Here is a 56,046-nt window from a genome sequence, read left to right as displayed (position 1 = left end):
CAGTTGTTCCGCACCCGCCCGGTGTTCGCGTGCCTCGGCGCCGACGTGCCCGAACCCGGCGACCACGTCGCCCTCACCTCCGGCGGCGTGCCCATCCTCGTCGTGCGGGCACCCGACGGCGGAATACGGGCCTACCTCAACGCCTGCCGCCACCGCGGATCTCCCCTGGCACGCGGCCGCGGCAACACCGGGCGGGCGGTGTCGTGCCCCTTCCACCGCTGGGTCTACGACACCGCCGACGGCCGGCTGCTCGGCCAACCGCGGTCCTGCGGCGGCTTCGACGAACTCGACTCCGAGGACCTCGGATTGGTCGCGCTGCCGGTCGCGGAACGGCACGGCATCGTGGTGGTCCGGCCGACCGGCACGGAACCGGTCGACGTCGACGACTGGCTGGCCGGTCTGGCCCCGCAGTTCGCGGCCCACGACTACCCGAAACTGCTGCCGTACACGAGCGTCACCACCACCTGGTCGTGCAACTGGAAGCTGCTGCTCGACACCTTCTTCGAGAATTACCACGTCTTCGCCCTGCACCGGGGCTCGCTCGGCGCCTTCTACCTCAGCGGCGCATCCCCGTTCGACGCGTTCGGCCCCCACAACCGCCTCGTCGTCCCCCGCGGCAGCCTCCTCGACCAGGCCGGACGACCGGAAGCAGAGCGCGAACTGCGCCCCCACGCGGTCCTGCAGTACTTCCTCGCCCCCAACGTGATCGTCAGCAACGTCGCCGACTACGTGATGACCTGGCGCTTCACCCCGGACGCGGTCGACGCCACCACCGTCGAACACGCCCTCTACACCTACCGCCCGGCCGAAACCGACGAAGACCGCGGCTACTTCGAGGACCGCTTCGACGCCGCCGAGTCGGTCACCGTCGCCGAGGACTTCCCCGAGTCGGAGCTGATCCACCGCAACCTGGCATCCGGCCTGATCCCGCACACCCACGCGGGCCGCAACGAACCGGGCATCATCCACTTCCACCGGTCCATGGCCGAACACCTCTGACGAACCGGAGGAGAGCCGGCGCAGAACGGCAGCGGCCCGCCCTGTCGCCCGGGCGGGCCGCTTCACCGTTCACACCGAACCGCACACGGCATCTCGTGTTTGGTGAGATCAACGTACGCGGCGGCACCGACAACGGGCCCCGACGGTGCTCCGCGGGCTCGCAGGGCACCGGCGTTTCGTCGCCGGGCGCATGATCGGGCCGGTTCCGGCAAGCGAATCCTCAGGGAGGAGGCGCCATGTCGGACGCTGTCGGAACGGTACAGGCCGCCGGAAGGGAGGCCGCGGCAAGCTCGTGGCTGGGCTCGCTCGCCCGCCTGGGGCTCGTCGCACGCGGGGTGAACTACGTGCTGGTCGGCGTACTCGCCGTGCAGATCGGGACGGACGCGTCGGGTAAGGAGGCCGACCGGCAGGGTGCGCTGCACACCGTGTCCGGACAGCCCGGCGGCGCCGTCATCGTATGGGCGATCGCCATCGGCTTCGCCGGGCTCACTCTGTGGCGACTGGTCGAGGTGCTCTACGGCCGGCCGGGGCCGGACGGCGGAAAAGCCACCAAACGGTTGACCTCGTTGGCGCGGGCGATCGTCTACGGGGTGGTGTGCGGCAGCATCATCGCCTTCGTGACGGGGAGCGGCGGCGACCGGTCGAGCGACGAGCAGTCCAAGGACTTCACCGCACGTGCGATGGGCCACGCCGGAGGCCGTTGGCTCGTCCTGGCCATCGGCACCGGCGTCGTGGTGGGCGGCGTCGTGATGGTGGTCAACGCGCTGCGCCGACGCTTCCTCCGGAACCTGAAACTCGGGAAGATGTCGGAGAGTTCGCGCGTCCTCGTGGCGGCGTTCGGCACGGTGGGACGCTCCGCCCGCGGCGTCGTGGTCGGCGCACTCGGCGTGTTCCTGGTCGCCGCGGCGGCCGCGTACGACCCGCGGAAGGCCAAGGGCCTGGACGACACCCTGCGCGAGACCGCGTCCGGCCCGCTGGGGCCCTGGCCGCTGTACGCCATCGCCCTCGGCCTCGTGGCGTTCGGCGTGTTCTCGGTATGCGAAGCCCGCTGGCGCGACGTCCACCCCGAGCCGGAGACACCTCGCTGAGCGCCCCACAGCCGTGCAAGCAGCTCGGTTCGGGCTCTTCGGTAACCTGGGTCGGCATGCGCCCCTGGATCCTGCCGCTGGTTCTCCTGCTCGGCGGCGCGGTTGTCGCTGCCGGGGCCGCGTTGAGCGGAGCCACCGGCGCGGCCCCGGCAATCCTGGCCGGATTCGTGGTGGTCGCCGGCGTGCACTCGCCCCTGGTCTTCCCCAGGCCGATCCGCGCGACGGAGGCTCAACGCCGCAGCGCGGCCGACGGCCTCCCGATCGTGTACTGGCGGCCGGGCTGCACGTACTGTCTGCGGCTGCGCTTCCGTTTGGGGCGCCGGGCCCGCGCGGCGCACTGGGTCGACATCTGGCGCGACCCGTCGGGAGCGGCCGCGGTCCGGGCGGTCAACGACGGCAATGAGACCGTGCCGACCGTCGTCGTGCACGGCCGGGCGCACACCAACCCCGACCCGTCGTGGGTACGCGAGCAGCTCGCGGCCCGCCGGTGAGCCGCGCACTCCCGGTCATCCCGTCTCCCCGGGCGGGTCGGAGGCGGTGATCGGCAGCCTGACCTGGAACCGCGTGTCGCCGGGCACCGACTCCACCCGCAGATCCCCGTGGTGCTTGCCGACCACGATCCGCCAGGAGATGTCGAGGCCGAGGCCGGTGCCTTCGCCCACGGGCTTGGTGGTGAAGAACGGGTCGAAGATCCGGTCGCGGACGTCGGGAGGCACGCCGGGGCCGGTGTCGCCGATCTCCACGAGTACGCGGTCGTCGTCGCGCGCGGTGCGGATGGTCAGGGTTGCCTCGGTGTCGGTGCCGTCCATGGCGGAGACGGCGTTGTCGACGAGGTTGGTCCACACCTGGTTCAGCTCGCCGGGGTAGGCCGGGATCCGTGGCAGGCCGCGGTCGTAGTCCTTCACGACGCGGACCCGCGTGCCGATCTTCTTCGACATCATCACCAGGGTGCTGTCCAGCAGTTCGTGGACGTCGACCTGCTGGTGCGGCGCGCGGTCGAGCTGGGCGTAGCTCTTCGCCGCTTCGACCAGCGTGGAGATCCGGTGCGTGGAGTCCTCGATCTCGCTCAGCAGCAGCTCGGTCTCGACCGTCGAGTTCAGCCAGTGCATGGCCGGGCCGAGGACGTCCGGTGCCAACGCCGCGGCCACCCGGTCGAGCCAGGCCGGGTCGAGTCCGGCCTGGACGAACGTCGGGGCGAGCCGCCATCCGTCGGGGATGCCCTGCTCGTCCAGCCAGTCGGCAACCGCATCCTCCCGGTCGGACGCCTCCAGAGGGCTCAATACCGGTGCGTGCGCGGCGCGTTCGGCGGCGTCCTCCTGGAAGCCGGTCAGGGCGATCACCGCGTCCCGGTGCACCGGGTTCGCGGCGATCTTGCCGAGCTTGTGGCGCATCCCGGCGACGCGTTCGCGGAGTTCGGCGGTGGCGCGGACCGCGGCGGCGGCCGGGTTGTTCAGCTCGTGGGTGAGTCCCGCGGTCAGGGAGCCGAGGGCCAGTAGGCGCTCGCGCTGGCCGATGGCCTGCTGGGTGTTCTTGGCGCCGAAGAACAGGCCTTCCAGCAGGTGCACGGCCATGGGGAACCAGTCGTGCATGATCTCGGCGAAGGTCTCGGCGGGCAGCACGAAGAACCGCGACGGCTCGGTGACCCGCATCGAGTTGTTGTAGACCTGCGGCACCTGGTCGCCGAGGTACGCCTGAAAGGCGCCCGCGTAGACGCCCCGCGTGGAGCTGCGGTTGACGTCCACCTCCTCGCCGCCGACGCGGCGGGAGAGCACGACGGTTCCGTCGATGAGGACGTAGAAGCAGGCCGCCTCCTCCCCCTCCCGATAGACGGGGCCCGGGTCGTGCCCTTCGACGCCGCCGTCCCGGCAGAGGCGGGCGAGCTGGTCGTCGGAGAGCTTCTCGAAGAGGAACAGCGTGCGCAGTTCGTCGACGTCGCAGTGCAGGCGGGGCACGGTCACGACTGCTCCAGGTAGCGGTGGACCAGCATCACGGCCATGGCGCCTTCACCGACGGCGGAGGCGACCCGTTTGGCGGATTCGGCACGTACGTCGCCCGCCGCGAACACGCCCGGCACGCTGGTCTCGAGGTGGTACGGGGGACGGTCCAGGGCCCACGCGGCCGGCGGGCTCCCGTCGGGCGTCAGGTCGGGGCCGGTCGGGACGAAGCCGTGCGCGTCCCGCAGCACCGCGCCGTCGAGCCAGTCGGTCAGCGGCGCGGCGCCGATGAAGACGAACATCCACTGGGTCTCGACGGTCTCGGTCTCGCCGGTCCCGGTGTTGCGCAGCGTCAGCTTCTCCAGGTGGTCGGTGCCGTGCGCGGCCTCGACGACGGTGTTGGTGCGCACCGAGACCCTCGGGGACTCGGTGATCCGCTGCAGGAGGTAGTGGGACATGGTGGCGGCCGGGGTGGGTCCGCGGACAAGCAGGGTGACCGACCTGGCGTTGCGGGACAGGAACATCGCGGCCTGGCCGGCGGAGTTCGCGCCGCCGACGACGTAGACGTCCTGGCCTTCGCAGGACGGAGCCTCGGTGAGCGCCGACCCGTAGTACACGCCGCGGCCGGTCAGCTCGTCGGCACCGGGCACGTCCAGCTGCCGGTACGACACGCCGGTGGCGAGGATGACGCTGTGCGCGGACACCTCGGTGCCGTCGGAGAACCGCAGGACGCGTGCCGCGCCGCGGACCTCCAAGGCGGTGACCTGGCGTGCGGTCAGCAGCTCGGCGCCGAACTTGGTGGCCTGCCGGCGGGCCCGGTCGGTGAGCTGGGCGCCGGAGACGCCGTCCGGGAACCCGAGGTAGTTCTCGATGCGGGAGCTTTGGCCGGCTTGGCCGCCGGTGGCCTCGCGCTCCACCAGGACGGTACGCAGGCCTTCCGATGCCCCGTACACGGCCGCGCCGAGGCCGGCGGGGCCGCCGCCGACGATGACGAGGTCGTAGAAGTCCGCGGCGGGTGTCGTGGACAGGCCGACGCGGGCTGCCAGCTCGGCCTCGTCGGGTTCGACCATGGCGGTGCCGTCCGGCGTCACGACGAGCGGCAGCCGCAGTCCGTCCTCCCCCGCGGCCCGCAGGAGCCGCGCGCCTTCGGGTTCGTCGGACGAATACCACCGGTACGGGACCTGGTTGCGGGCCAGGAACTCGCGGATCTGCGACGAGCGGGCCGACCAGCGGTGGCCGACGACCTTGGTGGTCGGCGCCTGCTTGCCGTCGGTGACGCGCCAGGACTCCAGGAGGTCGTCCACCACCGGGTACAGCTTCTCCTCGGGCGGCGCCCACGGTTTGAGCAGGTAGTGGTCGAGGTCGACGACGTTGATGGCGTCGATCGCGGCGCCGGTGTCCGCGTAGGCGGTCAGCAGCACGCGCCGGGCACCCGGGAACAGGTCGAGCGCCTCTTCGAGGAACTCGACGCCGTTCATCTGCGGCATCCGGTAGTCCGCCAGCAGCACCGCGACGTGTGCGCCGCGCAGCTTCAGCTCCCGCAGCGCCTCCAGCGCCGACGCCCCCGACTCGGCCCGGACCACGCGGTACCGGTCGCCGTAACGCCGCCGCAGGTCCCGGGCCACGGCGCGGGAGACCGCCGGATCGTCGTCCACGGTCAGGATGACCGTTCGCGCTGCGTCGACGGCCTCCGACATAGGTCACCTCCGGGAATCGGGCCGGCCCGGCAACCGGCCCACCCTGCACCACTCCCCCGGTCGAGGGCCGGCTACCCCCTTCGGCGCGGGGTTCCGGCCCGGGCCCGCAGGATCTCCGCGGTGGCCTCGTCCGCGGGCAGGAACGCTTCGAGGTGGAGTTCCGCCAGCGTGACGTCGACGGCGGTGGCGAAAGACGTCAGCGTGGTCAGCAGCCGCAGCTCGCCCTCGGGGGCCGCGAGATGCAGCGGCACGGCGAAACCCAGGTGGTCCGCGCCGGGCGGGGGCTTCGCGGGAAGGTAGCCGTCGAGTTCGGCGATGAACGCGTCGAGCCGCGGGTCCGGATGGCGCAGCGCATGGCCGCGCATGTTGTCCGTGACGTGCCGGCCCCACTGCGCGAGGTTGCGGACCCGGGCGGCCATGCCCTCGGGGTGCAGCATCAGCCGCAGCATGTTGACCGGCGGGGTGAGCAGATGCGGTGCGGCGCCCTCGGTCAGCACGTCCAGCGCCGGGTTCGCGGCCACGATTTCGCCGTAGGGGCGCAGCACGATGGCCGGGTAGGGCATGTGGCCGTGCAGCACGCTGTGCAGGGCGTCGCGTACCGGGCGCAGCAGCGGTTCGTCGAGGCGGCTTTCCGCGTAGGCGGGGGCGTAGCCCGCGGCGAGGAGCAGTTTGTTGCGGTCCCGGAGGGAGAGTTCGAGGGACTCGGCGATACGCACGACCATCGCCCGCCCCGGGTGGGAGCGCCCGCGTTCCATGTAGCTGACGTGGCGCTGGGTCGTGCCCGCGCGGATGGCGAGTTCGAGTTGGCTGATGCGGCGTGCGGTGCGGCGGTCGCGCAGCTCGCCGGGGAACCGGTCGGTCGTGGCGTTCACTCGGGTGTTGTAACCGATCGTGCCGCCCGTCGGCGATACCTCGCGGGGAATTGTCGGCAGACACGTCCGGGCGGAGGCTACGAGTCGTCGCGGAGCGGACCACCGCACCGCCGAATCCCCACCACGCCGGGAAAGGACCCGTCTTCATGGACACCACCGCCGAGGTCATCCGCCGTTTCAACGACGCTTTCGTGGAGCGGAACGCCGCTCTGCTGGACGGGCTGATCGACGACGACTGCGTGATGGTCGGCGTGCAGCCCGCACCCGAAGGCACCGCGTACCACGGCCGTGCGGCGTGTGCGGCCTTCTGGACGGCGCTGATCGACGACCCCGGAACACGTTTCACCCCGCAGGAGGTCATCGTCGCCGGCGACCGGGCGGTCATCTCGTGGCGCGCCGCGTTCTCGGCCGCGCCGGACCCCGAGCGCGTCTTCGGTGAAGGGCAGGCCGACTGGGTCCTGGGCGTCAACGTGATGCGGGTCGAGAACGGCCGCATCACGGAGGCGCTCGGCTACTCCAAGACCCCGTGACCGCCGCGCCCCCTTCTCCCCGTTCCACCCGTTCCCGTCTCCCCCTGTCCGTCCCACCCGAGGAGCTCTCCATGCGCAGCTACCACCTGGTCCCCGACACCGCCGCCGGCACGGTCGTCCGCGAGCGCCCGGTGCCCGCCCCGGGCGCGGGCGAGGTCCTGGTCCGGATGCGGGCCGCGTCGCTCGGGTTCCGCGACGCACTGGTCGGCGAAGGCGACTATCCGCTACCCGTCAGCCCAGGGGTGGTGGCCGGATGCGAGGGGGCGGGCGACGTCGTCGCCGTCGGCGCGGGAACGGCACGGGTCAAACCGGGAGACCGGGTGGCGCTGACGGTGTTCCCCGACTGGCTCGACGGACCGTTCGACGTCGAGCACGCGGCCCAGCTCGGCACTACCCGCGACGGCACGCTGACCGAGTACACCGTGGTCCCCGAATCCGCTCTCGTCCCGGTCCCGGACCACCTGTCCCACGCGGAGGCCGCGGCGCTTCCGCTCACCGCCGTGACCGCCTGGAACGCCCTCACCGGCGGCCGCCGTGTGCTGCCCGGCGAGACGGTCGTGGCCACCGGCACCGGCGGAGTGGCCTTGGCCGTGGTGCAGTTGGCGGCCCTCGCCGGAGCACATGTGATCGTGACCACCGGGGATCCCGGCAAGGCCGAGCGGCTGCGGGCTCTGGGCGCGCACGCCGTCGTGGACCGCCGCGGCGATTGGCCGGCCGAGGTCCGCACGCTGACCGCGGGCCGCGGCGCCGCGCTGGTGGTGGACGTGGCCGGGGCACTCGGGGAATCCGTGCGCGCCGCGGCGATCGGCGGCGAAGTCGCCTACGTCGGTTACCGCGTGGCGGACGCGCCCACGGGTCCTCCCGTCGACGTGCGGGCGCTGTTCGACGCGGGTGTGCGCATCCGGCCGCTCGCGGTCGGCAGCCGCGCGCAGTTCCTGGAACTCACGCGGGCACTGGCCGTGCACGGCGTACGTCCGGTGCTCGACCGCGCGTTCGCTTTCGACGAGCTGGCCGAGGCCTACGCCCGGCACCGTTCGGGCCAGGCCTTCGGCAAGGTCGTCGTCACGTTCCCGACCGGGGACCGACCGGCGCCGACGTCCGACGCCGAGTTCCACGGCAACCTCACCGGCGAGCTCGCCGACCACTGATGCGCCCCGGACGCCGGCGATCGGGCTTACTCGAGCTGCCGCTCCGAAGGGCTGTCGTCCTGCTCGATGTGGACGTCGTCGACGGCGATGTTGACCTCGACCACTTCCAGGCTCGTCATGCGTTCCAGGGAGTCGATGACGTTCTGCCGGACGTCGTTCGCCACCTGGGCGATCTCGACGCCGTACTCCACGACCACGTCGAGATCCACCGCGCACTGCTTCTCGCCGACCTCGACGTCGACGCCCTGGGCGACGTTCCGCTTCGCGCCGGGGATGCGGCTGCGCATCGCACCGAACGTCCGCGACGCACCGGCGCCCATCTCGTAAACGCCCGGCACCTCCCGTGCGGCAATACCGGCGATCTTGGCCACGACCCCGTCCGCGACGGACGTGCGGCCGCGCTCCGAACTCAGCGCGTCCGGGCCCCCGAAGCCCGACGACCGCTGTTCCACCGCGCCACCACCGGACGCCTGCCCCCCTTGCCCTGCCTGTGAGCTGCTCTTGTCCTGCGTTCGTGCATCACTCATCGGTGCCTCTCCTCTCGCTTCCCCAACGGCTGCCCACCCGGTCGGCGGGTCATGCACGTTTCGGCCAGTCCGCGGTTCAGGGTCGGATTCCGTCACACGCGATATGCAGGTGCCGCGGGCCGCGCAGCACGGCGTTCTGCCGGTACGGCGGCGGGTCCTCCAGCAGGCACGGGTTCTCCAGCCTGCGGGCCAGTTCCGCCAGGGCCAATTGGGCCTCCAGCCGGGCCAGCGGTGCGCCGAAGCAGCTGTGGATGCCGCTGCCCAGGCCGAGGTGCTGGATGTCCGGGCGGTCCGGGTCGAAGCGGTCCGGGTCCGCGAACCGCCGCGGGTCGCGGTTGCCCGACGCCAGGACCAGCCACAGCGAGGCGCCCTTGGGGATGGTGACGCCGCGGACCTCGACGTCGGCGAGGGTGGTCCGCTGCGGCACCAGTTGCACCGGCGGCTCGAAGCGCAGCAGCTCCTCGACGATGGGCACGGCCAGCCGCGGCTCGGCCCGCAGCCGCTCCAGGACGTCGGGGTTGCGCAGCAGCGTCAGCATGCCGTTGGTGATGAGGTTGACCGTGGTCTCGTGCCCGGCGATCAGCAGCAGCGCCGCCGTGCTGAGCAGTTCCATCGTGGTCATCGGACCGTCTTCGCCCTTGGCGGTCGCCAGCCGGGAAAGCATGTCGTCGCCGGGGTTCTTGCGGCGCTCCTCGATCAGGCCGGCCAGGTACATGCCCAACTCCATGCGGGCATCGTGGGCGACCTTGCCCCGGTCGGCGGGATCGGCGTCCGGATCGGGGTCGAGGCTCGCGGCGAGGGTGTCCGCCCAGACGTGGAAGCGCGGCTCGTCCTCGCGCGGCACGCCGAGCAGCCGGCAGATCACCGTCACCGGGAAGGGATACGAGACCTGCTCCACCAGGTCGATCCGGCCGGTGTCGCCGATGCCGTCGACGAGGCCGGTGATGATGTCGTGCAGCTCCGGCCGCATCGCGTCGATGTGGTGCGGAGCGTGCGGCGGGCCGAACGGCCGGTTCGTCATACGCCGCAGCCGGTCGTGCTCCGGCGGGTCGAGCTTCAGGAAGCTCGGGGGCAGGGCGCCTTCCTCCTGCGACGCCTCGGCCAGCGGGTTCGCCGCGGGCGAGGCCAGGTTGCGCGCGTCGGAGCTGATCCGGGGATCGTGCAGCAGGCCGCGGATCTCGTAGTACGTGCCGACCACGTACGGACCGCCGTCTTCGTGCAGGACCGGCGTCTTGCGCAGTTCTTCGTAGAGCGGGTACGGATTGGCCCGGTTGCGGTAGTCCAGGATCCGGTGAATCAGGGATTGCGTCATGGCAGGTCCTCGTGGCCGTGCGGGTCAGTGCGCGGGGGCGAACGTCATCCGGCGGTCGGCCGGCGAGTATCCGCTGACCGTGACGGTGGGGCCGTGGCTCGGGACCGACGGGTCGGGGAAGTCCGCGTCCATCGGCCGCTGTCCGTCCGGGCGCCGGTCGACGGTGGCGAACGTCGGCGGGAACGGCGCGGTCGCCTCGATCAGCTCCTGGTAGAACGGCAGCCACCGGGCCTGGTCGAAGGCGACGGCGCCGATGACGCGCCCCTGGTACCCGTAGACGCCGACGAACCGGCGGCTTTCCAGCGAGCCCTGCGAGATGAGGATCTCCGTCCCCATCGACGGCACACCGACCGACTTGATGTTGATGCCGAACTGCGAGGACCAGAACGCCGGGACCTCCATATGGGGGACACGGTCGACGCTGTCGCTGAGCATGTTGTGCGCCGCGATCTCGGCCTGCGCGACGGCATTGCCCCAGTGCTCCAAGGACAGGAACTGGTAGCCGAACAACGGGTGCGGGCAGCGGGCGACGTCGCCCGCCGCGTAGATGTCGTCGGTGACGATGCCGCGGATGTCGAAAGCCCGGCAGCCCGCGTCGCACGCGATCCCCCGGGGCCCTGCCCCCAGTCCGGACCCGGCGAGCCACTCGGTGTTCCGGGTGGCGCCGAGCGAGACCACCACCACGTCGGTGTCCACGCTGGAACCGTCGGACAGCTGCGCGGCGCGCACCCGGCCCGCGGCATCGCCGTCGAGCGCGGTCACCATCACCCCGGTCCGCAGGTCCACACCGTGTTCACGCTGCAATTCGGCGGCGACCGCGCCGACGACACCGCCGAGCGCGCCGACCAACGGCGCCCCGCCGCGTTCGGCGACAGTGACCGCATGGCCGCGTTCGCGGCACGCGGAGGCGATCTCCGAACCCGTGAACCCGGCCCCGATCACCAGGACCCGCCGGGGCCCGTCGGCGAGCCGCCGCGCGAGCGCGGCGCCGTCGTCGCGGCCGCGCAGCACGAAGACCCCGTCGAGCGCCGCCTCGCCCTCGTGCGGCCACCGCCGCGCCCGGACCCCGGTGGCGATCAGCAGCCGGTCGTACGGCACTTCGTCCCCGTCGGCCAGCCGCACCCGGCGCGCGGCCATGTCGAGGCCGGAGGCCGGAACACCGAGCCGCCACGTCGCGTCGACGGACCGCAGCCGGGGCAGCGCGGTCCGGTCCGCGGAGGCCTTGCCCAGCAGCACGCTTTTGGAGAGCGGGGGCCGGTCGTACGGCTCGTAAGGCTCGTCGCCGATCATGGTCAGCTCCCCCGCGAAGCCCTTGTCCCGCAGGGTCTCGGCGGCCCGCAGGCCGGCCAGCGAAGCCCCCACGACCACGATGCGGCCCTCGCGCTTGAGCTGCTCCAACGCTCCGTTACCGGCCACCGGGCACCGCCTCGGCCGGCACGTCCACGGCGTCGACGAGGATCGCCTGGACGGGGCAGGCCGCGGCCGCCTGGGCGAGCTTGTCACGGTGCGCCTCGTCGACCTCCGGGTCGTAGAGCAGCGCTTCCTCGCCGTGCATGGCGAAGGTCTCGGGGGCGAGGAACGCGCACTGCGCATACCCCTGACAGCGGTTCAGGTCGACGGCAATCCTTACCACGGGTTCGGTCCTCTCCAATGGCCCGGCCAACCCTCTTTCCTCCACTGTCGAGGGCCGGACGGGACACGGCGACGCGGAGCGGACCGTTCGAGTGAGGAAGGACGGGTCCGGCCGACACAGCGGACGCGATGGCGTCGGAGGCGGACAGAGGTGCCCGTGGCGCAGCGGAGACCGGCTGTGATGACGCCGGGAAGGGCGCGCCCCTCCCAGGGGCGGTGGCTGCGCTTGCGCAGGTCGGCCGCAGGTGCGGCGGTCGACGGCCCACGGGTCGGCGGCGAGGCAGGGCATGGGCTGCGCGCGCTGCGGTGCTCCGGCGGTCCGCGTCGGGCGGGTACTACTTCTCGAAGCTCTGCTTCAGCTCGTTGCCCCCCGTGGCCCGACCGAGGCCGAGCCGGGGGCCGCCGGTGTTCACCGGTCCGGCGGAGGAACCACGGGACGCCCCGGCGGTGCTGACACGGCCCAAGCCAACCGTCGCACTCTTGGTCAGCCCCTTGGGAACGACCATCGCCGGGGCGGGAGACGGGCCGCGGGACGCCGCGGCCTTGGGCGCCTCTGGCGACGCGGCTGCCTTGCCGGGCCCGGTCCCTGTCCCGGAGTCCTTGGCCATGCTCGCCGGCGCCGGGCTCTGCCCGAGGAGTTCCTTGCTTCGGAACGCTGCGCTTTCGCGTCGGAGCATCTCACCAAAGCTCTCGGCAGCTTCGCGGACGGTGGGCTCCGCGGCGGGCGACGCGGTTTTCTCCTGTGCCGGTTTCCGGGGCTCGCGCGGAATCCCGGCGGCGGCCAAGTGCTTGTCCAGACTGCTGAGGTTCGCTTCCACCGCTTGGCCGACCGTCTGCGCCTTCTTGTTCGGCGGCCGCTCGGACACGCGCGCGCCGAATTGCTTCAAAGCCGCGCTGAGGATCTCACCGATCCCCTTGCGGGAAAGTTCGGCCATCGCCCACCCCCTCTGCTCGGCAAATCCTACCGATCGTCCGGTCGTCCGCGGGTTCGCGTTTGCGACCAAGCCGGTTGCGCCGCGGTTCCGAATCGGGGAAAGAGAGAACCGTCGCCGGGTCGTGCCCGGGAAGGAGACCGCACCATGGAGCTGCCCAGGCACCGTCGGGCGTGTGTGCCCGCGGCACTGCGCCGGCAGCCGTCCTGGGAGCTGCCGCCGGGACCCGCGGCAGCGGGGTGGGCACGCCGCCGGGTCCGGTCACAACTGCTCGAGTGGGACCTGCCGGCGTGCGTGGACGTCGCGGAGCTGCTGGTCAGCGAACTGGTGACGAACGCGCTGCGGCACGGGCGGCGGCCGGTGACCCTCCGCATGGCGCGCTGCCTGGGCGGCCTCGCCGTCGAGGTGTCCGACCGCGGCGCCGGTCTGCCGCGCGTCAGGACCGCCGATTCCGACCACGAGTCGGGACGCGGCCTGCATCTCGTCGAAGCGCTCGCCGAGCGATGGGGGGTGCGCCGTTGGCCGCGCCGGACGGCGGTGTGGTTCCGACTCGTGTGCGCGGCCGACCGCCCGACGGCGGGCGGCGGACCCAGCTCGGCTCCTCATGCGGAGCCATCGGGCGGTTTGTGGACGATCCAAGCGGAGGTATTGGCGTGCGTATGACCCCGGCCGCGTGGCTCGACACGGCGTTGGACCGCACGATCGTGCTCGGATACGGCGCTCCCGGCCTGCGGGTGCGGCGGCGGCTTCCCGGGTGGCCCCGCGACGAGGAACGCATGGACGGCAAGGTCGTCCTGATCACCGGTGCCGCCTCGGGGATCGGGCTTGCCGCGGCGACGGGCCTGGCGCGGGCCGGGGCTTCGGTGCACGTCCTCGGACGGAACGCCGAACGCGCCGACGAGGCCGCCCGCCGGGTGCGCGCCGCCGTCGGCCCGCGTGCCGGGCGGGTGCTGCCCGAGGCGTGCGACCTCGGAAGCCTGGCCGAACTCCGCGCTTTCACCGCACGGTTCCTGGCGGACGAGGACAGACTCGACGTCTTGGTGAACAACGCGGGGGTGATGCCGGAGCACCGCACCCGCACCGACGACGGCGTCGAACTGGCCTTCGCCACGCATGTCCTGGCGCCGTGGGTGCTCACCGCGGCACTTACGCCGTTGCTGCGGCGCGCCGCCCCGTCGCGGGTCGTCAACGTCACCTCCGGTGGCCAGTACGCCCAACACCTCCTGGTGGGCGACCCCGAATCGCGCACGGACCGCTACTCCCCCAAGCGGTTCTACGCCCGCACCAAACGCGCCCAGGTCGTCGTCACCCAGGAATGGGCGAAACGCCTGGCCCCGTACGGCGTCCACGTCCACGCCATGCACCCGGGCTGGGTCGACACCCCGGGCGTCCGCAGATGGATGCCGGTGTTCCGCGTGCTCACCCGCCCCGTCCTCCGCGATCCGGAGCAGGGCGCGGACACCATCGTGTGGCTGGCCTCCGCACCCCCGGCGGCACACACCACCGGGCTCCTGTGGCACGACCGTGCCCCCAGGCCCGCGACCTACGCGCTCGGCGCCCGCGCGGACAGCGCGGCGGCCCGCCGCGAACTGTGGACGTACGTCTCCGACCTCGCCGACGTGCCGGCACCGGTCTGAGCGCGCACGCCGGCGTGCACGGCACGGGACGGTCTTCTCGGGTCCACGCCAATCCGCGGGCGGCCCGGCTCCGAACCACGGGCATGCAGCGCACCGATACCTTCGGCGGCGTCCCGCCGCCCGGGCTGTACGAGCACCTGGTCGTGCACGTCCGGCACCGGCCGTTCCGCCGCGTTCTGCGGACCCGCGGCTACGTGTGGTTCGTCGACATCGACGCGTTGCCCCGCCTCCCCCGGCTGCTGCGCCCGTTCGCGCGCTTCGCCGTGCGGGACCACATGGGCGACCCCCGGGGTACCCTCCGCGGCAATCTCGAACGCTGGCTCGCCGAACGCGGCGTGCGTCTCGACGGCGGTCCCGTGCGCATGCTGGCCCAGGCGCGCGTCCTCGGCTATGTCTTCAACCCGCTGACCGTGTTCTGGTGCTGGTACCCGGACGGCCGTCTCGCCTGCGTCGTCGCCGAAGTGCACAACACGTACGGTGAGCGGCATCGCTACCTGCTGCCGGGCCCGTCCGCGGACGCCCCGGAACCCGGTCTCCCGCTGCCGCCGCACTCCTACGGCGCCGACAAGACCTTCTACGTCTCGCCGTTCTTCACCGTCGACGGCCGCTACGAGATGCGGCTTCCACCGCCGGGCCCTCGGCTGTCGCTGCGCGTGTCCCTGCACCAGGCCGGGGAGCGCGTATTCGACGCGGTGTGGAGCGGCGTCCGCAGGCCCATCGGCGCTGCCGCCTTCGCCCGCCTGCTGCTGCTCCACCCGCTCGCCCCCCAGCGCGTCTCCGCCGCGATCCGGCGCCACGGCGCGGCCCTGTGGCTGCGCGGCCTCCCGGTGGTGCCCCGCGGCCGCACCGCACCCGGTGCCCGCGGCGCGGTGCCGCGCTCTGCGTCCCTCTTCTGCGGTACAGGAGACCGATGAACTCGATGCACCCCGCCGACGGCCCGGCGCCGCGCCCGGGCGATCCGACAGGCACCGGCCTGGACGAACGATTGCGCGCGGTCGCCCTCGGCGACGCGGAGGCCTTCGCGGAGGTCTATGACGCGCTGTCCGGCCCGGTCTTCGGGCTGGTCCGCGAGGTCGTGCGGGACCCCGCGCAGTCCGAGGAGGTCATGCAGGAAGTCATGATCGAACTGTGGCGCACGGCCGCCCGGTTCGACCCGGCGAAGGGCAGCGCCCGCACGTGGGCGCTCACGCTCGCGCACCGCCGCGCGGTGGACCGCGTGCGGTCCGAGCAGTCGCAGCACCGCCGCGAGCAGCGGGCGGCCGCGCTGAACCCGGAGGTGCCCTATGACACCGTCGCCGAGCAGGTCGAATCGCGGCTGGAACGCCGCCAAGTGCGGCGCTGCATGGGGACGTTGACCCAGCTGCAGCGCGAGTCGGTCACGCTGGCCTATTACGGCGGACTGACGTACCGGGAGGTGTCCGAGCGGCTGTCGCTGCCGCTCGGCACCGTGAAGACCCGGCTGCGCGACGGGCTGATCCGGCTGCGCGACTGCCTGGGGGTGACGGCATGAAGCACCGCAACATCCACCTCGACACCGGGGCCTACGCGCTCAACGCGCTCCCCGCCCGGGAGCACACCGAGTTCTCCCGGCACCTGCGGACCTGTGACTCGTGTGCCGCGGAAGTCCGCGAACTCGTGGCGACCGCGGCCCGGTTGGGCGGGGCCGCGGCGGACGACCGGCCGCCGCCCGAGGTGCGCGACCGGGTGCTGCAGGGCATCCGCGGCGTCCGGCAGGAGCGGCCGGCGCCCCCGCCGCCCGCCTGGACGGACCGGATCACGCGCCGGCTGCCGGGCTTCGCGCTCGCCGCCTCGGTGGCCTTGGCCGCGGTGTTCGGCGGGGTCGCATGGTGGCAGCACGACCAGGCGCAGGACGCCCGGGCCCGCCAGCAGGCGTCCGACACCGCACAGGCGCGGTTGACCGGCGTGCTCACCGCCCCCGACGCCCGGACGACGGTGGCCAGGCTGTCCGGCGGCGCGGCGGCCACGGTGGTGTACTCCGCGCGACGGAACCAGGCGGTGCTGATCGCCTCGGACATGACCGCTCCGCCTTCCGGCTCGGTCTACCAGGTGTGGTTCGACCACACCGGGCACATGACGCCCGCCGGTCTCATGGACCCGGCGCGGACGTCGTCGGCGGTGCTGCTGGACGCCGTCGACGGGGCCTCGGGCGTCGGCATCACCGTCGAACCGACAGGCGGCTCGGTGCAGCCGACGTCCGCGCCGATCGCACTGCTGCCCTTCGCGACCTGATTCCTCGCCGACCGGCCGTCCCGGGCGCCGGGCCGCACACCTGCGGCCGGGCGCCCGTCGCGGCCCGTCTTCGGTTTCTTCCCGGACCGGGCAAGCCGATTCGGCACCGGCTCCGAATCCCCTGTGTCCATCGGAATCGACGGAGACGGGTGGGGGGACATGACCGAGACACGGCAGACGTCGCCGCGAGCGGCGGTCGTCGGCGCGGGGGTGGCCGGACTGACCGCGGCCTATGTGCTGCGCCGCACGCACCAGGTCACCTTGTTCGAGGCGGACACCCGGCTCGGCGGGCACGCGCACACGCACGACGTGGCCGACCCCGCGGGCCCGCTGCGCGTCGACTCCGGGTTCATCGTGCACAACGCACGCACCTACCCCACGCTGCTCCGCCTCTTCCGCGAACTCGGCGTCGAGACCCGGGAAGCCGAGATGAGCATGTCGGTCTGCTGCGACGAGTGCGGCCTGCAATACGCCGGCGGGCAGGGACCGCGCGGCCTCTTCCCCGTCCCCGGCAACGCCGCCAACGGCCGCTACCTGCGCATGCTCGCCGAGGTGCCGCGCTTCCACCGCGCGGCCCGGCGGTTCCTCGCGCACGACGGGGACGACTTGGCCACCGTCGGCGAGTTCCTCCGGGACCGGCGGTTCGACCGGTACTTCGTCCAGCACTTCGCGGTGCCGCTGATCGCCACCGTGTGGTCGTGTGCGCCCGGTGTCGCGCTGCGGTATCCGGCGGCGTACCTTTTCCGGTTCCTCGACCACCACGGCATGCTGTCCGTCGGCGGTTCGCCGACGTGGCGCACCGTGTGCGGGGGTTCCCGGGACTATGTCGAGCGCATCCGCAAGGCGCTCCCCCGGTGCCGCGTCGCGGCTCCGGTGCTGGCGGTGCGGCGGCACGCCGACGGTGTCGACGTGACCACGGCCGACGGCGGCACCGAGTCTTTCGACGCCGTGGTGATCGCCACGCACGCGAACCAGGCGCTGGCCATGCTCGACGACGCCGGTCCGGACGAGCGCCGGGTGCTGGGGGCGATCGGATACTCGGCCAACTGCGTCGTTCTGCACGACGATACGTCGGTGCTGCCTGCGGCCCGCCGGGCCCGCGCGTCCTGGAACCACCGGATGCCGTCCTGCGCCGCCACCGCGGACCACGTGGTGGTCAGCTACGACCTGACCCGGCTGCAGCGGCTGCCCACCGACCGCCGGTACCTCGTCACGCTCGGGACCGAGGCCCGGATCGACCCCGCGTCGGTCATCGCCCGGACGGTCTACGAACACCCCACCTACACGCCGGAGTCCGTCGCCGCCCGGCGGCTCCTCCCGCAACTCTCCGGCCCGGTCACCGCGTTCGCGGGCGCCTACCACGGCTGGGGGTTCCACGAAGACGGCTGCCGGTCCGGCCTGCTGGCGGCCGAATCCCTCGGCGGCCGCTGGTAGGCGGCGCCGAGGACCGCCTGCCCGGCTCGTCTGCTACGCGTCGATCTCCGCCCACACCGTTTTGCCCTGATCATACGTTTCCGCACCCCACCGGTCCGCGGTCTGCTTGACGATGAACAGGCCGTGGCCGCCGGGCATGCCGGGGCGGTGGGGGCTTTGCGGGGCGGGCAGCACCGTGGAACCGTCGCTGACCTCGATGCGCAGCCCGCCTTCGGAGAGTTCGAGCACGATCTCCCGGGGGCCGCCCGCGTGCATGGCGGCGTTGGCGACGAACTCCGCGGCCAGGAGGACGATGTCGTGGTGCCGGTCAGGAGGGTCGGCGGGCCAGGACCAGTCGGCCAGGGCCTCGGCGGTGAAGGTCCTGGCCCGGGCGACGGGTTTGGGCACGCCGACCAGCCGTAGGCGCCGCCGCTGTCCGCCGGGCGGGACGGGACGGTCGCCGCCGGGCCGGTTGTCGTTGTCCAGGGTTCCCCGGCGGTTCGTCATGAGCGGGAGCCCCTTCGGTCTCGGTGCTCGGTTCGCGGAGTCGGTTGCCCGGTCGAGGCCGGGGGACGCACGGCCGGACTCCGGGGCGGGCCGACGCGGCACGGTCACCCCCCTGCGGCGAGCGCCGTGGCCGCGTCGGGGTGCACGGAGAACACCGCGTCGGCGCCGGTCAGTTCCAGCACCCGCTGAACGCTGGGCGCACAGGCCGCGAGCAGGAACCGGGTGCCCTGCGCATCGGCGCTCATCCGTGCCTGCAGCAGGAGGTTCAGGCCGGAGGAGTCGCAGAACGCGACCTGCCCGAGGTCGACCACGATCGTCCGCACCCCTGAGGCCACCAGCTCGTCGAGAGCCCGCTTGGCGGGGGCCAGGGTCTCCATGTCGAGGTCCCCCGCCAGCGTGCATATCGCCGTGGACCCGTCGGTGTTCCGCACGCTCACGGTGAGGCCCGTGGGCGGTGGTACGGCGGTATCCGGAGTGCCTTCGGATTCGTTCGCCGGTGTCGTCATCGGTTCTCCCTCCACGCAGACGCCCCATGACCCTACGCGTGGCCGCCGGTGCGGCCAAGCCACGGTCGCCGGTGCGACCGGATCCGGGAACGGCCCGGGGCGCAGCACCGGAGCGCTCATGCGGTCAGCGACTCGCGCAGCCCCCGGAGGGTCCGGCTCAGCAAGCGGGAGACGTGCATTTGTGAGATGCCGAGTCGCGCGCCGATCTCGGACTGGGTCAGGTCTTCGGTGAAACGCATGGAGAGGATCTGGCGGTCGCGTTCCGGCAGGGCGGCGATCAACGGTTTGAGGACCGCCAGGTTCTCGGCCATCTCGAGCCGGGAGTCGTCGTCCCCGAGTCGTTCGGCGAGCGGGAGCGTCTCGTCGTGGCCGTCGCTGCCCGGCAGGTCCAGGGAGCCGGTGCTGCGCGCGTTGGCGGCCGTGATGCCTTCGACGATCTCCTCTTGGGACAGCCCCAGGTGGTCGGCGAGTTCGGCGACGGTCGGCGCGCGGTCGTGGCGCTGGAACAGCTTTTCCTGGGCCTTGGCGATGTCCAAGTGCAGTTCCTGCATCTTGCGCGGCACGTGAACGGCCCACGTGGCGTCGCGGAAGTGCCGGCGGATCTCCCCGAGAATGGTCGGCAGGGCGAAGCTGACGAACTCCGCGCCGCGGTCCGGGTCGAAGCGGTCGATCGCCTTGATGAGCCCGACGCAGCCGACCTGGAGCAGGTCTTCCTCGGGCTCACGCCGCCGGCCGAACCGGCGGAGCGCGTACCGGACCAGGGCCAGGTTGAGTTCCACCAGGGTGCCGCGAACGTAGGAGTACTCGCGGGTGCCCTCGTCGAGGTCCGCGAGCCGCTTGAGGAGCGTGCGCGTCAGTTCGCGGGCGTCGGCGGGCGCCATTCCCCGGAGTTCCTCGGGGTCGAGTTCCCTGACCGCCGTCACGGCGTCCTCGGGATCCGCTATTCGCGCGGCTGTCGGGGCGTGTTCCGGAAGAGCCGTCGGCTTGAGGAGTTCATCGCGGGTAACGGTCATCTCGCTTCGGTCTCCTTTGTCGGTGCCATCCGGTCGCCCCCCGGCTACCCCGGGTCGGGGATCCCACACCCCCCGATTTGAAAACGCGATCCACGTCACATCGACGCCGCGCGGCGCGCCGGGTTAGCCCTCCTGCCGCGCCGCCGCTCCGCGCCAGTCGAGGCACAGGCAGACCGCATCGTCCGTCGCCGTGCTGTCCCCGCGGAACAGGGCCAGGTCGCGCAGTACCGCCCGGGCGGCCTCCGGGGCCGGGGCGAGGCGGTTCTTGCGCACGCAGGCCGCGAGCAGCCGGTCGCCGAACACCTCGCCCGCTGCCGAACGGAACCCGTGGACGCCCTCGCCGACCACGACCAGCCGGTCCCCGGGGTGCAGCATGAAGCGCTCCGGGACATAGCGGGTGTCCTCCAGCGCGCCCAAAGCAAACTGGGCGTCCAGCTCGATCCGTTCCACCTGTCCGTCGCGCAGGCGGGTCACCGTCGGGGATCCCGCGTCGATGGCGTCGACCGAGCCGGTGGCCAGGTCGATCTCCAGAAGGACGCTCTTCACGTAGCCGCTTCCGGTGTGCGCCGACCACACGGCCTGGCTGGCGAGTTCGGCCTGGAAGGCCAGGTCCGCCCCGGACCGGCGGGCGTTGCGCAGGGCGCTGACGGCGAGCGCGGTGAGCGAGGCGGCGTGGACGCCGTGGCCCATGCCGTTCGTCACGCTGATGCTGAGCTTCCGTTCGCTGACGGACCAGTCGAAGTTGTCGCCGCGCACCGAGTAGGCGGGCTCCAGCTGCGCGCCGAGCGTGAATTCCGGGCGTTCGCACGAGCGTCCCGGCAGCAGGTCCCATTGCATCTCCGCGGCCAGCGTCAGCCGGCGCAGCCGCCGCGCCTTGGCGTAGACGTCCGTGCTGGGATCCGCGGCGACGAGTTCGTGGCCGAGCGCCTGGGCGGCCTCGGAGAGAAGGGAGGTCAGCTTGGGGTCGGTGCCCGTGGGGAGGACCACTTCCAGGACGCCGATACGGTCACCGCGCACGGACACGGGCAGGTACGCCGTTTGCCCGGGCGCCTCCGGGGCACCGATGACGACGGGTTCTTGGGACAGGTACGCCCGGCCCGCCGGGGTGCCGCCGATCGGGACGGCGGTGTCCGCGGAGGGCTCCGTGCCGAACGGCTGGAGGGCGCTCACTCCGTAGTCGGCCAGCAGGAGCGTGCACCGGCCGACCCCGAGGTGGTCGTCGAGGACGCGCGTGAGGGCCCGGACCAGATCGTGCGGCGCGGCGGCGCGCAAGGCGCGGTGGAGGTCCAGCAGGGGGTCGGCGGCAGTCACCGGGAGTCCTTTCGGCAGCGCGGTACCTGCCCGCGGCGCGGCATGAGAGAGTGAGGGGAACCATGGACAAGCGGTACGGGCGCAAGAGCCTGCAGTCGAGCACACCGGAGACCGGGCCGGCATCGGCCGCCGGCCGTCCGGTGTCCGCCGATGATGCGGCCGAGCTGCTCGCCCAGGCCCTGGAATCGTTGATCACGGTATGGGGACGGGCTCAGGAGGCGTTCGGCACCACGGTCTCCCCCACCCAGTTGCGCGCACTGACCATCATCTCCCGGAGCGACGGCGTTCCCCTGCATGCGCTGGCCCAGGAGATGGGCACCGTGCCGTCGGTGGCGAGCCGGCTGTGCGACCGCCTCGAGTCGGCCGGCTTGGTGCACCGGGAACTCGATTCCGGCAACCGCCGCAAGATCACCCTACGCCTGACCGCGGAAGGCGACGGGCTCATGGGCGCGATCCGCGACCGGCGCGCCGACGACCTGGCCGTCACGTTGGCGGCGATGTCGGCGGCCGATCGCGAGGCGCTGGTCACCGGCATGCTGGCCTTCCAGCACGCGGCCGGGCACGAGCACGCCCACGAGCCTGCCGAGGACGGCAGGCATCCGCGCCGCGGAGCCGGCTCGCGAAGCACGCCGTCGTCGCAGCGTTCTGCCTGATGCACACGCCCGACTCTACCGTTGCCAAAGGGCAACAGTGAAGCGCGCCCACAGAAGCACCGGCAGCCCCCGCTGACACCAGGCGCCGCATGCGCCTCTCGCGAAACACACGACGCCTCGGCCTGACCCGAGCGCGCAGGCCTCCTCGGCGCGGACACGTCGCCGACATCTACCCGTGGTAACGTGCCGCAGAACTGTTGCCAAAGGGCAACGATTGGCCTTTTTGCCGCGAGGCACACGGTTGCACGCGATAATGCGGCCGGTCGATGTGTTCCCGGCGCGACGCCCGTACGGGCCGGAGCGGAACGAGGTGCGCATGGCAGGCGCGACGGTCGGCGGCGACCCCGGGCAGGACCCGGGGCCGACCGCCGTCGATACGGTCGGCACAGTCGGCACAGTCGGCGAGGCCGAACTCCGCCGGCTGCTGGCGGGGCTCACGGCGGTGCGCGACGGGGACTTCGGCACCCGGCTGCCGGACAGCGGCGACGGCCTATTCGGCGAGATCAGCACCGTGTTCAACGGCATGGTCGACCAGTTGTCGCTCTTCACGTCCGAAGTGACGCGCGTCGCACGCGAGGTGGGGAGCGACGGGCTCCTCGGCGGCCAGGCCACCGTCCGCGGCGTCTCCGGGACGTGGAAGGACCTGACCGACAACGTCAACGTCATGGCGTCCAATCTGACCGGCCAGGTGCGCAACATCGCGCACGTGGCGACCGCGGTCGCCAAGGGCGACCTGTCGCAGAAGATCACCGTCGAGGCCAAGGGCGAAGTGGCGGCCCTCGCCGAGGTCATCAACACCATGGTCGACACGCTCTCCGCGTTCGCCGACGAAGTCACCCGCGTGGCCCGCGAGGTCGGCACCGAAGGCATGCTCGGCGGCCAGGCCCGGGTCGCGAACGTCGCGGGCACGTGGAAGGACCTGACCGACAACGTCAACTCGATGGCCAGCAACCTGACCGGCCAGGTCCGCAACATCGCCCTGGTCACCACGGCGGTGGCCAACGGCGACCTCTCGAAGAAGATCGACGTCGACGCCCGCGGCGAGATCCTCGAACTGAAGACGACCATCAACACGATGGTCGACCAGCTGTCCTCGTTCGCCGCCGAGGTCACGCGGGTCGCCCGCGAAGTCGGCAGCGAAGGCCGGCTCGGCGGCCAAGCCGAGGTGGAGGGCGTCTCGGGCACGTGGAAGCGGCTCACCGAGAACGTCAACGAACTCGCCGGGAACCTCACCCGGCAGGTGCGCGCCATCGCCGAAGTCGCCAGCGCGGTCGCGGAAGGCGACCTGACGCGCTCGATCACCGTCGATGCCTCCGGCGAAGTGGCCGAACTCAAAGACAACATCAACACCATGGTCGGGTCGCTGCGCGAGTCCACGCGGGCCAACCAGGAGCAGGACTGGCTCAAGACCAACCTGGCGCTGATCTCCGGGCTCATGCAGGGCCACCGCGACCTGACGGTGGTGGCCGAGCTGGTGATGGACGAGCTGGTGCCGCTCGTCGCCGCGCAGTTCGGCGCGTTCTATCTCGCCGAGGATACTCAGCGGGGCGCCGAGCTCGCCCTGATCGCGTCGTACGGCCACCCCGACGACGACGCGCTCCCCCGCCGCGTCCGGCTGGGGCAGACGCTCGTCGGGCAGGCCGCGCGCAGTCGCCGCAGCATCGTCGTCGACGGCATCCCGGACGACTACGTCCCCATCTCCTCCGGACTGGGCAGCACCGCGCCGCGCTCCCTGATCGTGCTCCCGATCGTCGTCGAGGAGCAGGTCCTCGGCGTCATGGAGCTGGCCTCCGTCGGCCGGTTCACCCAGGTCCACCGCGACTTCCTGGACCGGCTCATGGAGGTCGTCGGCGTCAACGTCAACACCATCGTGGCCAACGCCCGCACCGACGAGCTGCTGGACGAGTCGCAGCGACTGACCGCCGAACTCCAGGCACGGTCCGAGGAACTCCAGACCCAGCAGGTGGAACTGCAGCGTTCCAACGCCGAGCTGGAGGAGAAGGCGGCCCTGCTGGCGGACCGCAACCACGACATCGAGGCGAAGAACCTCCAGATCGAGCAGGCCCGCCAGGAGCTGGAAGAGCGCGCCCAGCAGTTGTCGCTGGCTTCGAAGTACAAGTCGGAGTTCCTGGCGAACATGAGCCACGAGCTGCGGACTCCGCTCAACAGCCTGCTGATCCTCGCCCAGTTGCTCGCGCAGAACGCCACGCGCAACCTGACCGCGAAGCAGGTGGAGTACGCGGGCATCATCCATTCCGCGGGGTCGGACCTGCTGCAGCTGATCAACGACATCCTCGATCTGTCGAAGGTCGAGGCGGGCAAGATGGACCTCAACCCCGAGCGGGTGCCGCTGCGCAGGCTCTTGGACTACGTCGAAGCCACCTTCCGGCCGATGACGACGCAGAAGAGCCTCGACTTCTCGGTCCGGACCGCCCCCGGCATCCCGGTCGACCTCGTCACCGACGACACACGGCTGCGCCAGGTCCTGCGCAACCTGCTGTCCAACGCCGTCAAATTCACCGAGCGCGGCTCGGTGGAGCTGCGTATCGAGCCGGCCTCGGAGCACGAGGTGCCGGAGGACGTCCACCGGGGCGGCGCGGTGGTCGCGTTCCGGGTCATCGACACCGGCATCGGCATCCCGGAGCACCAACTGGCGACGGTCTTCGGGGCGTTCCAGCAGGCGGACGGCACCACCAGCCGCAAGTACGGCGGCACGGGGCTGGGCTTGTCGATCAGCCGGGAGATCGCCTACCTGCTCGGCGGGGCGGTCACCGCGGGCAGCCGGGTCGGCGAGGGCAGCACGTTCACGCTCTACCTGCCGGTCACCCGTCCGGACCTGGAAGCCCGCGCCCTCACCCTTCCGGGGCCGGGGACCAGCGGGCAGGGTGCCGATCCGCTACCGGTGCGTCCGGCCGTCGTGCCGCCGCAGCGGCGGCGTCTGCTGGTGATCGAGGAGCGGCCGCACGGACTGCTGTCCCTCGTCGCGGAGAGCGCGGTCGCGGACCTGGTCGTGGGCCCCGGCCTCCCCGACGCGCGCACCGCCGTCGAGGTCGTCACCGCCGCGGGCGCCCAGGAGGCGGCGGCCGCCCTCGCGGCGCATCCGTGCCACTGCATCGTCCTGGAACTGGACATGCCCGACGCGGAAGCCATCCGCTTTCTCGACGCCATGGACGGGGACCGTGCGCTCGCCGCCGTGCCCGTCCTCGCACACAACAGCCGCCGGCTGCCCGAGGGGCAGGAGCAGGTGCTCCGGTCCCGCGCCGACCGCCGTCCGCTGGAGCTGCTGTCCGGTCTCGACGAGCTGCGCGAACGCATCTCGCTGCACCTGTCCGCCGACCAGCCCGGCGACGTCCTGCCGCTGGCCAGGCCCGGCGAAGGCGGGCAGGCGACCGCGCAGGTCGAGGCAAGCGACCTGGCCGGGCGCACCGTCCTCGTCGTCGACGACGACGCCCGCAACCTCTACGCCCTCAGCGGCATCCTGGAACTCCACGGAATCGCCGTCCTGCACGCGGTGAACGGCCGCGAAGGCGTCGACGCGCTCGCCGCGAACCCGGAGATCGACCTGGTGCTGATGGACGTCATGATGCCGGAGATGGACGGCTACGCGGCCACCGCCGAAATCCGGCGCATGCCGGAGTACGCGGACCTGCCGATCATCGCCGTCACCGCCAAGGCCATGCCCGGCGACCGGGAGAAGAGCCTGGCCTCGGGCGCGAGCGACTATGTGACGAAGCCGGTCGACACCCGGGATCTCATCGCCTGTGTGCGCCGCTGGCTGACCCGCTGAAACCCGTCCGCCCGGATCCGGGCCCTGACCCGATGCCGCACCGACCGCGAGGAGCCGTCACCAGGTGAGCACTGCCGAGGACTCCGGCGCCCCTGCCGTCGGCCCCGAAGAGGCCGCGGCGTCCATCGGCCGCCTGGCCGCGACCGTGGACCGCCTTCGCCTCGAAGTGCAGGCCGCCCACACGGCGGCCGAAGGGCGCGCCCTCGTCGAGATGGCCAAGGGCATCCTGGTCGAGCGGCTCTCCTGCGGACCGCAGGAGGCCGCCCGGCAACTCGCCGATCTCGCCGCACGAGCCCACGTCTCGCAGCTCGAATTCGCCGCGGACATCGTGAACCGGGCGGCCGGGGACCGGCTCGCCGAGGCGGCCGTCGCGTTCGTCGCGCAGGCCCGCGGCGACGGCGAGCACCCCGGTGCGGACGCGCCGTCGGTCGCGGTCCGCCTGCGGACCGCCGAAGGCGGCGCCTTGGCGGCACACGACGCCCAGGCGGTGGCCGCCGCGCTGCTCGACCACGCGCTGGCCCCCTTGGGCGCCTGCGCGGTGGCCGTCTGGGCGGCGGCGTCCGACGGCTCGCTGACGCTGCGCGGACACGCCGGATTCAGCACCGAGGAGTCGGCCCGGTGGCGCCACGTGCCGCCCGGCGTCGCCACGGTCGCCCGCACCGCCCTCGCCGAACGCCGCACGGTGTGGCTGCCGTCGCTCCGCGATTCCGGGCTTCCGTCCATCGGCCTGCGCGACCTGCCGGGCGGCCGCGCCGCGGTCCCCGCGGGGACGGGCGGCCGCATCCACGGCGTGCTGGAGATCTGCTGGCCGCACCCCCTGCAGCCGCAGCCGCCGCAGGTCCGCCGGCAGGTCGAGGCGCTGGCCGAACTGTGCGCGCACACCCTGGAGACGCACCCCACGGCGCCCGGCGGCGACGCCGACGCCGCCCGGCACATCGGCGAGTTGGTGCAGCTGGCGGACGGGCTGCACGATCCGGCGCTGCTCCTCGTGCCGCAACTGAGCGCCGACGGAAGGCTCCTCGACTTCCGCATCCAGCACGCCAATGCGAAGTTCACCGACCCGGCCGGGCGGCCGCGGCACGAGATCGTCGGCGCGCTGCTCCTCGAGGCCTACCCGATGGCGGCGAACGACGGCGACCTGTTCGACATGGCCGAACGCGTGTACGCGACCGGCGAGGCGTTCCGTGCCGAACGGGTGACGGTGACCACGCTGATCGACCAAGTGCCGCTTCCCACGCCCGCCGGCATCAGCATCAGCCGGCACGGCGACACCATCCTGCTGCTGTGGCGGGTGGAGAACGAGGCGACGCGCTTGGCCGGCCTGCTGCAGCATGCGCAGCGGCTGGGCAACATCGGCGGGTTCGAGGAGATCCTGCCGACCGGCGAGATCGTCTGGAACGCGCAGATGTTCGACCTGCACGGCCTTCCGCGGACGGCGGCACCGGTCCCTCTCGAGGAACTGCCGTCCAGCGCCCACCCCGACGACGCGGTCGCGATCGGCCGGTTCCTCCGTACGCTCATCACCCACCGCCGCCCCGCCTCGGCCGCGTTCCGTCTGCGGCGCTCGGACGGGATCACCCGGCACATACGCGTCGCGGCGGAGCCCGTCCTGGCCGCCAACGGCGACCTGTTCGCGGTCCGTGGGGCGTTCCAGGACATCTCGGCGCAGCATTGGACCGAAGTGGCGCTCGCCGCCACGCGCGACCAACTCGCGCACAGTGAAAGGCAGTCCGCGCAGCGGAACCGGCTGGCGCTGCAACTGCAGCACGCCATCATGCCGCCCGAGAGCATGCCGCTGGACGCGCCCGGGCTGGCGGTCGCGGTCCGGTACCGCCCCGCGGAGTCGGAGGCGGCGGTCGGCGGCGACTGGTACGACTGCGTGCCGCTGCCGTCCAAGCAGGTCCTGCTGTGCGTGGGCGACGTGGCCGGCCACGGCATCGACGCCGCGACCGGCATGGTGGTCCTGCGCAACGCCCTGCGCGGCATGTCCGTGACCGGTGCGGGCCCGGCCCAGTTGCTGGGGTGGCTCAACATGGTCGCCCACCACCTCACCGGGCAGGTGACCGCGACGGTGGTGTGCGGCATCTACAACCCGGCCGACCGCGTGCTGCGTTGGGCGCGGGCGGGACACCTGCCCCCGATCCTGGTGCGCGACGGCGAAGCCCATCCGCTTCCGCTGCCCGACGGCCTGCTGCTCGGCGCCCTCGCGGACGCCGAGTACGAGGAGGCCGAGCTGCAACTGGCGCAGGGCGACACGTTGTTGATGTACACCGACGGCCTGATCGAGCGCCGCGACCGGTCGGTGCAGGACACCCTCGGACATCTCGTCGAGAATGCCCGCGGCGCGGCCCCGAACCTCGATCTGCGGCTCGACCGCCTTCTGGTCCGCAGCAAGGCCGATACCGACGACGACACCTGCATCATCGGGATCGACGTCGTCTGAGCGGGGCGTCGGAAGGGGCGCCTACGCTGGGCGGCGTTGCGCGGCGTAGTCACGTGCGCGTCCGGGTCCGAGCGGGGAGTTGCCGTCCAAGTGAACAGTTCCGAGAGTGCCGTTGCGCTGCGGGCAGCGGTGTACGCCGCGTACAGTCTCGCGCCCGCGGAGACCGCGGCCAAGCTCACGGAGCGGCTGCGGACCGAGACGCTGCAGGCGCTGGGCACGATGTACGTCCGGCCGTCGCAGGCCGCGCTTGCGGCGGTGCTCGCGTCGGGCGACCGGGACCTGCTGGCAGCGGTCGCCGGGCACGACCACGTCGACGAGGACGCGGCGCTGGATCTGGCGCTGCTGGGCGATCCCGCGGTGGCGTATGCGCTGCTGACGGCGCGCGGCCGGAGCGAGCGGACGCGGGATGCGGTGTGGCGGGCGGCGGACCCGGCGAGCCCGGGCTGGCGCACGGATGTCGTCGAGCCGTTCCTCGCCGAGGCGACCCTGTGGCAAGTGCGGTCCGCGCTGCGGTCCGCGCTGCGGGCCCCGTTCCCCGAGGTCGTGCGACTTGCGGTCGGCACGCTCGCGCCGCTGCTGCCGCCGTGGGTGATCGTCGACGGCGCGCTGCGGATCGTCGCGCTGACGGATCCTGCCGACGTGTGCGGCGAACTCGATGCTCTCGCGGCGGTGCTGCGCGAGAGCGCCGACGAGCACGGCCACACCGACCTGGCCGACGTCGTCGACGCGGCGGCACGGTCCGGCGACCCGGCCGCCGTGCTGCGGGCGGCCCGGGCGGAACGCGGCGGCGGCCCGGAACCCCGGCCCGCGCACGACGCGTGGCTGGTCGGGCTGCGGTTCGGCGACGAGAGCGAGACTCCGCCGGGCGGGGTCGACTGGGAGGCGGTTCGTGGCGAGGCGGCCCGGAGTCCGTTCACGGCGCGCGCGAAGGTGGAGCTGACCCGGCACGAGGGCTGTCCGCCCGACGTGGTGGCCGAGGCGGTGCGCGACGGGATCCGTACGGACAGCGCCCGCCGGCTCGGCCCTGTGCCGATGAGTGCGGCGATTCCGCCCGGGGACCCGGGGGACCTGGCAGCGCTGCTGTCGCACGGGCTCGACGCGGGGTGGTACGGCATCGAGGAGGCGCTGGACTGTCCGGGCCCGGCGGGCGAGGTGCTGCACGCGCTGCACCGGTTGGCGCCAAGGCGGGCGGACGGTGCGGACGAGGGCGGCGTCTTCCACGGGTCCGGCGCCTACCGCGGACGGCTGCCGGACGCCTTCGCCCCGGCGGTCGCGCGGTTCGTCGCCCCGCTGGGCGACGACCCCGAGGCGTGGGTCTCGTTGTACAAGCTGGTCGGCCGGTTCCGCGGCAGCTGCCGCGAGTTGGTGGCCGCGGCGGTCGAACACGCCGCCGAACAGCGGGCGGGGGGCACCCCCGTGGCCTGGCCCAAGCACTTGGACGCGAAGTTCCCGGCCGAAGCGCCCGAAGGCGCCCGGAGGCAGCTCTACATCATGCTGGCCGCGGCGCCCGAGCAGGTGCAGCGCGCGGTGATCCCGGCGCTGGACGCCCGGGCGATCCAGCATCTGACGGTGTACTACCCGCTGTCGGCAGCTGTCCGGACACACATCTACGACGTGTGCGGGGTCCGGGCCGCCGTGGCGAATGCCGCGCACTGGGAGATGCCTGCCGAGGTCGTCGAGGGCCTGCTCGACCTCGACGACCCGGACGTCAACGCCTATCTCTACGACTTCGGGGCGATAGCGCAGGACGAACGCGTCCGCATATGCGCCGGGCGGCGGCGCGACGGTGGCACCGACGAGGTGGCGATCAGCCCCGCGCTCGTCGACCTGCTCGCGCGGACCAGCCCGTCCAGGCGCCGCACCTGGCTGCTCGCCGCGCTCGACTCGGGCGATCCGGCGCTGGTGCGGGCGATGCTGGGGCGTACCCGGCTGAGCACCGATGCCGGTCGGCTGCGGGTCGCCATCGGTCTGTGGGAACGCCACGGGCCCGACGCGGTGGCGGCGTTGCTGGACGAGACGGAATACCCCGGCCGACGTCCGGGCGCCAAGCACCCGTTCCCCGCGACGACCCACGCGGTGCTCCGCGCCGCGATCGCGGCTTCCGACGCGGGACTGGCTTCGCTGCACGCGGCCTTGGCTGCGGCCCGAGCGCCGGAGGAAGTGGCGCGCTACGTGATCGGCCGGGGCGCCAAGGCGGCCGAGCGCCTGGACCACTTCGACGCCGAGTACGGGATGGCGTTGCCGTGGCGCGTGCTGGTCGCCGCGGACGCCGCATCACCCTTGCCCGCGCCGGTGCTGGAAGCTCTCATCGAGCGCAAGGACTGCCCGCGGGAGCTGCTGCGGGCGTATCTCGCGCGCAACAGGGTGCAGGTGTACCGCGTGACCGGCCTCGAGTGGCTGGACACCGCCCTCGCCGACGGCCGGCTTCACACCGAGGACCTGCTGGCCCTCGTCACTCCCGCGGCGGCGCTCGTGGAGCACCTCACCGAGGCCGTCACCGCCGGGAGGCTCTCGCCCCGCGCCGACATCCTGGCCGTGATGGCCGCCGCCGGGTTCTCGCCCGCCGACCCCGACCACTGGGCGGTTGCCCTCCGCCTGCTGCCCGATTTCCCCGGCGCGCTTCCCGAACTGCTGGCCACGACTGTCGCCATCACCAGCTGACACGGGCCTGCGGCGGCCCGCGCCGGGCCGTCGCGGGTCGCCGCAGGGCGCCGCACCCAGGTGCGGCGCTTCGGTGGCCGTGCCGGGGCGGGGTGCCGGTGGCGGCGGCCGGGGCCGCGGCGCCGCTCGGCGACCCTGGCCGACACGGTCGCGGGCGATGGGCTCACGAGCGCCGTGCCGGGCTGTCGGCGGTCCACGTCGTCGCGGATGCCGCGGGCAGGGCGGTGTGGGACTCGCGTTCCGCCTGCTCCGGGTGACGTGCCCGCCAGTAGGGATTGTCGTGGGGCAGGTTCCCGCTGACCCGGCCGTAGAGGCCGAAGGTGAGAACCAGTAGGCCGACCAGGAAGCTGAAGATCACGTTCGGCATGCGGAAAGCCAGGATGTTGCCGCTGCGGTCCAGCAGGAACAGGTTGACGAATCCGCTCGCGATGAAGAGCACGCCGACCACGCTGTTGAGCGTGGATGCGGTGTTGCCGCCGATGACGGCGCCCACGACGAGCACGACGCCGACGACGACCGACACGGTGCTCAGTGCGCCGTTCGTGCTGAGTCCGGCGAGGTTGCTGCCGTGGGTGTCGAAATAGGCCAGCCGGTCGGCGAAGCCGAGGCTTCCGAAGGTCAGCAGCACAAGACCGGTGAGTCCGGCACCGAACCGGTAGACCTGGCTCAACCGGTGGTCCACGGGTAGTTCTTCGGAGAGCTTCACGGTGGTCTCCCGTCGCTGGGGCCGCCGGTGCGACGGCCGCTGCCTCCAGCCTCCGCGGAGGTATCATGGATGCAAGTCGCCAAGGATTTGCACAGGTTTCCGCACTCCCCCGGACGGACCTCCCATGAACGACCGACCCGCCCCCGCCGTCGCCGTACTGCCGTCCGGCACGGCCGCCGAGCCTTCGTTCGGGATCGGGGCGGCCGCGCAGCGCATCGGGGTCGCCGTCGCGACGCTGCGCAGCTGGGAGCGCAGGTACGGAATCGGTGCGCACGGGCAGACTCCCGGCGGGCACCGCCGCTACACGGCGACGGACCTGACTCGACTCGAACACATGTGTGCACTCACCTCTGCCGGGGTCCCGCCCGCGGAAGCGGCCGCGCTGGCCCTCGCCGCGCCGTCCGACGCGCCGGGTCCGCGGCCGCCCCGCCGCGCGGGCGGGGGTGCCGCGTTGCCGCTCGGCCGATCGGCGGCCGACACGCACCCGGCGGCACAGGGCCTCGCGAAGGCGGCGATGCGGCTGGATGCCGATGCGGTCGGGGGGCTGCTGGACGAGGCGTTCGCCGCGTCCGGGGTCGTGGCCGCGTGGCACGATCTCGTCGTCCCGGTCCTGTTCGGCATGGGCCGCAAGTGGGCCAACACCGCGGTCGCCCCGGGCGCGGGGGCCCACGGCACCAAGTACGTCGAGGTGGAGCACCTTCTCGCGGGCTGTGTGGCGGCCGCACTGCACCGGGCCGCCGATGCCGCAGCCACCGCGCGCGGCAAGCCGGATCGTTCTCCGGGGTCCTCCGCGGTCGGCGCGGGCGTGCGCGGGGTGCTGCTGGCGTGCGCTCCGGGTGAACTGCACACGCTTCCCTTGGAGGCGCTTGCCGCCGCACTGGCCGAACGCGGGGTGCCGGTCCGCATGTTCGGTGCGTCGTTGCCGCGGGCGGCGCTGCTCGAGGCGGTCCGGCGCACCGGACCGGGCGCGGTCGTCGTGTGGGCGCACACCGCGGCCACCGCGGATGCCGACACGGTGGCGGCGGTGCGCTCGTTGCCGCGCGCGAGGATGACGACGGTGATTCCCGCGGGCCCGGGCTGGAACGCGGCCCGCGGGCGCGGCGGGATCCCGGCGCCGTCGAGCCTCCGCGACGCCGTGCGCATGCTCACCGACGAAATCTGCGGGATCTGACAGGACCCGCTCCCTCCCCGGCACCCCGCGGTCCTACAGGCCCAGGTCGCGCCCCACGATCTCCTTCATGATCTCCGTCGTGCCGCCGTAGATGGTGGAGATGCGCGAGTCGAGGTAGTCGTGGGCGATGCGGTATTCGAGCATGTAGCCGTAGGCGCCGTGGAGTTGGAGGCAGCGGCCGACGATGTCGACGTACTGCTCGGTGGCCCAGAACTTCGCCGCCGCGGCATCCGCGGCGCCGAGTTCGCCGCGCGCGTGCCGGGCGAGCAGGTCGTCGAGGTAGGCGCGGCCCACGCGGGCGGTGGTGACCATCTCGGCCAGTTGGAACCGGGTGTTCTGGAAGGAGCCGATCGGCCGGCCGAACGCCTTGCGTTCTTTGACGTACTCGACGGTGCGTTCCAGCACGCCTTCGATGGAGGCCATGGCGCCGGCCGCGATGGAGATGCGCTCCTGGGGGAGGTTGCGCATGAGGGAGGTGAAGCCCGAGCCTTCTTCGCCGAGCAGGTTGGCGGCGGGCACGCGGAGGCCGGTGAAGAACAGTTCGCTGGTGTCCTGGGCGTGCAGGCCGATCTTCTCCAGGTTCCGGCCGCGGGAGAAGCCGGGGCGGTCGGCTTCGACGACGAGCAGGCTGATGCCGCGGTGGGGGTGCGGCCCGGTGCGGACGGCGGTGACGACCAGGTCGGCGTTCTGGCCGTTGGAGATGAAGACCTTGCTGCCGTCGACCACGTAGTCGTCGCCGTCGCGGACCGCGGTCGCGGCGATGCCGGCCAGGTCGCTGCCGGTGCCGGGCTCGGTCATCGCGACCGCGACGACCAGGTCTCCGGCGGCGATGCCGGGCAGCCAGCGCGCCTTCTGGTCGTCGTCCGTCAGGTCGGTGAAGTAGGGCACCACGATGTCGTTGGACAGCGACACTCCGGCGAGTCCGTCGGAGCCGGGGTGCCGGGAGAACTCCTCGGCGATCACCGCGTTGAAGCGGAAGTCGGTGACTCCGGCGCCGCCGTGCTCCTCGGGGATGTTGAAGCCGAGGATGCCCGCTTTGGCGGCCTCCTTGAACAGCCATCGGTCGACCCGTCCCGCGCTGCGCCACCGTTCGGCGTTCGGTCCGGCGTGCTTCTCGGCGAAGGCGCGCACCGTCTCGCGGAAGAGTTCGTGGTCGTCGTCGTAGAGGGAACGCCTGCCGGGGATCACCACGGTCATCGGGACTCCTGTCCGGATCGGGCGGGACGGTGACGGAACCCTTGCCGTCCCCGACACACCTCGATATGTTAATGAAGAATCGCGCTATCGGACACCCTTGAGACAATGCTCGTCTCGTCCGATTCGGCGGGCGAGCCAGCCCTGGATCAAGGCCTGAACGTTCCTGGCTGGAGGTCATTAAGTAAATGGAGAATCTCAGCAGGAGGCGAGCGCTGAAGCTCGGCGCCGCCCTGGGGCTCGCCGGTGTGGCGCTCGAAGCCCCGAAGGCGTGGTCGTGGTCGTCCGCGGGCTCGCTCGCCGCGACCGACACGGTCACCGATCCGTTCACGGTGTGGGACCCGGTCCCCGACCAGGTGGCGGCCCAGATCCTGGCCGACGGCGCGACCGCGTCGGTCAACACGGCGTGGACCGCGTGGACGGACAACGGCGATCCGCTGCCCGCGGGCATGCCGGGCTACCTGAAGTCCTACCTGCAGCAGGTCAACCAACTTCCGTCGTGGGCGGACCGGTCGGTCCTCGCCGCGTCCCAGCAGCTCTACAAGCGGCTCAGCATGTACCTGTTCCTGTCGCTGAGCCTCGGCAGCGGAATCCTGAGCACGGTGATCCCGCGGGAATCCCGCGCGGTCTACTGGTCGGCGGGCGGGGCCGACATGAAGGCCCGTGCGGCGAAGACCTTCACCTTCGGCTACGATATGGTCGCCGCCGACGCCTGGAGCCCCAACGGGCACTTCGTGGTCACCGCGAACAAAACCCGCCTGGTGCACTCCACCGTGCGCAACCTGCTGCCCACGTCGGCGAAGTTCCAGGCGACCGCCGACCAGCCGAAACCCATCAGCAACGGCGACATCCTGCGCACGTTCCACTCCACCGCGACGTTCACACACCTGAACTTCGCCAAGTGGCACGTGCCGATGTCGGCGGCCGAGCAGAACGCGGACCTGCATGCCTGGCAGGTCGCCCTGCATCTGCTGGGCGTGCAGCGCCAGTTCATCCCGGCCAGCTGGTCCGACGCGGTGGCCCAGGCCGAGCAGATGCTGTGGCCCGACCTCGCGCCCACGACCGAGGGCACCAGCCTGGCCCACACCCTGCTGGGGTACATCGAGCGGCCCGTGCTGGGGCTGGACACCGGGTTCGTCAGCGAGATGGTCCGCTACCTCATCGGGGATGCGTACTCCGACTGGCTGGGCCTGCCGCACGACTTCATCTCGCGCGGCATCATCGAGGCCGGCTGGCCGCTGTACGTCGCCTTCCGCGAGAAGACGTCGTGGATCATGCCGGTGAACTACTACCTGTTCGACCAGTTCGTGCGCGGCGTCGCGATGCTCTTCCTCAACAACGGCACGTCGGCGACGCAGACCCCGGTCACGCTGCCGTCGGCGAACCGGCCCGGCGCCTGAGTCCGGCGCCCGGACCGGGCGCCCCGAACGGTGCCCCGCGGCGCGGACGCCGAACCGGCCGCGGGGCGCCCTCCCCGCTACAGCCCCAGCGCACCCACGACCAGTGAGGTGACCGTTGCCCGGTTCTCCGGCGAATCCCGCCACCGCAGCAGGCGGCCGACCTCGACCACCACGCCGAACCCGGCGTGCACCAGCACCCGAGCCTGCCTCGCGTCCAACTCCGGCCGGGCCGCCCGCAGTTGCTGCTCCCACAGCGCGATGTGCTCGCGCTGCGCGAGGATCACGGGGCGCCGCACGGGGTCCGGCAGGCCGCGCACCTCCCCCTCGGCGACGCTGGTCAGGGCGGTGTTCTCGAAGCTGTACGCGACGTACGTCGCGGCCAGGACCGCCACGGCCGCGTGCGGTTCGGCCACCCCGTGCAGGTTCTGGTTCACGGCCTGCGACAGCAGCTCCGCGGCCTGGAGGCACGCCGCCACCAGGATGTCGACCTTGCCCGCGTAGGAGCGGTAGAGCACGGAGGCGGGCAACCCGGCCGCTTCCCCGATCTGCCCGTTGGTGACGTTGGCGAAGCCGTCCCGTGCGAAGAGCGGGACGGCGGCCGCGAGGATCTCCGCACGCCGGGTCCGCGGAACCGGCGGCACCGGCAGCTCGACGCGCCGCGCGCTTCCGGCCCCCGTCGCCGGATCGGTCCGCGCGGCGCTCAGGGCGGATTCCCGCAGCAGGTCCTCCAGGCGGCGCTGGGCCGGCGACGTGTGGTGCATCGTCACGGAGCCGATCACCCCCAAGGCCGCCACGGCACGCAGCCGTTCGTCGGGCGTCCCGAGCTCGCGCCGCACCGCCTCCGCCACTCGGCCGACCACCAGCCCGAACTTCGCCCGCAGGAGCCGGCGGTCGTCGGGCGCGAGGTACCGCGCCTCCCACCGGTACAACCCGCCGGAGGCCCGGCCCGCGACGGTGCTGCGCGCCAGGACGCCCAGGACGTCGGCCAAGGCGGCATCGGCAGGCACCGCGTCGAGTGCCGCGACCAGCCCGTCCGCCAGCACGTTCGTGCACGCGACGAAGAGCGTGTACTTGTTCGGGAAGTGCCGGTACAGCGCGGCCGCGGTGATGCCGACACCGGCCGCGATCTCCTCCATGGACGCCGCATGGTAGCCGCGTTCGCTGAAAACCCGTCCCGCGGCGTCGACGATGAGCTGCTTGCGGTTGCGCGGCCGGGTGGCGGCAGTCGGTTCGGCGGTCACCGACAGACCTGGGCGGACACGAGCGCGGACACGGCCATGGGGCAAGTGAATCACAGGGGGCGGGCCGTCCGGCCGGCCGCGCCGCGCCGCCCGAAGGCGGGGTCGGCGCGGCTTTCCCGGGCCGCGGCACCGCCTCAGGCCGGGGTGCCACCGAGCCGGTCCGCCAGGCGTGCGGCGTTCATGTAGGCGATGGCTTCGATCGAGATCATCGGGTTCACTCCGGAGGACGTGGGGAAGCAGGACGCGTCGGCGACCACCACGTTGGGCACCTCCCAGGTCGCGCCGTCGGGGTCGGTGGCACTGAGGTCCCGGGAGCCGCCCATGCGCGCGGTGCCCATGATGTGCAACGCGGCGATCGCGCAGCGGCCGGGACGGTATCCGGCGCGGGCGCATGCCGCGATGAAGTCCTCGTGGTTGCCGCGCCGTTGCGGTTCGTAGGACGGTCCCGCCTGATGGGCCGAGAAGATGCGCCGGGCCCCGGCGGCGGCCAGGATCCGGGCCGCGCCGCCGACCCCGGTGTGCAGGTGCCCGGCGTCGTGCTCGGACAGGCGGTAGTGCGGCACGGGTTCGCCGTCGCGGGCGACCTTGACCTCGCCGTGGTCGCGGTCGCGGGTGATGATGCCGATGCCGGCGGTGTGCCCCAGCTGCCCGAGGACGGCCAAGTGGGCGGCGCCGCCGCGCCAGTTGAGGAAGCCCTGGAGGGCGGCGGGGTTGCCGGGACCGGTCTCGTAGATGACGCCGTGGCCGTGGCCGTCGAGATCGCTGTGCTCGCGGGAGTAGCGGGTCTGCATCCCTCCTTCCCAGGGGCGGATCTCCTCGTCGAAGACGCCCCAGACGGCGGTGGCGGGGTGCAGGCGCAGGTACCGCCCGATGGCCGGGTCGCCGAATCCCGAGCGGCGCAGGAGCGCCGGGGTTTGCACGGCACCGGCCGCCACCACGACGGCTCGGGCGCGGACGGTCACGGCGTGGCCTGCCGCGGTGGTGCCGCGGACGCCGACGGCGCGGCCCTGCCGCACGTCGATCGTCCGGACGTCGGTACCGACGACCAGGCGCGCTCCGGCGGCTTCGGCGTCGGCCAGCCACGTCTTGGCGGCCGACTGCTTGGCGCCGAGCCGGCAGCCGTATCCGCAGCGCCCGCAGTCGGTGCCCATGTCGCAGCCCACGACGTTGCGGGGCATGGCGTCGACGTGCCAGCCGAGCGCGAGCAGGCCTCGCTCCAGGACGGCGTCGCGGGCCGAGGCCGTGTTGTGGTCGCCGTTCACGGACAGCCGGTCGGTCACAACCTCGATCGCCCGCGCGTATTCGTCTTCGGCGAACTGGGCCGCGCCGAGGGCCGCCCATTCGGCCCGGACCTCGGGCGGGGTGGGGAACGACGTCGTCCAGTTGACCACGGTGCCGCCGCCGAGGCAGGAACCGGCGACCAGGGCGACCTGCCCCTCGGCGGTGGCGGCGGGGCCGCCCGCGTACAGCCGGCTCAGGCCGGAGAGTTCGCCGCCGTCGAAGTCGGCGTCGTCGTAGTACCCGCCGCGTTCCAGCACGACGACGGCGAGCCCGGCGGTGGCGAGGACCGCCGCCGCGGTGCCGCCGCCGGCGCCCGATCCGACCACCACGACGTCGCAGTCCAGAGCGGTGTCCGCGGTCGGCGAGAGCGGCGCGAGCCGCGGGCGTGCCGCGGTGGGCAGCGTGCCCAGGGGGCCGGGATAGCCGATGGCCTTCCAGACCGGGGACGTGCCCGTCGGCCCGGAAGCCAGCAGGTAGGAAGAGGTGGCCAGTCCCCGCAGCGCCTGGAACAGCACCCGCTTGCGCTCGGCCGACGAGTCCCCCAGCTTCAGGAGCATGCGCTCGCGTTCGGCGGGCGTCAGCCGGGAGAACCGCCGTCCGCCGGTCCCGAGGAGCAGGCCCGTCGCCCGGGAATCCCACGCGGAGAGCAGGCGCGCGAGTTGCCGCCGGTCCCGGGCGCGGGGCTGCGCCCCCGCGAGCAGTTCGGCGACGGCGACGGCACCGAGCGCACTCGCGGAGGGGACGGCGGCGCCGTCGCCGGGGTTGAAGGTGTCGCAGATGGCGGTGAGCGCGGCGCGCTGCCGGGCGTCGACGTCCAAGGCGGTGTCCTTTGCTGGTGCGGGTCGGCCGGAGGACGGCTCAGCCTCCGAAGTAGGCGCGCTGGATGCGGTCGCGGTCGGTGCGGAGGTCGACCGCGCGGCCCGCGAGGACGACTCGCCCGTGGTGGAGGACGACGGCTTCGTCGGCGACCGCGAGTGCTTGGTCGATGTGCTGCTCGACCAGCACGATCGCCGTCCCTTCGGTGTCGGCGAGGCGGCGCAGGATCGGCAGTGTCTGTTGCACGGCGACCGGCGACAGGCCCGTGCTCATTTCGTCGATCAGCAGCACGCGCGGGCGCAGCAGCAGGGTCTTGGCGATCGCGAGGAGCTGCTGTTCGCCGCCCGACAGGGCGCCGCAGCGGCGGTCCAGGAGTCCGCGGAGCTGCGGAAAGCGGTCGAGGGCGGGTCCGAAGCCGTCGGGGCTCCGGGAGAGGCGGAGGTTCTCCGCGACGGTCAGCCGGTGGAAGACCCCGCGGTTGTCCGGGATCAGGCACAGCCCCGACCGGGTGGCGCGGGCGACGCGGCCGGTGACCGGGGAGCCGAGCACGCGCACCGTCCCGCCGAGGACGGGCAGCAGGCCGGCGGTCGCGCGCAAGGTGGTGGTCTTTCCCGCGCCGTTGGGGCCGAGGAGCGCGAGGATCCCGCCGCGCGGCACCCGCAGCGCGAGGTCGCGGACCGCGGGGACGCCCCGGTAGCCGGCGGTCAGTCCGCGGATCTCCAGCGCATCCGGGAGCGCCGTGGCGGTGGTGGTCGTCGCGGCCGTCACGGGGTCGCCGGGCTTCCGAGGTAGGCGGCCACCACGCCTGTGTCGGCACTGACTTCGCGCGGGGTGCCGGCGGCGATGATCCGGCCGAAGTCCAGGACGTGGACCCGGTCGCAGACGTCGAGGACGAGGGTCATGTCGTGGTCGATCAGCAGCACGCCGGGCCCGGAGTCCGCGATGCGGCGCAGCTCGCGGCCGAATTCGGCGCTCTCCCCGGTGTCCAGTCCGGCGGCGGGCTCGTCGAGGAGCAGGACGCGCGTGTCGCCCGCCAGGGCCCGGGCCACCCCGGCCAACTTCTGCAGGCCGAGCGGGAGTTCCTCGGGCCTCCGGTCGGCGGCCGCGTCCAACCCCACCAGGGCGAGGGCCTGCCGGACGGCCGCGTCGGTCCGGCGGCGGCGGCGCCGGCCGAGGTCGGCGGCCATCCCGCGCAACCCGGCGCGTTCCACCGAGACGGCGAGGTTCTCGGCCAGGGTGAGGCCCGTGAACAGCTCGCCGGACTGCCAGGTGCGGGCGAGCCCCAGGCGGCGGCGCCGGTGGGCGGGAAGGCCGTCGAGCCGGACGCCGCCGAGTGCGACGCTGCCGGTGTACGGCGCGAAACCGGTGACGGCGTCGACGAAGGTGGTCTTGCCCGCGCCGTTGGGCCCGATGAGGCCGACGATCTCGGCGGGGCCGACGTCGAGGCGGATCCGGTCGTTGGCGAGGACGCCGCCGTAGTGGACGGACACGTCCCGGGCGGCCAGCAGCGGGGCCGGCGCGGCGGGCGTCGGTTCGGCGGCGGGCGTGGGCTCGGTGGCGGGCGTGGGCTCGGTGGCGGGCGTGGGCTCGGTGGCGGGCGTCGGCGGCTTACCGGGCATGGGCGGTCTCCGTTGCTTCGGCGGCGCCGGGCGGCGCCTGCGCGGACGTTCGGAGGGCCGGGACCGGCCGGGTGAAGCGGACGCGGAAGCGGTCCGCCCACGGCCGGCGGTGCGGCCCGAACACGACCACCCGCACCACCATCGCGGCGGCCACCACGAGCGTGTAGTACTTGCCCAGATCGAACGTCTGGGTCAGCAGCAGGTACAGGACCCCCAGCGGCGCGGCGAGACCGGCGACGACCGCGCCCGACAGGCGCGTGATGCCGCCGACGTATGTCGCGGCCAGCACGGCCAACCCGACGAGCACGCTGAAGGAGGCGGCCGACAGCTGTCCCCGGCTGTACCCGATCAGGCAGCCGCCGACGCCGGCCAGGAACGAGGCGAGCGCGAATCCCAGCAGCTTGACCGCCGGGACGTTCACGCCGGCCGCGGCGGCGGCGCGTTCGTTCGACCGCACGGCGAGGAACGCCCGGCCCGTGGTCCCGGACAGCAGTCGCGCCGTGGCGTACATGAGCAGCGCGACAACAACGAGCACCATGAAGGAGAACCTGAGCGTCATCACGTCCGCGCCGCGGCGCTGGGCCAGGGAGTAGCCGAACAGCGACGGGTCGCGGATCAGGTTCCCGGAGTACGGCGTCAGCGCCGGGTTGTCGAAGACGAAGCTCTCGATCGCGAGCGCGGCGGCGATCGTGGCCACGGCGAGCTGGGCCCCGCGGATGCGCAGCGCCGGAACGCCGACCGCGATGCCGAGGGCTGTCGCGATCAGCGCCGACGCGGCGATCGACAGCGGGAACGGGACGTGCGCGTTCGTGGTCAGCTTCGACAGCGCGAACCCGGCGGCCCCGGCGAACGCCATCGTGGTCAGCGAGATCTGCCCCAGGTAGCCGGTGAGCAGCACGACCGACGCGGAAACGAGCGTGAAGATCACGGACATGACCAGGCTGAACCGCCACTGTCCGGAGGTGGTGGCGATGGCGACCCCGGCCGCCGCCACCAGTGCCGCGGTCGCCGGCAGGCCGGCCCGCGGCATCCGCACCGGCGTCGGCGTCCCGGCGTCGCGGGCGCCGCGTTCCGGGATGCGGGGGCCGACGAGGAAGAGCGCGACGACGATGACGAGGAACGGGATCGCGTCGCCGACTCCGGCCTGGGCCCACGAGGGCCACCAGCTCTTGGTCGTCGAGAACAGCACGATCTGCTGCAGCGATCCGAGGGCGAGACCGGCCGCGCAGGCGATGCCGATCGAGGTCAGGCGGCCGACGAGCGCGACGGCGAGGGCCGGGACCACGTAGAGCATGTAGCTCGTCGGGTCCAGGCCGCCGATCGCCGGTGCCGCGAGGACGACGATCAGGCCGGAGGCGAACCCCGTCGCGCCCCAGACCAGGGCGGCAAGCCGGTCGGGCGAGTACCCCATGAGGCGCAGCGCCTGTTCGTCCTCGGCCCCGGCGCGGGTGGCGATGCCGAGCCGGGTGAACCGGAAGTAGGCCGCCAGGGCGAGCGCCACCGCGATCGCCGCGCCGGCCAGGATCAGGTTGCCTGCGGCGATCGTGGCGCCGCCCCACGAGTAGGTCTTGGCGGTCAAGGCGGGCAGGGGGATGAGGCCGCCGGGGTCCACGCCGAGCGTCGCGCGGTCGAACCGCAGGGTGACCAGGGCTTGGAGGAACAGCATCGCCCCGACGGACGCGACGACTTGGCCGACGGCCGGGGCGCGGCGCAGCGGGCGGAACACCAAGGCGTGCGCCAGCAGGCTCCACACCAGGCCGCTTGCCGCGCCGATCAGGACGGCGGGCCAGGTGTCCATCGGTCCCGTGCCCAGGTGGAGGCTGCCCACGGGGAGCACCAGCGTGCCGTTGGTGCGGAGCGCGGCGGTCTGCCAGACCGCCCACAGCGCCACCGAGCCCTGCGCGAAGTTGAGGACGCCGGTGGCGGCGTAGAGGCCGACGAGCGACGTGCCGAGGACCGCGTAGACGGCTCCGGTGGAGAACCCGATGACGGCGAACTGCAGCAGGTCTCCCATCGGTTCAGCTCGCGCCGGGGATGGTGGCCATGATCGCCGGGGCCGGGGTGATCCAGGTGCCGGTGACCGGCTTGAGGGTGAGGTCCTTCTGCACGGTGAACAGCAGCATCTGGGTCGTGCAGTTCGGGGTCGTGGCCTTGCCGCAGGTGATGTCGGGTCCGAGGAAGCTCGGGGCGCCCTTTGTCGCCTGGAGCGTGGACAGCACGGTCGCGCCGGTGAGGTTGTCGAGCGAGGGGGCGGCGGACAGGCCCTTGGCGAAGTCCACGACGGTGGCGAACTGGCCGTAGCCGTAGTAGTCGGCGGGGCCGCCGGCGTCGTTCAGGTACTTGCCGGCCGTGCGGAGTTGGTCGGCGACCCCGGGCGGGGCGTACTGCTCGGAGCCCGGCAGCCACACGGAGGAGTACAACGCCGCCCCGACGGCCGCCGCCGGGTCGGCCTTGATGAACGACGTGCACGCGGCGACGAAGATGTCGCCCTGGTACCCGACCGACCGCAGGTTCTTGACCAGTTGGGTGCACACGGACTCGCTCGGCGAGGCGATCAGTCCGGCGACGTCGGGCTTGGTCGAGGCGATGGTGGAGGCCACCGCGCTGAAGTTCGGGTTCGTGGCGGAGAAGTAGAGGCCGGTGGCCTGGATCCCGAGCAGCTGGGACAGCGGCTTGAGTTCGGTGTCCACGGTCTTGTGCGCGGCCGGGGTGTCCACCAGGGTCAGGGTCGCCGACGCCTTGCCCTCGGCTTTGAAGCCCTGCAGGGCGCCGACGAGGAACGAAGCCTGCGGTGCGGCGAAGAAGACGCGGCCGGCGCCGGTGCTCCCGGTGGCCTGGTCGAAGGGGATCTGGCCGACCAAGGGGATCCCGGCGGCCTGGAGGATGTCGATGCCCGCGCTCGAGCTGTAGTTGAACCCGTCGAAGGCGGCGACGACGCGGTCCTGGACGAACTTGTTCGCGCAGGCGATGGTCTTCTCCGGCGTCCCGTCGACCGAGCAGCTGTCCACCTCGATCGGGTGGCCGCCGATGCCGCCCAGCTCTGACGCGACGTAGCGCACGCCGGCGTCCGTCCCGGCTTTGACGCCGAGCAGCGCCGTCGCGCCGGTGTCGGGGTTGAACAGGCCGACCTTGATCGGCGTGCCGGCGAGCGTCGGCGCCTTGGGGGCGGAGCCGCCCCCGCCCCCGTCGGAACAGGCCGCGGTGGCCGCCAGCAGCAGTGCCGCCGCGGCGCTCGCCAGGATCCGGGACCGTGCCGGTCTTCCGCCGTTGCCCAGCCTCATCAGCCTCATCGATGCCCCACTTCTCACTTCTCGGATGCGGTCGCCGGAAGGTGAACAAGCCGCGGGCCCGGCCGAGGTACGGGGCGTGAGCCGCGTGGTAGGGGCCGAAGGTACCGAAAAACTGAGATTGACGTCAACCTCTACTATGGATCATGCGGCGACGTTCACGACCGGGGTTCGGAGGCCGCACTGCTAAGATCGCCCGCCACCGCACTGCCCGAGACGAGGTGCCCGTGCCCAAGCCCGTCGCCGAGACCGGGGCGGCGAATTCCGGCCGCACCCGCACCGACCGGCGCCGCGAGACCACCCCCCAACGGCTGCGCGACGCCGCCCGCGTGGTCTTCGAACGGGACGGCTTCCACACCGCCCGGCTCTCCGACATCAGCACCGAGGCGAAGGTCGGGTCGGGGACGCTCTACAACTACTACCGGTCCAAGCACGACCTGCTGCACGAAGTGATGAAGGACGTCACGGCGGAGCTGACCGCGATCGCCGCCGACCACGTCAGCGCCCAGCAGGACCCGGTCCGCCGCATCGAGGAAGTCAACCGGATCTACATCGAGGCGTTCCGGCGCAACGCCCGCGTCCTGCAAGCCGTCTACCAGGCGCGCGACGAGGACGAGCGGCTCAAGGCCCAGTGGAGCGAGGTCGCGGACCACTTCCAGAGCCGGGTCACGCGGGCGATCGCCGTCTGGCAGGCGGCCGGACTGGCGTACGCCGACCTGGACCCACGGCACACGGCGCACGCTCTGTCGCTGATGGTCGAGCGCGTGGTCATGGCGTGGTCGTACGAAGGCGTCGAGTACGACGCGGAGACGCTGATCGACACGCTCAACAAGATCTGGGTGCGCTCACTCGGACTGTCGCGGCGGGGCGCGGAGGGGGACGGGGCGCGGCGCGCCGAAGAGCGCTGAACGGTTGACGCTGTCGTCGTGGTCGCCTTCGTCGCCGGGCGGCGTTGGTACTAACCTTCCGACAGTCCGGTTCGGAACGGGAGGCCCGAGGGCCGTGGGCAAGGGACGGCAGGTTTGCGTGCACCGCGTGCGGTGATCGTGGGCGGTGCGGCCGCCGTGCTGGCCGCCGGCGGCTTTGCCGCGGAGGCGGCGCTCGGGGGCGGCGACGGCGGGCGCCCGGAGCTGATCCACAACGGCGGGTTCGAGGACGGCGCCGCGGACTGGTGGACCTCGGGCGCGGCCGCCACGGCGACGGTGGCCGACCCCGCGATGGGCGGCGGCAAGGTGCTGCGGGTGCAGGTGCCCGGCGGGTCGTCGAATTCGTGGGACTACATGGTCGGGCAGACCGGGTTCCCGCTCGCGCAGGGCGAAGAGTACGTCCTGAAGTTCACGGCACGGTCCGACAAACCGGTGACGATCCGCGTCACCGTGCAGCAGGAACAGGCCCCGTACGCCATCGCGTTCGACAAGCAGGTCCAGTTGGAGAAGGACAAGCGCACGTTCGAACTCCCCTTCACCGCGGGCCGGAAGATCGACGGGGCGGCGCTGACGTTCCAACTCGGCGGTGCGGACGGTGACGTTTCGGTCATGCTGGACGCCGTCTCCGCCAAGGACGGCAGGGGGTTGGACACCGGGCCGGACACCGCGTTGATCGCGACGGCGGCGACCGCGGCGCTCGTGTCGGCGGGCGCCTTCGGCATGCATGTACGGCGACGGCGCCGGGACGCGGCGGTGCCCGGCGGAGGCGGGCTTTCCACGGCACCGGCGCCGGCGGTGCCGCCCGCGCGGTACGTGCCGACGCAGGCCGTTCCGCCCCGGTACGTGCCGGCGCCGGCCGTTTCGCCCGCGCCGTCCATACCGCCGCTCGACCCGCACTCCGGTCCGCTCCCCCACCCGGCTGCACCGGACCACAACGCCCTGGATTCGGTGTGGTCGGTGAGTGCCGTTCCGCCGAGCGCGCCGGAGCACGCCGCACCGTCGGCCGCCCCGCCGTCGGCCAGCCCGGGCGCGCCGCCCGAGGCCGGCGACGTCGCTGCCGGGGCGCGTCCGACGGTTCCGCCGACCTTCGCCGACAACGTCGTCTTCACGCCTCCGCCCGCGCTGTTCCCACCCGGCGACGAGCCCGAGGCGGACGGGGCGACCCCGTCCTGGCGTCCGCCGGAGAACCCGCCGCGCGAGGGCTGACGGCCGCAGGCGTCGGGCCCGGCGGAGTCAGTTCCAGGTCAATTCCAGAACTCCCGCAGGGCGGCGTTGACGGCGGCGGGCTCCTGGGTGTGCGGGTAGTACCCGGGCACCCACAGGAGCCGGCCCGCAAGGGCGTCCGCGAGAGATTCGGCCACCGCCATGAGCGGGACCCCCACGTGCTCGCGGTAAGCGGCCGGCGCGCTCTCCCAGGTCCCGCAGATCACCAGAACCGGCAGACCCGCACCGCGAATCGGCTCCAGCGGGATCTCCGCATCCCAGATCGGCCGCTCGCGCATGGACGTGGCGACGGCACGCAGCCGACGCGGGGTGGGCTCGGGCATGGCCATCCCCAACCCCCCGGTGGACGCGCGCAGATACTGCTCCGCGGTGACACCGTCCGGGATGCCCGGGTCGGTGCCGCGCACCCGGTCGAGGAGGTCGGCGACCACGGGATGGTCCGCGGCGGCGGTGAAAGCGGACGGCTGGACGAGGGCCAGGGAGCGGACCAGGTCGGGCCGGCGCGAAGCGGCGACGAGCGCGGCGACGGCGCCGTTCCCGTGCCCGACGAGGTGGGCGCCGCCGGATCCGTCGGCGGAGGCGCCGCGGAGGACCGCCACGATGTCCTCGGCGTCGACGTCGAAGTCGCTCCGCACGGTGTCCGGGCTGTCGCCGTAACCCCGGCGGTCCATCAGGAGGAGCGGTCTGCCGTCCGCGAGGGGGCGCTGCCCGGCGAACCCGTACGCGGGGTCGCTGCCCCAGGTGAAGATGCTGTGGACGAAGAGGGCGGGCGCGGCAGCGGCCTCCGGGGCCCGCGCCGTTGGCCGGCCCTGGCCTCCTCCGGCCCGATAGCGGTCATCCCACACAGTCACGTGTACGGCCATACATCACCCTACTGAAGGGCTTCCGAAGCGAAGTGCAGGCCGCCGGCTGCCGCACAACTGCTGCGGCGGCGTGGCCCCGGGCGCCGTGTGTCACATCGCGCGTCCGGGGAAGCCGCCGGGGCAGCCCTCTTTCGACTCTCGTGAAAGCGGTACCGATATGGACACCCCTGGACACGGCGGCAATGTGATCACCGAACTGACCGCGGACCACCGTGAGGTGGAGCGGATGTTCCGCGACCTGGAGATCTTCGCGGATCCCGGCGAACGCCGCGGTCTGGCCGACCGGATCACGATCGAGCTCGTCCGGCATTCGGTGGCCGAGGAGCAGTACCTGTACCCCGTGGTGCGCGAGCACGTCGCGGGCGGCCATGCCCTCGCGGACAAGGAACTCGCCGACCACGCGGGCGTCGAGAAACTCCTCAAGGAACTGGAGGGCACCCCCGAGGACGAACCGCGGTTCGCCGAACTGTGCCGCCGCCTCGCCTCCGAGGTGCGCACGCACGTCGCCGACGAGGAGGAACGCCTGTTCCCGGCCTTGGCGCAATACTGCGACGCGGACATGCTCGACGAACTCGGCGACAAGGTCCGCAGCGCCAAACGCATGGCACCGACCCGGCCGCACCCGTCCGCCCCGGACGCTCCCCCGGCCAACAAGCTCCTCGCCCCGGGCGTCGGTCTCGTGGACCGGGCCCGCGACCTGGTCAGCGGGCGCGGGAGGAGCTGACCCGGAGAAGCCGGGCGGCGCTTCGCCACATGCGGGACGGCAACCGGGGTAGCCGCGCACTATGCGCTACTCGAACCTCGCCGACGCCGGCCCGAACGCGGCCGGTATCGCCTTGGTGGTCGTCGCCGCGGTGGCGATCGCCGCGTTCCTCGTGATCCCGGTCGTGCACGGAGCCCTACGACGGCGCCGCCCGCCGCCCATGAGCCGACGACCCCGAGGCACCTCGTGGGCCACCCCCGACACCGCGGCCGCGGAGCGGCCCGTGCCACCCGACGAGCGAGACGATTCGCCGGACGTCGTGGAGCCGGTCGAGCCCGCCGAGATGCCGCGGGACGGCCGCCGCCGCACCGCGCACGAGCTCCCCGGCTTCGGCAACCTCCACGAACGCCCCAAGCGCCACGGGACCTGAAGCGCTCGCGCCGGGCCGCTCTCGCCCGCCCAGGGCGGGGGTCGCGGCGTCAACCGGTGATACGCCTGAACTCCGCCTCGTACTGCTTGGCCTCATCGGGAGTCAGGGTGAACGTCAGCCGCAGCAGATAGCCGCCGCTGACGTAGTCGTACTCCTTGAGCGACGGGATGCTCATGGCTTCGGTGACGGTCTGGATGTACTTCGCGCGGGTGTCGGCCTTCGACTTGTTCGGCCAGACCTCTATGCCGCCGCCGCGGCTGATGTCGCCAGGTGTGTCCTGCGCGTCCTCGGCTTTGACGCGGGTGTCGACCCACCCGGCCTTGCTCGAGTACTGGCCCGGGCGGCCGAGCTGGTGGTTCGGGTCGCTCGCCTCGTCGAAGACGGTGATCTCACCGATCGGGAGTCCGGCGGCCTTGAGCTGGTCGGCGAGTTGCCGGGCGGTGAGACCCGGTTTGCCGGAGCCGCCGCCGTCACTGCTACTGCACGCGGTGAGGAGCGCGGCGATGACGATGACGACGGCGGCGAGCCTTGCTGAGCGCACGGGTTGGTCTCCCAGGGTCGACGAATGTCTGGGTTAGACCTGCGGGGCACCGAAACGGTTGTCTGCTGAGCGGAAGTCGTCTCGCTCGACCGCCCCTTCGGCTCGGCTTCGGCCGAAAGCCGCGTCATTCCATGGTGCGCGCGACGCTTGGCGTTCCGTCCACGCCGACCACGGTGCCGCCGTGCACGGTGGTGCGGTGCAGGACGCGGGGCGCGTCGCCGAAGTCCGCGACCGCGCGGTGCTGCGTGGCGCGGTTGTCCCAAACGGCCACGTCGCCGGGGCGCCACGACCAACGCACGGTGTTCTCAAGGCGCGTGATGTGCTCTTGGAACAGCCGCATCAGCACGTCCGACTGGGCCCGCGGATACCCCGCCAGGCGCTGGGCGAAGTCGCCCAGCAACAGCGTGCGTTCCCCGGTCTCGGGATGCACCGCGACGACCGGGTGCTCAGCTGCAAGCGGGAAGGCCTCTGCCATCTCGCGGTACCACGCGGAGGCCTCGGACTCGTTGGCGCGTCCGGGCGCGGCGTAGTCGTAGGCGTTCGTGTGGACTGCTCGCAGTCGGGCTGCCAGATCCCGGAGTTCCGGCGTGAGTTCCTCGTATGCGGCGGCGGTGTTCGCCCACACGGTGTCGCCGCCGCTCTCGGGGAGGACGACCGCGCGCAGGACGGAGACGGCGGGGAACGCCGGCAGGAAGGTCAGGTCGGTGTGCCACTGGTCGGCGAGACCGCCGTGCCGGCTCGTGACGGGGTGGACCAACTGCTCCTCGTGCCCCAGCGGGTGGGCGACGGCCTCGCCGAGAAGACCGGTGAACGCCACCTGCGCCGCGTCGTCGAGGTGGTACTGACCGCGGAAGAAGATCACCTTGTGGCGCAGCAGCGCGGCGCGCACGGCGGCGACGATGTCGGGCGGCAGGTCGCCGGAGAGAGCGACGCCCGTCACGAGCGCGCCGATGCGGCCCGTCACGGGGTGCACGGCCACCGCGCTCGAATCCGTTGCCGTCGTCATGGTTCGTGTCCTCCGTTCCGGGCGCGTGACCCGCGTGCTGACGGCGCGAGGGATCGGCCGGTCGGGGCATTGTGACGGTCGAGGTGAGGCGCGGTGGGCGGGGGTCTGGGAAAGCCCGGCGGGGCATCGGCGCACGTGGGCGCGCGTGAGGCCCTCCCAGGGAGCTGGAAGGGCCTTCAGGGGGACGCGGGTCGGTGCGAGGGTCAGACGTGCACGACCGGGCGGGAGGGGGACTAGGTCGCGGGCTCGGTCGACTTGGTCGGGGAGTCGGTCTGCTCGGTGATTTCGCGGGTGGGCGGCTTGCGGAGGCCGAGCGCGACCAGCGCGGTGAGCGCGATGCCGCCGACCGCGAGGAGGACCGCGGTGCGGAGGCCGTCGGTGGTCGCCGAGCGGAGGGCCTCGCCCGTCAGCCCGTCGAGGCCGGAGTTGGCGACCGCGACGAGGAGGGCCAGGCCGACGGCGCCGCCGATCTGCTGGGTGGTGGACGCGACGCCGGAGGCGATGCCCTGGTCCTCGGCCGGCACGCCGAGCGCGGCGGCGCCGAACATCAGGGTGTACCCGGCACCTTGGCCGACACCGAGGACGAGCAGGCCGGGCACCAGTGCGAGGTAGGACGCACCGGTCGCCATGCTGAGCGCGACCACGACCGCCCCGACACCGCCGACGACCAGGGCGGCGATCATGATCGGACGGATGCCGTACCGGGTGGCGAGCCGCCCGGCGGCCTGCGCCCCTGCGGCGATGGCGACCATCGGGACGAGGAACGCGAGCCCGGTGGTCATCGGGCCGTAGCCGTGCACGCCCTGGAAGTAGACGGTGAGGAAGTACAGCAGCGTGCCGAAGGTGCCCATGTACAGGAAGGTGATGGCGGAGCCGGTGGTCAGGTTCCGGTTGCGGAACAGGCGCAGCGGCAGCAGCGGGTGCGCGCTGCGCCGTTCGACGGCGACGAAGGCGGTGAGCAGGGCGATGCCGGCGATCGCGGCGCCGAGCACCACGGGGGACGTCCAGCCGGACTCCGGGCCCTGGACGAGGGTGAAGACCAGCGCGGTGATGCCGACGGTCGAGGTGAGCGCACCTGCCAGGTCGAAAGAGGGGCGGTCGCCGGTACGCGGCGCGTCGGGGGCGATCAGTGTGAAGGACAGCAGCGCGGCCAGCCCGGCGAGCGGGACGTTGACGAAGAACACCGATTCCCAGCCGAACGCGTCGGTCAGCACGCCGCCCAGCAGCGATCCGAGGATCATCCCGCTGCCGCCCGCGGTCCCCCACACCGCGAACGCCCGGTTGCGTTCCCGGCCTTCCGCGAAGCTCGTGGACACCAGGGTCAGGGTCGCGGGGAAGAGGAAGGCGCCTCCGACGCCCTGCACCGCCCGGGCCGCGATCAGCGTGCCGGGGTCGGTGGCGAGGCCGCCGAGCAGCGAGGACCCGGCGTACAGCGCGAGCCCGAGGGCGAACATCCGGCGCGGCCCGAACAGGTCGCTCGCCCGGCCGCCGAGCAGCAGGAACCCGCCGAAGGCGACGGCGTAGGCGCTGATCACCCACTGCAGGTTCTGCGCCGAGAAGCCGAGGCCGGAACCGATCTCGGGCAGGGCCACGTAGACGATGTTGTAGTCGATCGAAATGATCAGCTGGGCGAACGCCAGCAGGGCCAGGGTGAGTCCCAGGCGGCGGCGCGGGGCCGCGGCGTCCTGGGGCAGGTTCTCGGGCATGGGGGACCGGCTCTCTGTGCGTGGCTGGGGGGTGGGGCGGGGTGGGTGCGCGGGTGGCTGCGGGGGCGCGGTTCAGGCGGTAATGCGCGCAGTTCACTCGGCGGTGTGCGCGGTTCAGCCGGCGGTGTACGTGGTTCAGTCGGCGGTGTGCGCGGCGGCTTCGGCCAGGGACGCCTGCCACACGGGGCTGGCGAAGTAGTGGTTGTCGTACGTCTGCGAGCTGTCCTTGATGTCCTGCACGGTGGCCTCGCCGCGGTTGACGCGCTCCAGCAGCCGGTAGTAGTCGAACCGGTGCAGGCCCGGGGTGAAGACGACGAGCATGTCGCCGGTCGCGCCGGGGGCCGGCGCGAAGGCGTGCGGCACGGTCGGCGGGACGGTGAGGAAGTCGCCCTTCTCCAGGGTCAGTACCTCGTCGTCGACCAGGATCCGCATCGTGCCGTCGAGGACGAAGAACATCTCGGTGGCCTTCGTGTGGAAGTGCGCCGGGGCACCCGGCGAGCCCTTCTCGAACGTCGCCCGGTTCGCGGTCAGCGCACCGCCGGTGGCACCCGCGTCGGCGAGCAGCGTGATGAGGCTGGTCGGACCGTCCTGCAGAACCTCCGCCTGCTCGGCGCGGACGAGGACGGGAGCGGCGGTCGGGTTCGCGTTCATGACGATGTTCCTCCAGGTCAGAAGTGCTTTAGGGCGGCTCCGCGGCCGCCCCGCCGGGCTTGCAGAAGTAAATCTAGAAGCCCGGATGACCCAGGAAATAGTTCAATCCGCACGTGTTTTCATGGGTCAAATCCGCCGCCCGCTCAAAGACATCGGCGCCGCCGGGAAGCCGTGGCCACACCGCGGTGACGTCGGCGAAGCGCCGCGTGCGGCGCACCCGTGGGCTCCTGTCTCCTGCACGGTTTGCCGTTCGCGCCGCACCGGGCCACTGTCCCGGGAACGCGATGGGTGGCACGCTGGGGCGGCAAGGCAAGCCGGCCGGAGACGAGGCGACTTCGCGGCGGATAACGTGAGGCTCGCCGGGGAGGGAGCATCGCGAATGGCTGACAGGGGTCGGGTACCGCCCGCCGCCATGGTCGCGGCGGCGGGGCTGTCGCAGGTGAAAGGACGTGGCGACCCCCTGCCCGCGGAGACCATGGCCGAGATCGCGGAGCAGGGCGCGGCGCGGCGCACTGCGCAGATTGTGGACGAAACGATCTACGGCGGGGAAGCCGACCGGCGTGTCTTCAAGAGCCGCGAAGGGCGCGAAGTGCACGATCCCGAGGTGCACTACCTGGGGACACGGCGTACGCTCCTCGACCCGCGCGGCACCTCGGGCCGGCGCGCCGCCATCTTCCGCAGTCCCGACGGGCAGCTCTCCGGCGGCGACCACGACCGCGCCAAGCGCCGCGGTGACCGGGAACGCGACGAGCGTTCGCAGCTCGGAAACCTGCGTTAGTCCGGCCTCTTCCCCGTCGGTGCACTAGCGCCGATCGCGGCAATTCCGAGGCGAACGGAATCAACGAACGTCGGCCGACGCGTGACGGTCGCCCTCTTCGCACGGCAATGCCCGGCTACTCCTCCTCGCCGAAGATCATCCGGTGTCCGCGCGCGGTGTCCATGTACTCGCGGACGCGGTGGATCAGCCCGTCGCGCAGTTCGAAGACGAGGCAGTAGTCGTTCGTGTAGCGGTTGCCGTTGGCGAGCGTTGCGGTCATGGTCTCCTCGACGATGACGCGCTCGCCGTCGGCGTGGAAGGCGTGGAAGGTGACGGTGACGTCCCGGACGAACAAGCGCGGGAAGTCCTCGGCGAGGAAGTGGGCGATCGCTTCCCTGCCGATCATGTGGCTGGGGCCGTTCAGCGCGACCGCTGTCGCGTTCCTTGGCGGTGCCAGCCACTCGGCGTCCTCGGTGAAGACGGCGGAGATCCGTTCCGCGTCGTGACTGGCGAACGCCCTCCAGGCGTCCTGAACGATCTCGCGGCTGCGTGGTGACATGCCCGCGAGGCTAAGCGCGCACGAGCCGCGGATCCGGCGGGTTTCGGACATCGTCACCCCGAAGTCCGCCGAACGCAGCGCCGTCGGCGCGAACTTGCTGCGAAACCTGGCGGATGCCACGCTGCGGGAGGGAAGATCGGGGACTCCCGCCGATGTCGACGCCTGCGGGCCGGGGAGGGCGGATGGGTTTCGATGACCTGACGGACGCCCAGGTCGCCGAGGCACTGGCCCAGCGATGGCGCGTCGTGAAGGATGCCGAGGCAGAGGCCGAGCGACGGCGCGAGCCGAAGACCAAAAGCGAGCACACCTCGTCGCCGCCGGACCCCGGCTTGGACCCGACCCTGCCACGCGCGCGCCGACTCCCCGGCGGCCGCCGGAACGAGAACTGGCTCGTGACCGTCGACGGCGAGGAACTGCTCCTGCAATTCCCGGCTCCTCTCGACGCGTTCCATCTCGACAGGGACGCCTATCCGCATCCCAAGTGTCCGCCGGAGCCGCGGTGCCTGGACCAGGTCGATGTGTTCCGTCATTTCGGCGCGCAAGGAGCGTCCTGGTCGACGAGAGTGCGCTTCCAGGCGCCGGACAACCAGTTCTATATCCGGGACTTCGTCCCCGCCGAATTCCCGGAGGTCGTCGACCGCGACGACGTCTACTTCGAGACCTCCGAGCAGTGGGTTGCCGCGGTCTCGGAGCAACTCCCCCGCATCTGGGAGGAACGGGATGCCAACCCTTGGCGCGGGCCCATGCTCGGCATTCAACCCTCGGACGTCGCCGAGCAATTCGCGGCGGTGTCCCGGAGGCTCAGGTTCGTCGTCGACTTCTACGAGCCCCGGGTTCCGAGGTTGTTGCCCGCCCTCGGCCTGACCGACGAGGTGCTGCAGCGCGTACAGAACCGTCGGCTGCCCCGCAGACACACGCCGTTCGGCTTGCAGCACAAGGACTTTCACCCCGGACAGGTGGGCCTCAAACCCGACGGCGGACTCCTCGTCATCGACGAGGAGTGGGCCGCGCCGGGATCGTCCGTGTACGACATGACCACCTTCCTGCTCAACGACCGCATCGGCACGCGCTACCCGGAGATGAGCGCCCGGATTCTGGACGCGCGCAGCAGGACGGAGCAGGCCTGGTTCAGAGCCTTCGCGCCGCTCGTGGCGACCGGGACCATGGTGAACTGGTCCACCTACCTCGTCCGCCAACTGCGCGCACGTTCGTTCGTCGACCCTGCGTCACATGGGGAACCGAAGCCGGCGCACGGGAGCAGCAGTTGGGACCAGGACCTGACACAGGCGGCGAAGCTTCTGAATCGGGCGATCACCGAATCCCGCCGCTATATTCCCGAGTTGCCCCTCGCCGGGCCGGAGAAGGTCCGGGATATCCTGGACGAATACCTCGCCCAGCCGCGCGCCTTCGTCTTCACCGGCGAGCAGATACACGTCGGTGCCGGCGAGTCGAAGGCCTCAAGCAAGCACCGGGAATACCAGGCGAGTCTGCGCCCGACGGTGGAGCCGCGCTCGGAGTCGCAGCCTGCTCTCCCCGAGTTCCCCGCCGCGGCCCGCGGGCTCGCCCCGGTCTTCACCCGGCCCAGCCGCCCTACTCCGGCGACGCGTGCCTCGCCCGGACCGCAAAGAGGACTGCCGCGGCCTGCCGACCTTGCCGCGATGGTCGCCCACGCGGACAAGGCAGTGGGCAAGTTGGCGGACAAAGGCCAGATTCACAACCTGGCGGTGAAACCCTGGGCCGAGCGCCATGTCCAGGGCTTGGCGCTCGAACCCTGACCAGTCCGCACCGCAGCGGAGGCCACCGGCTCGCCGCTAGCGGCGCTTCGCCGGGCTGCCGCGGCCCGCGCCCCGGGTCATACGGAACACCCCGTATGCCGCTTCGAGGGCGCCGATGACGATGAGCACGACGCCCAGCTTGTCGAGCGAGACGGCCGGGAGATCGACCCGGCCGCCGTAGAGCTTGAGCAGCACCCCGACGCCCGACAGACCGACACCACCGACGACGTCCCTCATGCACGCGCTCCCATCCGAATCGTGAGTGTTTCCGACCCGGAAAACGCTAGGTCCGCCCTGGGGTGACCGCGTCCTGCCCGCTGAGGAACCGGCGGTAGACACTTCGATGCAGTCGGCACAGGCAGCGGCCCGTTCCGCCGCGGCAGGTGCCGGTGCGGGTCACACGTAGTCGTACAACGTCCGCATCTGCACGATCTCGGACTGTTGTTCGGCGACGATGTGGCGGGCCAGGTTGCGGGTGAACACGTTGGCGCCGTCCGCGGCTTCGGTCCGGGCCATGGCGACCGCGCCGAGGTGGTGCTCGATCATCAGGTCGAGGAACATGCGCGAGGCGGTCGGGCCGTCGGCGGCCTCGAAGGCCGCCAGTTGCGCGGTGGTCAGCATGCCGCCGGTACCGCCGTGGTGGGCGGTGTGGTCGGCGACGGACTTCGCGTCCACCGGCACCGGGTCCTGGTTCCAGGCGGTCAACCAGGTGTTCATGTCGATGACTTCGCGGTCCTGGTCGGTGCGGATGCGCTCGGCGAGCGCGGTGACGAGGTGCTGCGTGCCCTGCTTGGCGAGCAGGATGCGGCTCATCTCGACCGCTTGCGCGTGGTGCGGGACCATCGCCAGGGCGAACGTCAGGTCGGCGGCGTTCGGCGGCTTCGGTGACGCCGCCGCGGGCCCGCCCACGGACGGCGCCGGGGCGGCCGGGGCCCCGCCTGTCGGGGCGTCGGAGGCCGCCGACGGCGCGGCGGCCGTCGGAGCAGCAGCCGTCGGAGCGGCCCCGGCACCGCCGAACGCCAGCGCCGTCAGCGCGACGCCCGCGCCGGAAGCGAACAACGCGCAGGCGGCGAACCATCCGCGGGCACGCGACAGCGACACAAAGCCTCCTCGAAGAGACGGCGGACAAGGTGGAGGGTCCCCGCACACCCCGCCGCAGGCAGGCGGGCGGGCCGGAGGGCGGGCGGGCCGGATGGCGGGCGGGCCGGATGGCGGGCGGGCCGGATGGCGGGCGGGCCGGATGGCGGGCGGGCCGGATGGCGGGCGGCCGCCCCCGCCCGCCGAACGGCACGGGCGGGCGGGCTGTCTCTTATTCACCTCTCCGAGCCCACGAGTCCC

General features: G+C 72.5%; 52 protein-coding genes (1 of these 52 only partly in view). 23 read left to right on the top strand and 29 right to left on the bottom strand.

Annotated features, from left to right (window positions below; translation table 11 throughout):
• The 3 genes from ACPA54_RS35470 to ACPA54_RS35460 all read left to right on the top strand — a co-directional run.
• Nucleotides 1-999: the 3' portion of an aromatic ring-hydroxylating oxygenase subunit alpha gene (locus ACPA54_RS35470; RefSeq protein ID WP_423536139.1), read on the top strand. The gene continues 141 nt to the left of window position 1, outside the view; the window shows 999 of its 1,140 coding nt (coding positions 142-1,140); the start codon falls outside the window, past its left edge; the stop codon is at nt 997-999.
• A gap of 236 nt (nt 1,000-1,235) precedes the next feature.
• Entirely contained in the window at nt 1,236-2,087 is an 852-nt protein-coding gene (locus ACPA54_RS35465) for a DUF1206 domain-containing protein (RefSeq protein ID WP_423536137.1), read from the top strand.
• 56 nt (nt 2,088-2,143) lie between these two features.
• The gene (locus tag ACPA54_RS35460) at nt 2,144-2,578 is read left to right on the top strand and encodes a glutaredoxin domain-containing protein (RefSeq protein WP_423536135.1); all 435 of its coding nucleotides are present in this window, start codon (nt 2,144-2,146) and stop codon (nt 2,576-2,578) included.
• A 15-nt stretch (nt 2,579-2,593) separates the two neighbouring features.
• Here ACPA54_RS35460 and ACPA54_RS35455 read toward each other — a convergent pair whose 3' ends face one another.
• From ACPA54_RS35455 to ACPA54_RS35445, 3 genes are all read right to left on the bottom strand, one after another.
• Nucleotides 2,594-4,045, bottom strand: coding sequence for an ATP-binding protein (locus ACPA54_RS35455; protein ID WP_423536133.1), 1,452 nt, complete (start codon nt 4,043-4,045; stop codon nt 2,594-2,596).
• Nucleotides 4,042-5,718, bottom strand: a complete 1,677-nt coding sequence (locus ACPA54_RS35450; protein ID WP_423536132.1) for an NAD(P)/FAD-dependent oxidoreductase — start codon at nt 5,716-5,718, stop codon at nt 4,042-4,044. The genes ACPA54_RS35455 and ACPA54_RS35450 overlap by 4 nt, the downstream gene beginning before the upstream one ends.
• A gap of 71 nt (nt 5,719-5,789) precedes the next feature.
• Complete coding sequence (locus tag ACPA54_RS35445) at nt 5,790-6,590, bottom strand: helix-turn-helix domain-containing protein (protein ID WP_423536131.1); 801 nt, start codon at nt 6,588-6,590, stop codon at nt 5,790-5,792.
• A 146-nt stretch (nt 6,591-6,736) separates the two neighbouring features.
• On the opposite strand from ACPA54_RS35445, the gene ACPA54_RS35440 reads away from it, so the two are divergent.
• Together ACPA54_RS35440 and ACPA54_RS35435 are read left to right on the top strand one after the other, a co-directional pair.
• Nucleotides 6,737-7,120, top strand: coding sequence for a nuclear transport factor 2 family protein (locus tag ACPA54_RS35440; RefSeq protein ID WP_423536129.1), 384 nt, complete (start codon nt 6,737-6,739; stop codon nt 7,118-7,120).
• A 71-nt stretch (nt 7,121-7,191) separates the two neighbouring features.
• Nucleotides 7,192-8,268, top strand: a complete 1,077-nt coding sequence (locus ACPA54_RS35435; RefSeq protein ID WP_423536127.1) for a zinc-dependent alcohol dehydrogenase family protein — start codon at nt 7,192-7,194, stop codon at nt 8,266-8,268.
• 26 nt (nt 8,269-8,294) lie between these two features.
• Here ACPA54_RS35435 and ACPA54_RS35430 read toward each other — a convergent pair whose 3' ends face one another.
• The 5 genes from ACPA54_RS35430 to ACPA54_RS35410 all read right to left on the bottom strand — a co-directional run bounded on the left by ACPA54_RS35430 (nt 8,295) and on the right by ACPA54_RS35410 (nt 12,674).
• Nucleotides 8,295-8,795, bottom strand: coding sequence for an Asp23/Gls24 family envelope stress response protein (locus tag ACPA54_RS35430; protein ID WP_423536125.1), 501 nt, complete (start codon nt 8,793-8,795; stop codon nt 8,295-8,297).
• A gap of 76 nt (nt 8,796-8,871) precedes the next feature.
• Nucleotides 8,872-10,107: a cytochrome P450 gene (locus ACPA54_RS35425; RefSeq protein WP_423536123.1), complete on the bottom strand. Its 1,236-nt coding sequence runs from the start codon at nt 10,105-10,107 to the stop codon at nt 8,872-8,874.
• Nucleotides 10,108-10,131: 24 nt separating this feature from the next.
• A complete protein-coding gene (locus ACPA54_RS35420; protein ID WP_423536121.1) occupies nt 10,132-11,523 on the bottom strand; it encodes an NAD(P)/FAD-dependent oxidoreductase in 1,392 nt (463 codons plus the stop codon).
• Nucleotides 11,513-11,740, bottom strand: coding sequence for a ferredoxin (locus ACPA54_RS35415; RefSeq protein ID WP_423536119.1), 228 nt, complete (start codon nt 11,738-11,740; stop codon nt 11,513-11,515). The genes ACPA54_RS35420 and ACPA54_RS35415 overlap by 11 nt, the downstream gene beginning before the upstream one ends.
• 334 nt (nt 11,741-12,074) lie before the next feature.
• A complete protein-coding gene (locus tag ACPA54_RS35410) occupies nt 12,075-12,674 on the bottom strand; it encodes a hypothetical protein (RefSeq protein ID WP_423536117.1) in 600 nt (199 codons plus the stop codon).
• A gap of 144 nt (nt 12,675-12,818) precedes the next feature.
• Between ACPA54_RS35410 and ACPA54_RS35405 the strand changes: the two genes are divergently transcribed.
• From ACPA54_RS35405 to ACPA54_RS35380, 6 genes are all read left to right on the top strand, one after another.
• On the top strand, nt 12,819-13,334 hold the full coding sequence (locus ACPA54_RS35405; RefSeq protein WP_423536115.1) for an ATP-binding protein: 516 nt from the start codon (nt 12,819-12,821) through the stop codon (nt 13,332-13,334).
• Nucleotides 13,331-14,308 (top strand): SDR family NAD(P)-dependent oxidoreductase, encoded by a 978-nt coding sequence (locus tag ACPA54_RS35400; protein ID WP_423536218.1) that lies wholly within the window; start codon nt 13,331-13,333, stop codon nt 14,306-14,308. The genes ACPA54_RS35405 and ACPA54_RS35400 overlap by 4 nt, the downstream gene beginning before the upstream one ends.
• A gap of 83 nt (nt 14,309-14,391) precedes the next feature.
• Nucleotides 14,392-15,222, top strand: a complete 831-nt coding sequence (locus ACPA54_RS35395; protein ID WP_423536113.1) for a DUF1365 domain-containing protein — start codon at nt 14,392-14,394, stop codon at nt 15,220-15,222.
• Nucleotides 15,219-15,818: a sigma-70 family RNA polymerase sigma factor gene (locus ACPA54_RS35390; RefSeq protein WP_423536111.1), complete on the top strand. Its 600-nt coding sequence runs from the start codon at nt 15,219-15,221 to the stop codon at nt 15,816-15,818. The genes ACPA54_RS35395 and ACPA54_RS35390 overlap by 4 nt, the downstream gene beginning before the upstream one ends.
• Nucleotides 15,815-16,558 (top strand): anti-sigma factor, encoded by a 744-nt coding sequence (locus ACPA54_RS35385; protein WP_423536110.1) that lies wholly within the window; start codon nt 15,815-15,817, stop codon nt 16,556-16,558. Before ACPA54_RS35390 ends, ACPA54_RS35385 begins: the two co-directional genes overlap by 4 nt.
• A gap of 159 nt (nt 16,559-16,717) precedes the next feature.
• On the top strand, nt 16,718-17,992 hold the full coding sequence (locus ACPA54_RS35380) for an NAD(P)/FAD-dependent oxidoreductase (protein ID WP_423536108.1): 1,275 nt from the start codon (nt 16,718-16,720) through the stop codon (nt 17,990-17,992).
• A gap of 33 nt (nt 17,993-18,025) precedes the next feature.
• On the opposite strand, the gene ACPA54_RS35375 is transcribed toward ACPA54_RS35380, so the two are convergent.
• The 4 genes from ACPA54_RS35375 to ACPA54_RS35360 all read right to left on the bottom strand — a co-directional run bounded on the left by ACPA54_RS35375 (nt 18,026) and on the right by ACPA54_RS35360 (nt 21,308).
• Nucleotides 18,026-18,478, bottom strand: a complete 453-nt coding sequence (locus ACPA54_RS35375) for an ATP-binding protein (protein ID WP_423536106.1) — start codon at nt 18,476-18,478, stop codon at nt 18,026-18,028.
• Nucleotides 18,479-18,582: 104 nt separating this feature from the next.
• Nucleotides 18,583-18,984 carry an STAS domain-containing protein gene (locus ACPA54_RS35370; RefSeq protein WP_423536104.1) on the bottom strand — a complete coding sequence of 134 codons (402 nt, stop codon included), beginning with the start codon at nt 18,982-18,984 and terminating at the stop codon, nt 18,583-18,585.
• 116 nt (nt 18,985-19,100) lie between these two features.
• Nucleotides 19,101-19,997 (bottom strand): SigB/SigF/SigG family RNA polymerase sigma factor, encoded by an 897-nt coding sequence (locus tag ACPA54_RS35365; RefSeq protein ID WP_423536102.1) that lies wholly within the window; start codon nt 19,995-19,997, stop codon nt 19,101-19,103.
• Between the two features lie 123 nt (nt 19,998-20,120).
• Nucleotides 20,121-21,308, bottom strand: coding sequence for a PP2C family protein-serine/threonine phosphatase (locus tag ACPA54_RS35360; RefSeq protein WP_423536100.1), 1,188 nt, complete (start codon nt 21,306-21,308; stop codon nt 20,121-20,123).
• A 62-nt stretch (nt 21,309-21,370) separates the two neighbouring features.
• Between ACPA54_RS35360 and ACPA54_RS35355 the strand changes: the two genes are divergently transcribed.
• The 4 genes from ACPA54_RS35355 (at nt 21,371) to ACPA54_RS35340 (ending at nt 30,852) form a co-directional block, all read left to right on the top strand.
• Nucleotides 21,371-21,961, top strand: coding sequence for a MarR family winged helix-turn-helix transcriptional regulator (locus tag ACPA54_RS35355; protein WP_423536099.1), 591 nt, complete (start codon nt 21,371-21,373; stop codon nt 21,959-21,961).
• 316 nt (nt 21,962-22,277) lie between these two features.
• Nucleotides 22,278-25,748, top strand: a complete 3,471-nt coding sequence (locus tag ACPA54_RS35350; protein WP_423536097.1) for a HAMP domain-containing protein — start codon at nt 22,278-22,280, stop codon at nt 25,746-25,748.
• Between the two features lie 64 nt (nt 25,749-25,812).
• Complete coding sequence (locus ACPA54_RS35345) at nt 25,813-28,191, top strand: SpoIIE family protein phosphatase (RefSeq protein WP_423536095.1); 2,379 nt, start codon at nt 25,813-25,815, stop codon at nt 28,189-28,191.
• Nucleotides 28,192-28,281: 90 nt separating this feature from the next.
• Nucleotides 28,282-30,852, top strand: a complete 2,571-nt coding sequence (locus ACPA54_RS35340; RefSeq protein ID WP_423536093.1) for a hypothetical protein — start codon at nt 28,282-28,284, stop codon at nt 30,850-30,852.
• Between the two features lie 163 nt (nt 30,853-31,015).
• Here ACPA54_RS35340 and ACPA54_RS35335 read toward each other — a convergent pair whose 3' ends face one another.
• The gene (locus tag ACPA54_RS35335; RefSeq protein WP_423536091.1) at nt 31,016-31,558 is read right to left on the bottom strand and encodes a DUF4383 domain-containing protein; all 543 of its coding nucleotides are present in this window, start codon (nt 31,556-31,558) and stop codon (nt 31,016-31,018) included.
• A gap of 124 nt (nt 31,559-31,682) precedes the next feature.
• Between ACPA54_RS35335 and ACPA54_RS35330 the strand changes: the two genes are divergently transcribed.
• Nucleotides 31,683-32,729, top strand: coding sequence for a MerR family transcriptional regulator (locus tag ACPA54_RS35330; protein WP_423536089.1), 1,047 nt, complete (start codon nt 31,683-31,685; stop codon nt 32,727-32,729).
• Between the two features lie 33 nt (nt 32,730-32,762).
• Here the strand turns inward: ACPA54_RS35330 and ACPA54_RS35325 are convergent, their stop codons facing one another.
• Nucleotides 32,763-33,926, bottom strand: coding sequence for an acyl-CoA dehydrogenase family protein (locus tag ACPA54_RS35325; RefSeq protein WP_423536087.1), 1,164 nt, complete (start codon nt 33,924-33,926; stop codon nt 32,763-32,765).
• A gap of 185 nt (nt 33,927-34,111) precedes the next feature.
• On the opposite strand from ACPA54_RS35325, the gene ACPA54_RS35320 reads away from it, so the two are divergent.
• Nucleotides 34,112-35,323, top strand: a complete 1,212-nt coding sequence (locus ACPA54_RS35320; protein WP_423536085.1) for an oxygenase MpaB family protein — start codon at nt 34,112-34,114, stop codon at nt 35,321-35,323.
• Nucleotides 35,324-35,400: 77 nt separating this feature from the next.
• On the opposite strand, the gene ACPA54_RS35315 is transcribed toward ACPA54_RS35320, so the two are convergent.
• The 6 genes from ACPA54_RS35315 to ACPA54_RS35290 all read right to left on the bottom strand — a co-directional run bounded on the left by ACPA54_RS35315 (nt 35,401) and on the right by ACPA54_RS35290 (nt 43,570).
• On the bottom strand, nt 35,401-36,564 hold the full coding sequence (locus ACPA54_RS35315; RefSeq protein WP_423536083.1) for a TetR/AcrR family transcriptional regulator: 1,164 nt from the start codon (nt 36,562-36,564) through the stop codon (nt 35,401-35,403).
• A gap of 134 nt (nt 36,565-36,698) precedes the next feature.
• Complete coding sequence (locus ACPA54_RS35310) at nt 36,699-38,663, bottom strand: GMC family oxidoreductase (RefSeq protein WP_423536081.1); 1,965 nt, start codon at nt 38,661-38,663, stop codon at nt 36,699-36,701.
• A gap of 40 nt (nt 38,664-38,703) precedes the next feature.
• Nucleotides 38,704-39,429, bottom strand: coding sequence for an ABC transporter ATP-binding protein (locus ACPA54_RS35305; RefSeq protein WP_423536080.1), 726 nt, complete (start codon nt 39,427-39,429; stop codon nt 38,704-38,706).
• On the bottom strand, nt 39,426-40,280 hold the full coding sequence (locus ACPA54_RS35300) for an ABC transporter ATP-binding protein (protein WP_423536078.1): 855 nt from the start codon (nt 40,278-40,280) through the stop codon (nt 39,426-39,428). Before ACPA54_RS35300 ends, ACPA54_RS35305 begins: the two co-directional genes overlap by 4 nt.
• Entirely contained in the window at nt 40,270-42,294 is a 2,025-nt protein-coding gene (locus ACPA54_RS35295; RefSeq protein WP_423536076.1) for an ABC transporter permease, read from the bottom strand. Before ACPA54_RS35295 ends, ACPA54_RS35300 begins: the two co-directional genes overlap by 11 nt.
• A 4-nt stretch (nt 42,295-42,298) precedes the next feature.
• Complete coding sequence (locus ACPA54_RS35290; RefSeq protein WP_423536075.1) at nt 42,299-43,570, bottom strand: ABC transporter substrate-binding protein; 1,272 nt, start codon at nt 43,568-43,570, stop codon at nt 42,299-42,301.
• A gap of 224 nt (nt 43,571-43,794) precedes the next feature.
• On the opposite strand from ACPA54_RS35290, the gene ACPA54_RS35285 reads away from it, so the two are divergent.
• Nucleotides 43,795-44,475, top strand: a complete 681-nt coding sequence (locus ACPA54_RS35285) for a TetR/AcrR family transcriptional regulator (protein WP_423536073.1) — start codon at nt 43,795-43,797, stop codon at nt 44,473-44,475.
• A 114-nt stretch (nt 44,476-44,589) separates the two neighbouring features.
• Nucleotides 44,590-45,699 carry a carbohydrate binding domain-containing protein gene (locus ACPA54_RS35280; RefSeq protein ID WP_423536071.1) on the top strand — a complete coding sequence of 370 codons (1,110 nt, stop codon included), beginning with the start codon at nt 44,590-44,592 and terminating at the stop codon, nt 45,697-45,699.
• Between the two features lie 38 nt (nt 45,700-45,737).
• Here the strand turns inward: ACPA54_RS35280 and ACPA54_RS35275 are convergent, their stop codons facing one another.
• Nucleotides 45,738-46,580 (bottom strand): alpha/beta fold hydrolase, encoded by an 843-nt coding sequence (locus ACPA54_RS35275; protein ID WP_423536070.1) that lies wholly within the window; start codon nt 46,578-46,580, stop codon nt 45,738-45,740.
• A gap of 157 nt (nt 46,581-46,737) precedes the next feature.
• Between ACPA54_RS35275 and ACPA54_RS35270 the strand changes: the two genes are divergently transcribed.
• Entirely contained in the window at nt 46,738-47,304 is a 567-nt protein-coding gene (locus tag ACPA54_RS35270) for a hemerythrin domain-containing protein (RefSeq protein WP_423536068.1), read from the top strand.
• Nucleotides 47,305-47,365: 61 nt separating this feature from the next.
• A complete protein-coding gene (locus ACPA54_RS35265; RefSeq protein ID WP_423536066.1) occupies nt 47,366-47,713 on the top strand; it encodes a DUF6479 family protein in 348 nt (115 codons plus the stop codon).
• A 49-nt stretch (nt 47,714-47,762) separates the two neighbouring features.
• Here ACPA54_RS35265 and ACPA54_RS35260 read toward each other — a convergent pair whose 3' ends face one another.
• The 5 genes from ACPA54_RS35260 to ACPA54_RS35240 all read right to left on the bottom strand — a co-directional run bounded on the left by ACPA54_RS35260 (nt 47,763) and on the right by ACPA54_RS35240 (nt 51,834).
• On the bottom strand, nt 47,763-48,254 hold the full coding sequence (locus ACPA54_RS35260; RefSeq protein ID WP_423536064.1) for a hypothetical protein: 492 nt from the start codon (nt 48,252-48,254) through the stop codon (nt 47,763-47,765).
• Nucleotides 48,255-48,378: 124 nt separating this feature from the next.
• Nucleotides 48,379-49,260 carry a TauD/TfdA dioxygenase family protein gene (locus ACPA54_RS35255; RefSeq protein ID WP_423536063.1) on the bottom strand — a complete coding sequence of 294 codons (882 nt, stop codon included), beginning with the start codon at nt 49,258-49,260 and terminating at the stop codon, nt 48,379-48,381.
• Nucleotides 49,261-49,493: 233 nt separating this feature from the next.
• Nucleotides 49,494-50,966: an MFS transporter gene (locus ACPA54_RS35250; RefSeq protein ID WP_423536061.1), complete on the bottom strand. Its 1,473-nt coding sequence runs from the start codon at nt 50,964-50,966 to the stop codon at nt 49,494-49,496.
• 135 nt (nt 50,967-51,101) lie between these two features.
• The gene (locus ACPA54_RS35245) at nt 51,102-51,617 is read right to left on the bottom strand and encodes a cupin domain-containing protein (RefSeq protein ID WP_423536059.1); all 516 of its coding nucleotides are present in this window, start codon (nt 51,615-51,617) and stop codon (nt 51,102-51,104) included.
• A 73-nt stretch (nt 51,618-51,690) separates the two neighbouring features.
• Complete coding sequence (locus tag ACPA54_RS35240; protein WP_423536057.1) at nt 51,691-51,834, bottom strand: hypothetical protein; 144 nt, start codon at nt 51,832-51,834, stop codon at nt 51,691-51,693.
• 162 nt (nt 51,835-51,996) lie between these two features.
• On the opposite strand from ACPA54_RS35240, the gene ACPA54_RS35235 reads away from it, so the two are divergent.
• Nucleotides 51,997-52,395 (top strand): hypothetical protein, encoded by a 399-nt coding sequence (locus tag ACPA54_RS35235; RefSeq protein WP_423536055.1) that lies wholly within the window; start codon nt 51,997-51,999, stop codon nt 52,393-52,395.
• Between the two features lie 115 nt (nt 52,396-52,510).
• Here the strand turns inward: ACPA54_RS35235 and ACPA54_RS35230 are convergent, their stop codons facing one another.
• Nucleotides 52,511-52,933 (bottom strand): nuclear transport factor 2 family protein, encoded by a 423-nt coding sequence (locus ACPA54_RS35230; RefSeq protein WP_423536054.1) that lies wholly within the window; start codon nt 52,931-52,933, stop codon nt 52,511-52,513.
• A 152-nt stretch (nt 52,934-53,085) separates the two neighbouring features.
• On the opposite strand from ACPA54_RS35230, the gene ACPA54_RS35225 reads away from it, so the two are divergent.
• Complete coding sequence (locus ACPA54_RS35225) at nt 53,086-54,708, top strand: phosphotransferase (protein WP_423536050.1); 1,623 nt, start codon at nt 53,086-53,088, stop codon at nt 54,706-54,708.
• A gap of 36 nt (nt 54,709-54,744) precedes the next feature.
• Here ACPA54_RS35225 and ACPA54_RS35220 read toward each other — a convergent pair whose 3' ends face one another.
• Nucleotides 54,745-54,945 carry a DUF5708 family protein gene (locus tag ACPA54_RS35220; RefSeq protein ID WP_423536048.1) on the bottom strand — a complete coding sequence of 67 codons (201 nt, stop codon included), beginning with the start codon at nt 54,943-54,945 and terminating at the stop codon, nt 54,745-54,747.
• A gap of 159 nt (nt 54,946-55,104) precedes the next feature.
• Nucleotides 55,105-55,809, bottom strand: a complete 705-nt coding sequence (locus tag ACPA54_RS35215; RefSeq protein ID WP_423536047.1) for a DUF305 domain-containing protein — start codon at nt 55,807-55,809, stop codon at nt 55,105-55,107.
• Between the last annotated feature and the right edge of the window lie 237 nt (nt 55,810-56,046).

Origin of the sequence: Uniformispora flossi, from assembly GCF_049534875.1 — a bacterium.
Classification (GTDB): Bacteria; Actinomycetota; Actinomycetes; order Streptomycetales; family Streptomycetaceae; genus Yinghuangia; species Yinghuangia aomiensis.
Note: the sequence above shows the minus strand (reverse complement) of the source record. Positions and strands in the feature narration are given on the sequence as shown.

Bases quoted from the DNA above. Each gene is read 5' to 3' on its own strand.
- ACPA54_RS35465 (WP_423536137.1), top strand. From the start codon at position 1,236: ATGTCGGACGCTGTCGGAACGGTACAGGCCGCCGGAAGGGAGGCCGCG.
- ACPA54_RS35460 (WP_423536135.1), top strand. From the start codon at position 2,144: ATGCGCCCCTGGATCCTGCCGCTGGTTCTCCTGCTCGGCGGCGCGGTT.
- ACPA54_RS35450 (WP_423536132.1), bottom strand. From the start codon at position 5,718: ATGTCGGAGGCCGTCGACGCAGCGCGAACGGTCATCCTGACCGTGGAC.
- ACPA54_RS35440 (WP_423536129.1), top strand. From the start codon at position 6,737: ATGGACACCACCGCCGAGGTCATCCGCCGTTTCAACGACGCTTTCGTG.
- ACPA54_RS35435 (WP_423536127.1), top strand. From the start codon at position 7,192: ATGCGCAGCTACCACCTGGTCCCCGACACCGCCGCCGGCACGGTCGTC.
- ACPA54_RS35430 (WP_423536125.1), bottom strand. From the start codon at position 8,795: ATGAGTGATGCACGAACGCAGGACAAGAGCAGCTCACAGGCAGGGCAA.
- ACPA54_RS35425 (WP_423536123.1), bottom strand. From the start codon at position 10,107: ATGACGCAATCCCTGATTCACCGGATCCTGGACTACCGCAACCGGGCC.
- ACPA54_RS35410 (WP_423536117.1), bottom strand. From the start codon at position 12,674: ATGGCCGAACTTTCCCGCAAGGGGATCGGTGAGATCCTCAGCGCGGCT.
- ACPA54_RS35405 (WP_423536115.1), top strand. From the start codon at position 12,819: ATGGAGCTGCCCAGGCACCGTCGGGCGTGTGTGCCCGCGGCACTGCGC.
- ACPA54_RS35400 (WP_423536218.1), top strand. From the start codon at position 13,331: ATGACCCCGGCCGCGTGGCTCGACACGGCGTTGGACCGCACGATCGTG.
- ACPA54_RS35395 (WP_423536113.1), top strand. From the start codon at position 14,392: ATGCAGCGCACCGATACCTTCGGCGGCGTCCCGCCGCCCGGGCTGTAC.
- ACPA54_RS35390 (WP_423536111.1), top strand. From the start codon at position 15,219: ATGAACTCGATGCACCCCGCCGACGGCCCGGCGCCGCGCCCGGGCGAT.
- ACPA54_RS35385 (WP_423536110.1), top strand. From the start codon at position 15,815: ATGAAGCACCGCAACATCCACCTCGACACCGGGGCCTACGCGCTCAAC.
- ACPA54_RS35380 (WP_423536108.1), top strand. From the start codon at position 16,718: ATGACCGAGACACGGCAGACGTCGCCGCGAGCGGCGGTCGTCGGCGCG.
- ACPA54_RS35375 (WP_423536106.1), bottom strand. From the start codon at position 18,478: ATGACGAACCGCCGGGGAACCCTGGACAACGACAACCGGCCCGGCGGC.
- ACPA54_RS35370 (WP_423536104.1), bottom strand. From the start codon at position 18,984: ATGACGACACCGGCGAACGAATCCGAAGGCACTCCGGATACCGCCGTA.
- ACPA54_RS35365 (WP_423536102.1), bottom strand. From the start codon at position 19,997: ATGACCGTTACCCGCGATGAACTCCTCAAGCCGACGGCTCTTCCGGAA.
- ACPA54_RS35355 (WP_423536099.1), top strand. From the start codon at position 21,371: ATGGACAAGCGGTACGGGCGCAAGAGCCTGCAGTCGAGCACACCGGAG.
- ACPA54_RS35350 (WP_423536097.1), top strand. From the start codon at position 22,278: ATGGCAGGCGCGACGGTCGGCGGCGACCCCGGGCAGGACCCGGGGCCG.
- ACPA54_RS35330 (WP_423536089.1), top strand. From the start codon at position 31,683: ATGAACGACCGACCCGCCCCCGCCGTCGCCGTACTGCCGTCCGGCACG.
- ACPA54_RS35325 (WP_423536087.1), bottom strand. From the start codon at position 33,926: ATGACCGTGGTGATCCCCGGCAGGCGTTCCCTCTACGACGACGACCAC.
- ACPA54_RS35320 (WP_423536085.1), top strand. From the start codon at position 34,112: ATGGAGAATCTCAGCAGGAGGCGAGCGCTGAAGCTCGGCGCCGCCCTG.
- ACPA54_RS35300 (WP_423536078.1), bottom strand. From the start codon at position 40,280: ATGCCCGGTAAGCCGCCGACGCCCGCCACCGAGCCCACGCCCGCCACC.
- ACPA54_RS35295 (WP_423536076.1), bottom strand. From the start codon at position 42,294: ATGGGAGACCTGCTGCAGTTCGCCGTCATCGGGTTCTCCACCGGAGCC.
- ACPA54_RS35290 (WP_423536075.1), bottom strand. From the start codon at position 43,570: ATGAGGCTGATGAGGCTGGGCAACGGCGGAAGACCGGCACGGTCCCGG.
- ACPA54_RS35275 (WP_423536070.1), bottom strand. From the start codon at position 46,580: ATGGCCGTACACGTGACTGTGTGGGATGACCGCTATCGGGCCGGAGGA.
- ACPA54_RS35270 (WP_423536068.1), top strand. From the start codon at position 46,738: ATGGACACCCCTGGACACGGCGGCAATGTGATCACCGAACTGACCGCG.
- ACPA54_RS35265 (WP_423536066.1), top strand. From the start codon at position 47,366: ATGCGCTACTCGAACCTCGCCGACGCCGGCCCGAACGCGGCCGGTATC.
- ACPA54_RS35255 (WP_423536063.1), bottom strand. From the start codon at position 49,260: ATGACGACGGCAACGGATTCGAGCGCGGTGGCCGTGCACCCCGTGACG.
- ACPA54_RS35250 (WP_423536061.1), bottom strand. From the start codon at position 50,966: ATGCCCGAGAACCTGCCCCAGGACGCCGCGGCCCCGCGCCGCCGCCTG.
- ACPA54_RS35245 (WP_423536059.1), bottom strand. From the start codon at position 51,617: ATGAACGCGAACCCGACCGCCGCTCCCGTCCTCGTCCGCGCCGAGCAG.
- ACPA54_RS35235 (WP_423536055.1), top strand. From the start codon at position 51,997: ATGGCTGACAGGGGTCGGGTACCGCCCGCCGCCATGGTCGCGGCGGCG.
- ACPA54_RS35230 (WP_423536054.1), bottom strand. From the start codon at position 52,933: ATGTCACCACGCAGCCGCGAGATCGTTCAGGACGCCTGGAGGGCGTTC.
- ACPA54_RS35225 (WP_423536050.1), top strand. From the start codon at position 53,086: ATGTCGACGCCTGCGGGCCGGGGAGGGCGGATGGGTTTCGATGACCTG.
- ACPA54_RS35220 (WP_423536048.1), bottom strand. From the start codon at position 54,945: ATGAGGGACGTCGTCGGTGGTGTCGGTCTGTCGGGCGTCGGGGTGCTG.